Source organism: Arthrobacter bussei, from assembly GCF_009377195.2.
Lineage (GTDB): Bacteria > Actinomycetota > Actinomycetes > Actinomycetales > Micrococcaceae > Arthrobacter_D > Arthrobacter_D bussei.
Genome location: NZ_VJXX01000003.1, coordinates 57,672 through 113,723 on the forward strand (window position 1 = coordinate 57,672; position 56,052 = coordinate 113,723).

Here is a 56,052-nt window from a genome sequence, read left to right on the forward strand (position 1 = left end):
ACGTTGCGGCCGATGATCTCCGTGGCCAGCTTGTCCGCGATCTCGGTGTGGCCGGCCTTCCGAAACAGGTCCTCGGCATCGGACAGGTTGAGGTCGGCCTTGCCGGTGAGGCGGTGGAAGCCGTAGAGGTAGCCGCGGGCGTGCTCCACGACCTCGAGGGCTTCGGAGAGCTTTCCGAGGGCCTCGACGGTGAGGTCGGAGACGCCGTCGGGGCGCTGGTGGGTTGCATCGGGACCGGGGGTGTCAGGGGTAGCCATATGCGTACCGTACCCAGAAGCTCCGACACTCACACGGGTGCGGCCGAGCCGGTGCACGCGGCCCATCGGTTGCCGTGGTCGACGCCGGTGCGCCGGGAGCGGGCCGGATGGCGACGGTGGACCCTCCTGTGCGTAAATGCAGAAGTGGTCTGCACTAATCGGCGTTGATCAGCCCCCTGGGCAGCGCAATACTCGTAACGCCCCGATGTGTGCTCCGTCACAGAGCGCATCGGCCAGCGGAGGCCGGTCACGGCCGGCCGTGTCAACGAAGACACCGAAGGAGCAGCCCGCATGAGTTCAGCGCAGCACACACCACCGCAGCGGCAGGAGCCCGACGTCGAGCAGTCGGGTCTCAAGAAGGTCGTGGTCGCCTCGATGGCCGGCACCGTGGTCGAGTGGTACGAGTTCTTCCTCTACGCCGCGGCGGCCACGCTCGTCTTCGCCACCGTCTTCTTCCCGAGCGCCGACTCCGAACTCGACGCGATCATCGCCGGGTTCCTGACCTACGCCGTCGGCTTCGTCGCCCGGCCCATCGGCGGGATCGTCTTCGGGCACTTCGGCGACAAGTACGGCCGCAAGCAGCTGCTCCAGCTCAGCATCGTCCTCGTGGGCGTCTCCACGTTCCTCATGGGCTGCCTTCCCACCTTCGACCAGGTGGGCTACTGGGCTCCCGGACTCCTCGTGGTGCTGCGCTTCATCCAGGGCTTCGCGGTCGGCGGCGAGTGGGGCGGCGCCGTGCTGCTGGTCGCCGAGCACAGCCCGAGCAGGAGCCGCGGCTTCTGGTCGAGCTGGCCGCAGTCCGCCGTGCCCATGGGCAACCTGCTCGCCACCGGCGTGCTCTTCGGCCTGTCGGCCGTCCTCGACGAGGCGTCCTTCCTCGGCTGGGGCTGGCGCGTGGCCTTCTGGCTCTCCGCCGTGATCGTGATCATCGGCTACTACATCCGCACCAAGGTCAATGACGCCTCGATCTTCCTCGAGGCCCGCAAGGAGGTCGTGGACGAGGCCAAGGGCTACGGCGTCGTCGAGGTGTTCAAGCGCTACCCGCGCGGCGTCTTCACCGCCATGGGCCTGCGGTTCGCCGAGAACATCCTCTACTACCTGGTGGTCACCTTCAGCATCACCTACCTCAGCACGGTGGTCGGGGAGGACCGTACGCGGATCCTGCTGCTGCTGCTCGTCGCGCACTTCCTGCACTTCTGTGCCGTGCCGATCGTCGGCCGGTACTCCGACCGCTTCGGGCGGAAGCCGGTGTACCTCGCCGGCGCCGTCCTCGGTGCGACCTGGGGCTTCTTCGCCTTCCCGATGATGGACACGGGCAATGACCTGATCATCCTCGCGGCCGTCACGATCGGGCTCTTCTTCCACGCCCTCATGTACGCGGGACAGCCGGCCATCATGGCCGAGATGTTCCCCACGCGCATGCGCTACTCCGGGGTGTCGCTCGGGTACCAGGTCACCTCGATCGTCGCCGGTTCACTCGCTCCGATCATCGCCGCGACCCTGCTGCGGGACTACGGCTCCTCGACGCCGGTGGCCATCTACCTGCTCCTGGCCTGCTGCGTGACGATCGTCGCCGTGCTCCTGCTGAAGGAGACCCGCGGCATCTCCCTGCTCGACGTGGACGAGGCCGACGCCCGCGGCACGGCGGACCTCCTCGCCGCCTCGAAGAAGTAACGGCCCGCCGGCCATGGCACGGGACGACGACGGCGGCGGGCCCGCGCCGTCGTCGTCCCGTGTGCTGAGCGGCATGACGGTGATGCTGCGGCGCGGGCGCCCGATCTGTCGGCGCGTGGCGAGCGGTCAGGCGGCCAACTCGTCCGCGCGCTCGCCGATCTCCCGCCGGATCGCCGCGACCGCGACCTGCACGGCCGCGGACCGGAGCGACTCCGGTCTCGCCACCGCCCAGATGGGCAGCTGACGGTGGAAGCCGTCGTGGAGCACGGGCAGCAGCGCGGAACCGGCGGGCACCATGAAGCTCGGCAGCAGGCCGATCCCCGCCCCCGCGTGGACCGCCTCGACCTGGGCGAAGATGCTCGTCGATTGGAAGGACGAGACGGGCAGGGGCAGCTGGGAGGAGCGGTGACCGAGCTCCTGCACCTGGAGCGCCGACTCCACGTAGGAGACGAAGCTGTGGTGCCGGATGTCCTCGAGCCGCTCGGGCAGGCCGCGCCGCTCCGCGTACGCCGGCCCGGCATAGAGGCGCAGGAAGTAGTTGGTGAGGAAGATGGGCTCCGCCGTCGCGGTCTCCGTGCGTCCCACCACCACCTCGAGGTCGACGCCGGAGCGGTTCTGGCTGGCCTTCCGCGTGGCACTGAGCATCTCGACGTCGAGCCGCGGGTTCTCCTGCTGCACCCGCACGAGGGCGGGGGTGACGAAGCGGGCGCCGAAGCCGTCGGGCGTGCTGATGCGGAGCATCCCGGTCAGGGCGTCGGACCTGGAACGGCGCGCCTCGAGGTCCCCGAGGCTCTGCTCGATCGCCTCGGCGGCGGTGACGGCGTCCGCTCCGAGCGCGGTGAGCTCCCAGCCCTGCGGGGTGCGCTCGAGGGTGCGTCCGCCCAGCTGCCGGTCGAGGGCGAGGATTCGACGCGAGATCGTGGTGTGCGTGGTGCCGAGCGCCTCCGCGACGGCGTTGAAGCGGCCCAGGCGGGCGACGGTCAGCAGGACGAGGAGATCGTCCGCACTCGGCAGGCGGCGGACGTCGACCATGGTCCTCCTCCGTCCGCGCCTGTGCAGAAACGTTCACGCCGTCTGTGATTTCTTCCCTTGATCGCACTGTAACAGCGGGAGAGGGTGGCATGAAGACACCCACGAGCAAAGGAGCTTGGACATGGCAACGATCGGCTGGATAGGACTCGGGAACATGGGCGGTCCGATGACCGCCAACCTGGTGCGGGCGGGCCACACGGTGCAGGGCTTCGACCTCAGCGCCGACGCCGTCGCGGCGGCAGTGGCGGAGGGCGTGACGGCGGTGGAGGGGATCGCCGGGGCCGTCCAGGGCGCCGACGTGGTCTTCACGATGCTGCCGAAAGGCGACCACGCGCGCGCGGTGTATCTCGGTGAGGACGGCGTCCTCGCGCACGCGGACACCTCGACCCTTCTGATCGACTCCTCGACGATCGACATCGAGTCCGCAGCCGCGCTGCACGAGGCCGCCGCGGAGCGGGGCTTCCGGTTCGTCGACGCCCCGGTCTCGGGCGGCATCAGCGGGGCGAAGGCCGCGACCCTGACGTTCATGATCGGCGGCGAGGACGGCGCGGTGAAGGAGGCCACGGGATTCATCGACCCGATGGCGAGGAACATCATCCCGACGGGCGGGGCCACCACCGGGCAGGCCGCCAAGATCTGCAACAACCTGATGCTCTTCATCAACCTCGCCTCGACCGCGGAGGGAGCCGTGCTCGCCGATCGCCTGGGCCTCGACAAGCAGGTGTTCTGGGACATCGCCTCGGTGTCCTCCGGGGACAGCTGGGCCCTGCGCACCTGGTACCCGGTGCCCGGTGTCGTGGACACGGCGGCGTCGAACAACGACTTCGCACCCACCTTCACCACCGAACTGGCGAACAAGGACATCGGGCTCGCCATCGCCGCTGCCCGGGGTACCGATACGCCCCTCGAGATCGGCGAGCACGTCCAGCAGCTCTTCCAGCGCCTCATCGACCAGGGCGAGGGCGGCAGGGACTGCTCCATGATCATCAAACTCGTCGACGGCTCGCTCTGATCCCCCCGAGAGGACTCACCCCCATGCAGCAGATCCCGCACTACATCAACGGAACACGCGTGGCCGATGCCGAGCGCTACGGTCCCGTCTTCGACCCCGCCACGGGCCGGCAGGAGAAGGAGGTGGCGCTGGCCTCGCCGTCACGCGTGGACGAGGCGGTCCGGGCTGCCGAGGCGGCCCTCCCCGGCTGGCGGTCGGCGAGCCTCGCGAAGCGCGCTGCGGTCTTCTACCGGGTCCGGCAGCTGCTCACCGAGCGGAAGTCCGAGCTCGCGGCGATCCTCACCAGCGAGCACGGCAAGGTGCTCTCCGACGCCGAGGGGGAGATCTCCCGCGGCCTCGAGAACATCGAGTTCGCCACGGGCCTCGGCCACATGCTGAAGGGCGAGCGGTCCGAGCAGGTCTCCACGGGTGTGGACGTGCACTCGATCCGCCAGCCCGTCGGCGTCGTCGCCTGCATCACGCCCTTCAACTTCCCCGCGATGGTCCCGCTGTGGATGATCGGCAGCGCGATCGCGTGCGGCAACACGGTGCTGCTGAAGCCGAGCGAGAAGGATCCGTCCTCGTCCGTGTTCATCGCCGAGCTGTTCACCGAGGCGGGACTGCCCGACGGCGTGCTGAACGTGGTGCACGGTGATCGCGAGGCCGTGGAGACCATCCTCGACCACCCGGGCGTGAAGGCGGTGAGCTTCGTCGGCTCCACCCCGATCGCGAGGACCATCTACACGCGGGCTGCCGCCAAGGGGAAGCGCGTGCAGGCGCTGGGCGGTGCGAAGAACCACATGGTGGTCCTGCCCGACGCGGACCTGGACATGGCTGCCGACGCCGCGATCTCCGCCGCCTACGGCTCCGCGGGGGAGCGCTGCATGGCGATCAGCGTCATGGTCGCGGTGGGCGAGATCGCGGACGATCTCGTCGAGGCGGTCCGCTCGCGCATGGCGGGCCTGAGGATCGGACCCGGCACGGACCCGTCGTCGGAGATGGGGCCGCTCATCACGGCCGAGCACCGCGACCGGGTCGCGTCCTATGTGACCGGCGCATCCTCCGAGGGCGCCACGGTGGTCGTCGACGGGACGCAGCAGGAGTTCGGCTCGGACGGCTTCTTCATCGGCGTCTCCCTCGTGGACCACGTGAAGCCGGGCATGAAGGTGTACGACGACGAGATCTTCGGGCCCGTGCTCTCCGTGGTCCGGGTGGCGACGTACGCCGACGCCGTCCGGCTCGTGAACGAGAACCAGTACGGCAACGGCGTCGCGATCTTCACGCGCGACGGCGGTGCGGCGCGGCAGTTCGAGGTCGAGGCCGAGGCCGGCATGGTGGGCGTCAACGTGCCCATCCCGGTGCCGGTGGGCACCTACTCCTTCGGCGGCTGGAAGGACTCCCTGTTCGGGGACACGCACATGTACGGCCCGGACAGCATCCGCTTCTACACGCGGGGGAAGGTCGTCACCACGCGCTGGCCGGACCCGTCGACGTCGGCGATCGACCTCGGCTTCCCGCAGGTCGACTGAGGCCTCGGCGGACGGGGCGCAGGTTCTCGCGGACGTGCGTCCCGCCCTTCGAGGAACCCCGCGCGGGTAGCGAGCCATCGCTGCCCGCAAAGGGCGACGCAGGCCCGGACGGGCGGACGGCTACAGTTCGGGCTTCGCGATCACCGCGATGTCGTCGTCGCCCGCGCCGGCGCGCTGTGCCTCGGTGAGCGACTGGAGGACGGCCGTGACCGCGGGCAGGGGATCGGGCGTGGAGCGCAGCATGAGGCGCGCGTCCTTCGCGAGGAGATCCGCGGAGAACTGGGTGTCGCCGAAGGTCCCGTCGGTGATGACGGGGCCCTTCATCCCGGCGATCACGCCGAGGCCGGTGCCCTTCAGCAGGTCCAGGACGGCTGCGGCGTCGAGCCCGTTGGCCTTGCCGAGGCGCAGGGCCTCGACCAGGCCCTGCAGCGTGATCCCGAGGGCGAGGTTGGCGAGCAGCTTCCCGGTCGCGGCGTCCGCCGGCGTCGCCACGCGCCGCAGGCGCTCGGCGTCGGCCCAGAGGGCTGCGAGGGGCTCGACGACGTCGATGTCCTCCGCGGCGCCCCCGAGGAGGACGCCCAGCTGTCCGGCCCGGGCCGGTGCGAGGCTCCCGATCACGGGTCCGTGGACGTAGCGGACGCCGGCGGCGGTCGCGTAGTCGGCAAACTCACGGGCATCCTCGGGGGAGACGGTGGTGACGTCGAACCAGACGGCCTCGGCCGGGACCTCCAGGCCCGAGAGCACCACCTCGCGGACGGTGTCCGGACCGAAGAGGACCGTCATGACGACGTCGGCGTCCTGCACCGCGGCCTCGGGGGAGTCGGCGTGCGCGGCGCCGGCATCACGGAGGCGCTCCGCGGCGGCGGGCGTCCGGTTCCAGACCGCGAGGTCGTGGCCCGCCTGGAGCAGGTGCACTCCGAGCTCGTGTCCCATGCGGCCGATGCCGAGCAGTGCGATCTTCATGAAGTCCTCCGGGTAGGGGTTCGTCGGCGTGGTCCGGGCCGCCGGTGCGGCGTACCGGCCGGTCAGTCGGCGCTGACCTGGTGGCGGAACGTGGAGCGCTGGGTGTGGAGATCCCAGAGGATCCCGGCGAGGACCGCAGGGTCCTTCTCCGGATCGCCCTCGATGATACGGCCGCCGATGATGAGCTGCGACACCTGGATGCCCTCCTCGCCGAGCACCTCGTTCAGCAACTGGGCGTAGGCGGCCTGGCCGGCGAACGCGACCGAGGTGCCGGTCACCGCGCGGCCCGGCTTCACGGCGGACCCGCCGTTGACGAAGAGGATGGTCCCGTGGTTCTCGCCGAGGAAGCGCATGCCGGGCACCACCTGGTGGACGGCGGCCACGGGTCCGTAGATGGAGAACTCGATGGGCCCCTTGAGGTCGGCCGGCGTGGTCTCGAGGACCGGCCGCATGAAGTCCTTCTGCGGCAGCGGGCTGTACTGCAGGACCTCGATGGGACCGAGCGTCTCCGTGGCTGCCTCCAGCGCTGCGGCGATGGACGCGGGATCGCGCACGTCGGCCGCGAATCCCCGGGCGTGGATGCCCTCCTTGCCGAGGTCCTCGGCGAGGGCGTCGAGCTTGCCCTGACTGCGGGAGATGAGGGCCACGGCCATCCCCTCGGCTCCGAAACGCCGTGCCACGGCGGCTCCGAGGCCGCGTCCTGCTCCGATGATCGCAATAGTTGTCATATGGGTGCAATTGATCAGGAGGCTGGATAATTCCGCGTGGGCAGGACTGTCATGCCTTCCCGGTCCCTCTCCCGAAGCGTCAGGGCACCATCACGCCGAAGGGTGTCGCCGCCGTCCCGGGGAGGACATGGACCGACAGCACCTGCACCAGCGCGATGATGCCGAGGACCAGGCCCGCCGTACCCAGTGCGCGTACCCCGCCGTGGAGCGCCGCCGCCGGACTGCCGAGGCCGATCGTGCTGACGACGACGCTCGCGAGCGCGACCGCGAGACTGCCGGGCACCAGCGGCGTGATCACCAGTGCGACGACGCCGAGGCAGAAGCCGATGATCATGAGGACGGTCCCGCGCGTGGCGTCCGCGACGTACTCGCCGGCGGGTGAGGCGGCGAGGCGACCGGTCCAACCGGTCCCGTCCCAATATCGCTCGATACCCGCGTCGTGCGTGCCCGCATACCAGCCGGGTTCCGGAGCAGCGTCACCGGAGGCGTCGTCGACCGGGCCCTGGAACACGTCCTGCCACAACCGGGCGCGAACGCTCTCGGCAGCGGGTCCGGCAGGGAAGTGCAACTCGTCGAGCGCTGCGGCGATGCGGTCGGCCCTTCTCCCCGACGGGTCGTCGGCGGACGCGCGGGCCAGGCGGAGAGCGTCGGGCCGGCTGAAACCGGCATCCTCGAGCTGCTGCTGGAGGTGGATGCGGCGGTCGGCGCTGATGTCCATCCCCACAGGCTAGGGCGGGAGTCGCCGGCCGTACAGAGCGGGGGAGCGCGATCAGTGCAGGGTGCCGAGGATGGTGCGCTGGATGACGACGGCGGCCGCGCCCCGCGCCCACTGGGCGAAGTCTGACGGCTGGCGGCTCAGCCGGATCGGGACTGCCTCCGGATCGCGGTGGTAGGCGATCGAGGCCTGCACGGCCGGGGCTGCGACCTCGGCGAGGTCCATGCCCTCGCCGGAGAGCACCACGAGGTCCACCATGGTCAGGTTGGCCACGGCCGAGATCAGCAGTCCCAGGGCCGTGCCCGCGGCCTGCACCACGCGGTCCGCCACGGGGTGTCCGGCCGCCGCCAGCGCGAGGATCTCGTTGTAGCTCCTCCGTTCTCCGGTGGACGCGGCGAACTGCGAGCAGATCGCGCGGATGGTCAGGACAGCGGAGGAGCAGCCGAGGTGTCCCTCGCTGCAGCGCGGCCCGGAGGGATCCAGCGGGTAGTGCCCCGCCAGGCCGAGGCCGGCGTCGGGAGGGGCGATCACGGTGTCGTTGATGACCAGTCCGTACCCCACCCCCGCTCCCACCGTCAGGACGGCGAAGTGCTTCTCCCCACGGCCCGCGCCGAACCACTGCTCCGCGATGGTCAGGGCGACGACGTCGTTCTCGACGACGACCGGCAGGCCGGTCCGCTGGTGCAGGAGATCGGCGAGGGGGACGTCCCGCCAGTCGAGGAACGGAGCCCGGAGGACCTCTCCGCCCGCGCCCACCTTGCCGCCGATGCTCACGCCGATCCCGCTGAATCCGCTGAGCGGGCCGAGATCGGCGATGGCCTCCACGATGGTGTCGAGGACGTCGCCCACCCCGTGGTCGGGCAGCCTGCGCTCGGCGGAGGCGACGACGTCGGCCTTGAGATTCGTGGCGACCACCGCCGCGGAGTCGCCGGTCAGTTTGACGCCGATGAAGCGGTGCGCGTCCGGGCTGATCTCGAGGGGCCGGACGGGCCGTCCGATGGCCGCCACGGTGGCTTCCTCCGATTCGCGCAGCACGCCCGCGTCCAGCAGCGGCTTGCTGAGCCGGGTGAGGCTCGCGACGGAGAGACCCAGGCGGGCCGCGAGGTCCGCCCGGGAGATGGGCCCGCGGATGAGCACCTCACGCGCGAGCGCCCGGGCCGGGCTCTGGAGAGACAGCGACATGAGCGCCTGCATGGCATCACTTCCTTCAGGCTCGGTTCCTCGTTGACAGTATCTTTATTTCTACCGTAGAAATAAAGAGGGGAAGGCGATTGCCTTTCCTCCGAAGAGCCGTTCCACCACCGAGAGGCCAGACCCACGTGACTTCGACCGTCAATCCCGATCTCGACTCGGCCGTCGACGCGACGGCGGAGTTCGCCCCCGCTGCCCTCGACGAGCGCATACAGGACCCGAACTGGTGGCGCCAGGCCGCCGTCTACCAGATCTACCCGCGCAGCTTCGCTGATTCCAATGGCGACGGCATCGGTGACCTCAAGGGCATCACCTCGCGCATCCCCTACCTGAGGTCCCTCGGCATCGACGCCGTCTGGCTCAGCCCGTTCTACCCGTCCGCCCTCGCGGACGGCGGCTACGACGTCGACGACTACCGCGACGTCGATCCGAAGCTCGGCACGCTCGACGACTTCGACGAGATGATCGCCGCCCTGCACGAGGCCGGGATCAAGCTCATCGCGGACATCGTCCCCAACCACACCTCCAACCGGCACGTCTGGTTCCAGGAGGCCCTCGCCTCGCCGAAGGGCTCGGCCGCGCGCAACCGCTACATCTTCCGCGACGGCAAGGGACCGGACGGCGCCGAGCCGCCGTCGGACTGGGACTCCGTGTTCGGTGGCCCCGCCTGGGAGCGCACCGAGGACGGGCAGTGGTACATGCACATCTTCGCCCGCGAGCAGCCGGACCTGAACTGGGACAACCGGGAGGTCCGGGACGATTTCCTCACCACTCTCCGCTTCTGGTCCGACCGCGGCGTGGACGGCTTCCGCGTCGACGTGGCGCACGCCCTCACCAAGGACATGACCGAGCCGCTGCCCATGAAGGCCGCCCTCGGCTCCGAGAGCGAGAACAACAACGGGCAGCACCCGTTCTGGGACCGCGACGAGGTCCACGAGGTCTTCGCCGAGTGGCGGGCGGTGTTCAACGAGTACACCCCGCCGCGCACCGCGGTGGCCGAGGCCTGGGTCCATGCCGAGCGCCGCGCCCGCTACGCCAGCCCCGAGGGACTGGGCCAGGCCTTCAACTTCGACCTGCTGCAGGCCGACTGGAATCCGGTACAGTTCCGCGAGATCATCACCAGGAACCTCACCGAGGCGACCTCCTCCGGGGCGTCGTCCACCTGGGTCTTCTCCAACCACGACGTCGTCCGGCACGCCACCCGTTACGGCCTCCCGGCTGCCGGCCCGGACAGCACCCCGGCGGAGACCAGCAGGAACTGGCTGCTGAGCGGCGGCACCGAAGCCGCGCTCGACCGCGGGCTGGGCGAGCGCCGGGCGCGGGCGGTCTCGCAGCTCATGCTGGCCCTGCCCGGCTCGGCCTACGTCTACCAGGGCGAGGAGCTCGGGTTGCACGAGGTCGCGGACATCGCCGACGAGGACCGCCAGGACCCCACCTTCTTCCGCAACACCGGTGTCGACGTGGGCCGCGACGGCTGCCGCGTCCCGCTGCCCTGGACGAAGGACGGTGCGTCCTTCGGCTTCGGCTTCGACGGGGCGCACCTGCCGCAGCCCGCCTGGTTCGGGGAGTACGCGGTCGAGGTGCAGGAGGGTGACCCCGGATCGCACCTCAGCTTCTACCGCCGCGCGCTCGACCTGCGGCGCGAGCTGCAGGGCGACGAGGACTTCACCTGGGAGGACGAGTCCGCCGCCGATGTCCTCCACTTCACGCGACCCAGTGGCTGGCACAGCATCACCAACTTCGGATCGGCGCCGGTGGACCTGCCCGCGGGACGTGTGCTGCTCAGCAGCTCGCCCCTCGAGGACGGGAAGCTCCCGGCGGACACGACGGCCTGGCTGGTCTGACGACCGGGCACTCGACGGCGGGTCACCCCGGCTCCGGGGCGGCCCCCCGTCGTAGGTGCCCTGCCCGCAGGCAGACGCGCGGCTGCCGGATCCGCTGGGTCGGGCCTGACGCGCCCCAGCCGGGCGCCGGACCGCGGAACCGCTGCAGAGGCCTGATGCGCCTGCCGGGCGTACACCCTCGGAGGGTGGGATGCTCGCCTGCGGGCACGGTTGCACAGCGTGCGGCGTCCTCGGAATACTGGGATGCCAGGCACGACGGCGGACCGACGCGGGAGGGCAGCGGCATCAGCAGGTCGAACGAGCACGAGGAGCGCCTGCGCAGGGCCGCCCAGTACCGGGCCGCGCACGAGGGCGGCGACGCCGCCGACGCCATGGCCGAACTCGAGCGCCAGCACGACGACGGTGGCCCCGCGGAGGGCGGGATGGCGCCCCTGCGCGAGGGCGAGGACGAGGTCAGACGTGCCCGGCTGATCGTGGACCGCGCGATCGCCCGCGGAGAGTTCGACAACCTGGCGCTCGCCGGCAAGCCCATCCCCGGGCTGGGGGAGGCCCACGACCCGGACTGGTGGGTCAAGGGCCTCATCCAGCGCGAGAACATCACGGGGCTGGGTCCGCGGGCCATCCTGCTCCGCACCGAGGACGCCGAACTCGACGACCGCCTGGACCGCCAGTACACCGAGAAACAGGTGCGGGACATCCTCGAGGACTTCAACGACCGCGTCGTGGACGCGAGACGCCAGCTGCTCGGGGGTCCCCCCGTGATCACCCGACTCCGCGACGTCGACGCCGAGGTGGAGCGCTGGCGGTCGCGCCGGGACGCAGCCCGCCGAGCAGCCGAGGCAGCCGCTCCGCCGCAGCCCCCGAAGACGTCCTTCTGGCGGAGGGTGTGGCGCGGCTCGGCCTAGGCCGGAGCCGGCGTCAGTTGGGGATGACCGAGAACAGGACCTTCCTCTTCACCATGACCCAGATGATCAGGGTGACCACGGCGTGGATGACGAGGCCCTGCCAGAAGCTGGTGCGGTCCAGTCCCGGCAGGTTCCCGACCGCGAGCACGAAGAACACATGGACGATGAACACGTACAGGCTGGACTGCCCGAGCGGGATGTAGAGCCAGCCGAAGGCCCTGTTCAGCGGCTTCCAGAAGGAGGTTAGGATGGCATGCGCGGCGACGACGAAGAACGCCAGGTCGATCAGGCGCCCCGGCTGCATGAAGACGCGGACGTACCCGGCGTCGTACAGGCTCTCGTAGAAGCCGGCGGGGATGAACGGGAGCTGCAGGCGGAACGTCGAGTCGAGCCAGAGCAGGCCGAGTCCGAGTGCGTAGAGGCCGAGCAGCGTGCCGATGAGGATCTTGCCCCAGCTGCGGCTCAGCGTGTCGATGATGCGGCGGCGGTAGAAGCCGATCACGATCCCGTGCACGAAGATCACCTGCCAGGTCAGCAGCGGGAACACGTCCTGGAACTGCGAATCGAGCACGCGGACGTGGACGATGCTGTCCAGCACGTACAGCGCCCAGCTGACCAGGAGCAGCAGCCACCACAGCTTCCTGCGCAGCAGCTCGACGAGCAGCGGCACCGAGAGGGTCAGCACCACGAACAGTCCCATGATGTTGAACGTCCACGGTCCCATGCTGAGCAGCAGCAGGTCCTGGATGGCGTAGCCGGGCGGCGGGTAGTCGAAGAGGCGTGCCGCGTTCGGGTAGAGGTCGTAGACCCGCCCGACGGCGCCCTCCCCGGTGTCCCCCGTCCCGCGGTCGGTGAAGGTGGTGATCACCGAGGCGTCGATGAACGGCACGAGCGAGAGCAGGTAGACGGCGATCACGACCCCGAGGGCGGTGAGGTAGAGGCGCAGGGCGCGCTTCATGTTGCCCTTGAGGGCGGCCCCGGAACCGAGCTTCCGGACGGCGATGGGATAGACCATCCCCATCACGACGCCGGAGAGCAGCACGAACAGCTCGGCTCCGGTGATCGCGCCGACGATGTTGAGCGCCACGAAGGACCACGGCCCCGCCACCTCGATGTGCGTGACGACGACGGCGGTGATGATCCAGCCGCGCAGCAGGTCCAGGCGCATGTCGCGCGGGTTCTGCTCGTTCGGGTAACGCCACTGCGGCACGACCTTACGCGCCAGGCCGGCGAGGAGCACCAGCAGGAACAGCCCGACGACGGAAGCCACCAGCCAGCTCATCGCCGTGTTGGGGGAGGACCCGGACTGCCAGACCTGGGACGTCGACTCGTTGGCGTCCTCCTGCCGGACGACGTCGGTGACGGGACCGAGGCGGAGGTCCGCAGCGGCGTCGAGCGTGTCCGTCAGCGCCGCCGTCGTCCCGTCCTCCATGCTCAGCCGCCAGTCGACGACATGGCCCTCGGCCTCCGGCTCGGGCCTCGACGCCTCGAGCCAGGCGACCATCCCGATCTCGGGGTACTCGGCGGCGATCACCGGATCGAACAGCTGCTCCAGCCAGGCGGCTTTGATGTCGGCCTCGGGCGCACTGTCGGCGTCCTCGGGATCGAAGAGGGCCGCGGTCTGGACGAGGAACCGCTTGTCCTTCCCGGCGGCGTACTCCTTGGCGAAGTCGATCGTCGGGGCACCGGGCGCGATGCCGTAGGTACCGGCGAGCTGGTCGGCGAACTTGTCCGGCTCGGGCAGCACGGAGGTCTCGATGGCCCCGGAGTACTCGCGGGTGCCGTCGGCACTCGTCGTCGGGCCCTGCTCGTAACTGCCGAAGTGGTAGAGGGACAGGCCCACCCAGTCCACGGCGTCGTCACCCGGGTAGTACGGGGCGTAGGGGTCGTCGCCGCCGTCGATCAGGCCGTTGCCGTTCGTGTCGAGCGCGGGGACCGAGCCGGCCTCCAGGCCCTCGACGGCGCCGTACGCCTCGGTGAACGGGTACCCGGCCGCGTAGGAGGGCGCCCACACCAGGGCGGCGCCCGGCGCGCGCTCGTGCACGGCGCCCGCCACGGTCCGGAACGCGTCCACGTAGGCGTCGGGGTGCTGTCCCCAGCTGTGCCAGGTGCCGTTCATCTCCGGTGCGAAGCGGAGGAAGAACGCGGTGCGGAACTCCTCGTCGAGGCGCGCCAGAGTGTCCGCCAGGACCTCGGCGTCCGCCTCCGTCAGCTCGGTGAGCGGCTTCGAGGGCTCGAGGGTCACGACGGCGAGGGCGCCGAGTGGCGCGTCCTGCCGGACGAGGTCGGCGAGATCCCGCTCGGCGACGGCGTCCAGCGGGTAGGCGACGGGCCGGCTGAAGAACGACGGCGTGCTGCCGGTGCGGTCGGCGTAGGCGCGGGCGTTGTCCGTGGACCAGTCGAGCTCGGGGCCGAAGTACCGTCCGGCCGCGAGGCCGGTCGGGTCCCCGACCGGTGACTCGTCGGCACCCACGGTGGTGGCGGGCAGGTTCCCGGCCAGGGCATGGGCAGGGGTCCCGCCGCCGAGCACCCCGGCCACCAGGACCAGGAGGAGGATGAGGGCGCGCACGCCTGTGGGTGGCGCTGCCGTCGTCGTCGGGCTCACGCCTTCGCGTCCTGCCGGGCCTTCGCCTCCGCGATGTCCGCCTGGTAGTGCTCGTAGCCGCGGTAGCGCACGGCTTCGATGATCACGCTGAAGATCACGAGGTCGAAGATCACCCAGACGATGTTCACCGACGTGCCCAGGATGTCGGCCTGTCCCACGAGCATGCGGATGATGCCGATGATCACGGCGGCGACCAGCAGGCCCATCGCCCACAGCTGGGGCTTCACGAGGTCCCAGCGGAGCTGGTGGTCCTGCTGCAGGGTCTTCGGCGTCACGGCGAAGTCCAGGCTCCGCCCGAGGTACACGTTGCCGAACGCCGAGGTGATGGACCGGATCCAGATGGGGAACAGGGCGAGGGAGTACTGCTGCCCGCGCCAGGTCTTGACCCCCTTGCCGACGACGGCGAAGAGCAGCTGGTTGACCAGCAGGAAGGGGATGAGGCGGATGAAGAACTCCGTGCTGATGGAGTTCACGGGGAGGATGCCGAAGATCAGGTAGATGATCGGCGCGGCGATGTAGATGATCGCCGCGAAACCCGAGAGGTAGCTCCACATGGTCGCCCCGTACATCAGTTTCTGGGCGATCGTGAGGCCCTTCTGCGCGAAGGGGTTCTCGCGGAACAGTACCTGGATGGTGCCCTGTGCCCAGCGCAGGCGCTGTGTGAGCATGGAGTTCAGGTCCTCCGGTGCCAGTCCGTCGGCGAGCTTCTCGTGGTGGTAGGCCGTCTCCCACTTCAGGGAGTGCAGGCGCATGCACGTGGCCATGTCCTCCGTGACGGAGATGGTGGCCATGGGCATCACGGCCTGCGCCTCGCCGCCGCGGTCCGCGTTGACCGACTCGATGAGCACCCGGACGGCGTCGATCGCGGCGAGCGGCGACCAGGAGCGCTGGGCGAGCTGGTCGAGCGCGGCGTCGTCGACGACGGCGAGTCCGGGCGTGCTGATGGAGGCGTCCTGCAGTCCCTCCTCCAGTCCGATGATGTCGAGGTCCGCGAGGGAGGCGAGGTCCTCGTGGAAGGCGGCGATGTCCGCGGCGACGAGCCCGCGGGTCACGGCCTGCATGCGCTGCTGGAACTCGTAGGTGACCTCGGAGATGCCATGGCCCTTCCCGAGGCGCCGGCGCACGCGCCGGATGTCCTTCGCCACGAGGTCGAGGGCTTCCTCGACCCGCTCTGAGTCGGGGCCGAGCCCCTTCTTGGCCTTGGCGATGACCTTGTCCGAGGTCTTCAGGGCCTTGTGGAGGGCCAGCTCGATCTCGGAGACGTACCGGGTGACGCCGAGCTGCATGAGGGCCTCGCGGCGGATGATCGCGTTGGACCCGCAGAAGAAGGCGGCGTTCCAGCCGTCCTTGCCCTGCTGGATGGGGCCGTAGAACAGGGGTGCCTGGCTGCCCAGGGGATCGGAGTCCGGGACGTTGACGAACACCTGCGGCGTCTGGACCAGGGCCATCTTCTCGTTCGTGAAGTAGCCGAGCGTCCGGTCGAGGATGAGCGGATCGGGGATCTGGTCGGCGTCCAGGATCACGAGGAACTCCCCGTCGGTGGACATCAGGGCGTTGTTGAGGTTGCCGGCCTTCGCATGGCGCGGCATGTCCTTCCAGTCGGCGGAGCGCGTGATCCAGCCGATACCCTCCGCCTCGGCTGCTGCGCGCACCTCGGCGCGGTTGCCGTCGTCGAGGATCCACGTCCGGTGCGGGTAGCGGATGGCCTTGGCGGCGCGGGCCGTGGTGAGGACGAGGTCCAGCGGTTCGTTGTAGGTGGTGATGAAGACATCGACGGTGAGGCCTTCGGGTGCCTCGGGCGGCGTGCGCTTCTTCAGCTTCCACACCGTGAAGCCGAACAGCAGGGAGTCGATCAGGGAGTAGGTCTCCGCGAGGATCAGCGGGATGGCGATCCACCAGGCATCCCAGTTGATGGAGAAGAGCCATCGCCAGACGATGTAGTTGATGCCCAGTACCGCGGTGACCAGCACGATCGCCCGGATGAGGAGCGTCCTGCCCTTCGGGAGGTCGTCATGCGCTGCGCTGCGCCGGGCGCGCTCGGACGGCCCGATCGGCGGAGTGTTCCCCATGCTTCTGTGCTCTCCATCTGTTGCGCGCACGCGCGGGCGCGTCGCTTCGGTGACTTGTGTGCGCCGGGCCGGCCGCACTGAGACGCTCACCGGGCCACGAGGGACCGTGCAGCATGCACCAAAGGTACCCGAGCGTGCTGCCGCTGCCACGTCGGGCATCGACTTGCGGTAATGCTGGGCACAATCTGCGCCGGACCATGGCACCGGCCGCATCCCGGTGCGCGAGGATTGAAGGGCCGGCACCGCGTGTGCGTGCCGGTGCCGCTGGGGCAGCCGCCCGGCGAGAAGGGCAAACCCGGTGCGAACCGGCGACGCAAAGCCACGGGACCCCAGGGGTCAGCCGGGCTACCGAACCAGAAGGCGTGTGCATGCTCCGTCGTCCAGCACTCCGTTCCGCCCTCAGCGGGGTCCTCTCGGCCCTCCTGCTCGCCGTCGCCGTACCCACGCCGGTCCTCGCGGCGGATACGACCCCGATGGCGGCCGTTCCCGGTCCCGTGGGTGATTTCGCCTGGAAGGGCCTCAACTGGGAGAAGCGCTGGTGGAGCGGCGCACCGAACTACAACAAGCGGTTCGATCCCGCCAACGTCAGCAGCCCTGACGCCAACGGCCACGTGACCATGACGCTGTCGAATCCGACCGGCGCCGCAACCATCGGCGCCGAGTTCAACACGACCCGTCACGGCTTCGGCTACGGCACCTACAGCACCACCATCGAGAAGGACCTCACCACGCTCCAGAAGGAGGTGGTGTGGGGCTGCCTGTTCACCTACGACCCCGCCGTCGCCCCGGGCTACAACGAGATGGACCTGTGCGAGGCCAGCTCGTGGGGCGGCGGCAGCAACTACGGCCAGGTGTGGCCCATCACGCAGGGGCACGGCTACTGGTTCGACGCGAGCAAGGGACCCGGGGTCGGCAACGACACGGCGATCTTCGGCGTCACGAACCATCCGATCCTCACGCATCGCATGGTGTGGGAGCCGGACAGGCTGACGTTCGAGACCTTCGCGGGGGAAGGCTACGGCGGCCCCCTGCTCAAGCGGACGGTGATGCAGGGCCCGAACGTCCCTGAGCCGGCCCGGGAGACCATCCACTTCAACCTCTGGGTGACCGACGGCGGGGGAGGGGATCCGGCCCAGGTGAAACCGGAGAAGGTGGTGGTGAGGGACTTCTCGTTCACGCCTGCGCCGGTGACGGTTCCCGCCCCGTCGCCGACGGTTCCTGCGCCGTCGCCGTCCGCGAGTCCGGCGCCGACCGTTCCTGCGCCGTCGCCGTCCGCGAGTCCGGCGCCGACCGTTCCTGCGCCGTCGCCGTCCGCGAGTCCGTCGCCCACCGTTCCTGCGCCGACACCTACGCCGACGAAGCCGGCCCCGACACCGAGCCCGTCACCGACCGTACCTGCGCCGACGCCGACGAAGCCGGCCCCGACACCGAGCCCGTCACCGACCGTTCCTGCGCCGACGAAGCCGGCCCCGACACCCACGCCCACGGCGAGTCCGTCGCCGAAGCCGCCCGCCCTGCCCAGCGCCATCACGCTCGCGGCCAGGAACACCACGGTGCATCGGCTGTACGCCACGACGCTGACGTGGTCCGGGGCTCAGGGGTCCACGGTCACCCTGGTGGCCAACGGAAGTCGCCGCCCGGTCGTGAACTCGGGCCGGATGGCGACCTCGTCGAAGACACCCTCGGCGCGGTACCAGATCTGTGACGCGTCCCGCTGCTCGCCGATCGTCCTCGGCGGGCGCTGACGCCGCACCCGACCAGGCGGTCGACGACGGCGCACGGTCCGCTGCCGGGCCCCGGCGGACCTACATGTCGGCGTAGCGCCGGGCCTGTTCGAGTGCTTCGCGCATTGCGTCCGCGGCGAGCCGGGGCCCGTAGGCGGCTGTGTCCCGCTGGAAGCGCCACCCCTCGGCGAGCGGCCCGGCGTCGACGGTGTCGAAGCCGAACTCGTCGAGCAGTTCGGCGACGGCCTGCTTCGCATCGGAATCGTCCCCGGCGATCGGCAGGGCGCGGCGGTCCGGTGTCCCCGCAGGTGTCCCGTCCGTGGTCAGCTGCGCGAAGTGGATGTTGTTGAAGACCTTCACCACGGAGGAACCGGGCAGGTGGCGCTGCACGAGCTCGCTCGTCGTCGTGCTCTCGTCGTCGAGCTCGGCGATGTGGCCGTCGCGCTCGGGGTAGTAGTTGCACGTGTCGATGACGAGCTTGCCGGCGAGTGGCTGTGCGGGAACCGCTCCGATGTCCTTCAGCGGGATCGTGACGACGACGACGTCGCCCTGCGTCGCCGCGTCCTCCGCGGTGCCGGCGCGGGCTCCGTCACCGAGCTCCGCGACGAGGTCCTGCAGCGTCTCCGGTCCACGGGAGTTGCTCATGATCACCCGGTAGCCGCGCTCCACGGCGAGGCGCGCCAGGTGCGAGCCGATGTTGCCGCTGCCGATGAAGCCGATGGTGCTGCGGGGTGCCCCCGACGGTGCTGCCATATTCTCTGTCATGCCCTCCACAACCCCCTTCAGCGGTGGATATTCCTGCCGGACGTCCTGTCCGGGGCCTCCACGACGGCGCACGGGCCGGTCAACCCTGCCCGGCGTCCGTCCACACGTAGAACTTCTCCGGCCGTCCGGCGGACCCGTACTGCGGCACGATGCGCGCCTGCCCGCGTGAGACCAGGAATTCCAGGTAGCGCCGGGCACTCACGCGGGCCATGCCGAGGCGGTCGGCGACATCGGACGCCGACGTCCCCCGGCCGTGCCCCCGGAGGTCCAGCATGACGGCATCGAGCGTCGGCGCGGAGAGCCCCTTCGGGGTCGCCAGCGTGGCGGTGCGGGTGGTCCCCGGGACCGCTCCGCTCGGCGCCGTCGTGCGCAGGAGCTGGTCGATCCGCCCCTGGTCGAGGGCCGAGGCACCCTCCGACGCGTGCGAGTGGAGCTCACGCCGGTACTCCACGTAGTGGTCCAGGCGCTGGTTGAGCACGGCGGCGCTGAACGGCTTCACGAGGTAGTGCAGCACGCCACCCGCGACGGCGGCCCGCACGGTGTCGAGCTCCCGCGCCGCGGTGATCGCGATGACGTCGAGCGGTTCGCCGGGCCGGTTCCGCAGGGCGCGCAGCACGTCGATGCCCGTTATGTCGGGGAGGTGGATGTCGAGCAGGACGAGGCGGGGTCGCAGCAGCTCCGCGAGCTCCAGCGCCCGCGCACCCGTATGAGCGGCGCCCACGACGTCGAAGGCCCCGTGCGCGAGCAGGAACCCCGTGTGGATGCCGGCCACCTCGTGGTCGTCGTCGACCACGAGCGTCGGGATCAGGGGTACGGCGGGTGGCGTGCTCATGGCACCTGCAGGGTGGTGCGCGGGGCGTCGACGAGCGAGGGTGCCAGCCAGACGGTGAACTCCGCGCCACCGAGCTCGGCGTCGTCCACGACCACGTGCCCGGACCGCCGCCGCGCGATGCGGTCCACGAGTGCGAGCCCGAAGCCCCGAGTCCCCGTGTGACCGCCGTCCTTCGTGGAGTAGCCGGAGGAGAAGATGCCGTCGACGTCCCCGGGCGCCACACCCGGCCCGTTGTCCGCGACCTCGATCCGGACGGCGTCGGGCTCCGTGTGCAGGAGGACCGTGATGGCGCCGTCGGTCCGCCCGCTCCCCGTGACGGCCTCCATCGCGTTGTCGATCAGGATGCCGAGGACGGTGACGACGTCGGTGGTGCCGTCGGGTTCCAGTGTCGAGGTGTCGTCGATCGAGAGGGTGATGCCCTTCTCCGCGGCGATGGTGCTCTTGGTCATGAGCAGGCTCGCGGCATCGGGGTCCTGGATGCCCGGCGCGATGGTCCCCGACACGAGGGAGCCGCCGTGCCCGGAGCGGGAGATGAAGTCGACCGCCTGGTCGGTGCGGCCGAGCTCGAGCAGGCCGGAGATGGTGTGCATGCGGTTGGCGAACTCGTGCGCCTGTGCACGGAGGGCCTGGGTCGCGTCGCGCTCGCCGTCGAGGTCGGTGAGCAGCTGGTAGAGCTCGGTGCGGTCGCGGAGGATCATGACGCGGCCCACGCGCGTGCCGTCCACGAGGGCGTCCGAGGTGCGGGCGAGCAGCACGCGCTCGCCGGACAGGACGGTCTCGTCGGTGTCCGCGGGGTCGGTCAGGAGGCGGGCGAGGGCCGGCTCCATCACGTCCTCGGCCCGCTGGCCCGTGGCGGCGTCGTCGAGGTCCAGCAACCGCTTGGCCTCGTCGTTCAGCAGGGCGATCCGGTGGTGCTCGTCGACCGCCACCATGCCCTCGCTGATGCCGTGGATCATGGCGTCCCGCGTCTCGAGGAGCGAGGCGATCTGCTCGGGCTCGAGGCGGTAGATCCGCCGCCACACGAGCCGGGAGATCCAGATGGCGCCGGCGGACCCGACGAGGGCCGCGACGATCAGCCAGGCGAGCAGGCGGGGCAGGTCCTCGTACAGGTCGGCGTCGAGCTCGGCCTCCAACGTGCCGACCGACGCGGTGCCGATGATCTCGCCGCCGTCACCGTAGATGGGGACCTTGACGCGCCAGGACTTGCCGAGGGTGCCGGTCTGGGTCCCGACGAAGATGTCTCCGGAGAGGGGGATGGAGGGGTCGGTGGAGACCAGCTGCCCGATGAGCTCGGGATTGGGGTGGGAGTACCGGATCCCGTCGGCATCCGTGACCACCACGTAGGTCACCCCGGTGGACTGGCGGATGAGATCGGCGATGGGCTGGATGGCGGCGCTGGGATCGGGCTGGTCGAAGGCCTCCACGACGGACGGCAGCTGCGCCACGGACTGCGCGACGCCGACCATGCGGTCCTCGTACTGCTCGCGGATCTGGAGTCGCTGCATGGCGACGGCCGTGGACCCGGCGACGGCGACGATGACGAGCACGATGGTCAGCTGCAGGAAGAACAGCTGCGATCGAAGCGACATCGTCCTGATCATCCTCACAGTGTGACACGCTGCGTCGCGTCACACCCGGGCCGTCCGAGCACGTGGACCGAATCCCGTGACCACAAAGACCAATACGAGCACTACGACCGCATGCTTTACCGCCGCGAAGGGGCCTTCCTACCCTGAGGACAGCAGTGGTGATCCGCATCACATCTCCCGCTCGGCACGAGCGACCACATCTCAAGGAAGAGAACATCATGACGATCGATCGCACAACGGCGCGCCGTTCGACCCTCACCGCCCTGGCCCTCGCCTCCGCCCTCGCCCTCTCCGCCTGCAGCTCCATGACGGAGAGCACGACGGCGGGCGAGGAGAGCGGCGCCATCGAGAAGCTCAACATCGTGGTCCCCGCCGATCCCGGCGGAGGATGGGACCAGACGGGCCGTGCCATGGAGACGGACCTCAAGGAGAACGACCTCGTCAGCAATGCCTCCGTGGTCAACGTCGGTGGTGCCGGCGGCACCAACGGCCTCGCGCAGCTCGCCACCGAGACGGATCCGAACACGCTGATGGTCATGGGCTACGTCATGGTCGGTGCGGTCGAGACCAACAACGCCGCCAACCGGATCGAGGACACCACGCCGATCGCCCGCCTGACCGAGGAACCCCTCGTGATCGTGGTCCCCGCGGACTCGCCGTACCAGACCGTGCAGGACCTGCTCGACGACATCGAGTCCAAGGGCCAGGGCGTCTCCATCACGGGCGGCTCCGCCGGCGGAGCCGACCACATCCTCGCCGGGTCCGTGCTGAAGGAAGCGGGCATCACCCCCGACAACCTGAACTACATCCCGTACTCCGGCGGAGGCGAGTCCCTCGCGGCGCTCCTCGGCAACAAGGTGAACGCCGGGATCTCGGGTGTCGGTGAGTACGCGGAGCAGGTGAACGCGGGCAAGCTGCGCGCCCTCGCGGTCTCCGGCGAGGAAGCCGCCCCGCAGCTGCCCGACACCCCCACCCTCACCGAGGAGGGCATCGACCTGGTCCTCACCAACTGGCGCGGCGTCGTGGCCCCCGGGAACATCGACGATGCCCAGGCGGAGAAGCTGACGCAGCTGGTCACCGACCTCCACGAGACCGAGACCTGGACGGCCACGCTCGAGGAGAACAACTGGTCGGATGCCTTCCTCGCCGGCGAGGAGTTCCAGACCTTCCTCGACGAGGACATCGCCAGCGTCAAGACGACCCTCACCGACATCGGGCTGCTCTAGGCCATGAGTACCTCAGTACAGAACGCCCCCGGGAGCGGCACGGCAGCCGCTCCCGGAGCGCCGGTCGGTGAGCTGGTCTTCGCGCTCATCATCGTGAGCATCGGCGTGGTCGGGTTCGTGGCGGGCGCCGGTATCCAGACCCCGCCGTCGGCCAGTGACATCGGCCCCCGTGCCTTCCCCTTCGCCGTCTCCGCCCTGCTCGTCGTGGTCGGGGCGGGCCTGGTCCTCCAGGTCCTCCGCGGCCACCGCGGCGCGGCCGACGAGGGTGAGGACGTGGACCTCGAGGCGAAGACCGACTGGCTGACGGTCGGCAAGCTCAGCGGGTTCGTCCTGCTGCACGCCTTCCTGATCGTGCCGCTCGGCTGGCCCGTCGCCGCCGCGCTCCTGTTCTTCGGCGCCGCCTGGTCGCTCGGAGCCCGCCCGTGGTGGCGCAACCTCATGACCGCGATCATCCTGGCGCTGGTGCTGCAGTTCGTCTTCGGCGGGCTGCTCGGCGTGTCTCTCCCACCCGGTTTCCTGGAAGGGTTCGGTGTCTTCGGTGGATAATTTCTTCCTGCTCATGGAGGGCTTCGCCACGGCGATGCAGCCGATGTACCTCCTCTATGCGCTCGGCGGCGTCCTCGTCGGCACCGCCGTCGGCGTGCTGCCGGGTATCGGGCCGGCCATGACCGTGGCCCTGCTCATGCCCATCACGTACAGCCTGGAGCCGACGGCGGCGATCATCGTCTTCGCCGGTATCTACTACGGCGGGATGTACGGCGGGTCGACGACGTCCATCCTGCTCAACACCCCCGGGGAATCGTCCTCGATCGTCACGGCGCTCGAGGGCAACAAGATGGCCAAGGCCGGCAGGGGAGCGGCAGCCCTGGCGACGGCGGCGGTCGGCTCCTTCGTGGCCGGCACCATCGCGACGGTGCTGCTGAGCTTCGTGGCCCCCTACGTCGCGGCCTTCGCCGTGCAGATCGGCCCCGTCGAGTACGTGGCCCTGATGGTCGTCGCCTTCCTCACGGTCGGAGCGCTGCTCGGGTCCTCGGTGCTGCGCGGGCTCGCCTCGCTGGGCCTCGGCCTGTTCATCGCCCTCGTCGGCTTCGATGCGCTCACCGCCCAGCAGCGCTACACCTTCGGCAGCCCCTTCCTCGCGGACGGGATCGACGTCGTCCTCGTGGCGGTCGCGCTGTTCGCCGTCGGCGAGGCGCTCTACGTGGGCTCGCGGCTGCGCCACGGCCCGATCAAGATCATCCCCGTCACCGGCGGCTGGACCAGTTGGCTCCGTAAGGAGGACCTGCGCCGCTCGTGGAAGCCCTGGCTCCGCGGCACGGCGATCGGCTTCCCGGTCGGGACCATCCCGGCCGGCGGAGCGGACGTCGCGACCTTCCTGTCCTACGCCTCGGAGCGCAAGCTCGCCAAGGGGGAGAACAAGAAGCAGTTCGGCAAGGGTGCCATCGAGGGTGTCGCCGGGCCGGAGGCCGCCAACAACGCGGCAGCCGCGGGTGTGCTCGTGCCCCTGCTGACGCTCGGCATCCCGACCACGGCGACCGCCGCGATGATGCTGGTGGCGTTCCAGCGCTACCAGATCCCGGTGGGCCCGCAGCTCTTCGAGTCCAACAGCACGCTGGTGTGGGCGCTCATCGCAAGCCTCTACGTCGGCAACCTGATGCTGCTGGTGCTCAACCTGCCGCTGGTCGGCATCTGGGTCAAGATCCTCCAGATCCCCCGGCCCTACCTCTACTCGGGCATCCTGGTGTTCGCCGTCCTCGGTGCGTTCTCGGTGAACTTCACGCCGATCGACGTCATCATCCTGCTGATCGTGGGCATCCTCGGGTTCTTCATGCGCCGCTACGGCTACCCGATCGCGCCGATGGTGGTGGGACTCATCCTCGGGCCCATCTTCGAGAGCCAGCTGCGGCGCTCGCTCGCGATCTCACAGGGTGATCCCGTGGCACTCGTCCAGTCGCCGGTCGCGGCCACCATCTACGTGGTGCTCGTCGTGATCTTCGCGCTGTCCATGCTGCTGAAGCGCCGGCAGCGCCAGTTCGAGGCGATGGTGGTGGCGAACGCCGACGCCCCCGACGTCGTCCGTGGTTCCGCCACGGCACCCGAGACCGCCGCCGCTCCCGTGACGAGCGCACCCGACACCCGAGAGGACACCGACCGATGAGCAGCATCGTGGTGGGCTACGTGCCCAACGCCCTGGGCGAGGCCGCCGTCACGCAGGCGGTGGAGGAGGCGCGGCGTCGAGGCGCCGAGCTCGTGGTGATCAACACCACCCGGGCGGACCGCCTCGTCAACCCGGCGTACGCGGATTCCGAGGACGTCTCCAAGCTCGAGGGCATGCTGAACGCCACGGGGGTGCCCTACTCGATCCGGCACAGCATCTCCGAGGCCACGGCGGCCGAGGAAGTGGTCGACGTGGCGGAGGAGATCGATGCGGAGCTGATCGTGATCGGGCTGCGCCACAGGACACCGGTGGGCAAGCTGATCATGGGTTCGACGGCGCAGACGATCCTGCTCTCCGCCCGCTGCAACGTCCTCGCGGTCAAGCTGCCCTGACGCCCTGACGCACAACTCACGACGCCGGCCCCCTCCATGGAGGTGACCGGCGTCGTGCTGTGGCAGGCGTCACAGGTCTTCCACCGTGCGGATCGGGTGTCCGGCGACGACCTACCTGTAGCAGGACGGGCCCCATCCGCCCCCTCGGGGCCCGTCCTGTCTCCCACGCTTGTGCAAACGTTCGGTAAAGCTTTGGTCCGGAGGGCCCGAATGCCGCCCTGGCTTGATGCGGAGCAGGGAGGATGAAGATATCCCTCCCCACTTCCGGGAACTGGTCTCACCCCATCGAGCGGATCCACCTTTTGCCCTTCTCGCCACCCCCCGGAGCGCCCGTCGCTCTGGACCCGTCCATCACCCTCCCCTCGCGGCGGGAGTCCGAGCGCCAGCGCCTGCGCTCCCTGCGCCGCACCGGGCTGCTCGACTCGCCGCAGGAGGAGCGGTTCGACCGCCTGACCCGGGATGCCCAGTCCTATTTCGGCGTGCAGACCGTGATCATCTCCTTCATCTCCGAGGACCGTCAGTTCCTCAAGTCCTTCGTCGGAGACCTGCCACGCACCATCCCCCGGGACCTCGCCCTGTGCGATACCACGATCAAGCAGGACGGACTCCTGCTGATCCCGGACATGCGGGTCGACCCGCGGTTCAGCACCCACCCCTTCGTGCTCGGGGAGCCCTTCGCCCGCTTCTACGCGGGCATACCGCTGCGCGGTCCGAGCGGATGGTTCGTGGGTAGCCTGTGCCTCGTCGACACGGAGCCCCGCCACCTCTGCGCCAGGGAGCGGGCGTATCTCGGCACGCTGGCAGACCTGGCCGAGATCGAGGTGAACGCGGGCGCCTGAAGCGCGTACCCGCTGCCCGTCAGGCCTGCGGAGCGAAGAGTTCGAGGGCGATGTTGTCCGGGTCCCGGAACTCGAGGATGCAGCCTGCGCCGATGTCCTTCACGCCGCCGTGCGCGATGCCCCGACCGTCGAGGAACGCCGCGGCGTCGTCGAGCACGGAGCGGTCGGCGACGGTGAAGGCCAGGTGGTCGAGCCCCACGCGGTTCTCACTGAAGCGGTCCTCGGCCACCGGCCGCAGGCCGAGCAGGGTGTCGCCGAGCTGGTAGATGACGCCGCCGTACAGGAACCCGAGCTGCTCACGGGTGGCGTCGTCCGCGTCCTCGGGTACCTCGAAGGCCACGGGCAGCCCGAAGACGGCGTCGTAGAAGGCCCGGGAGGCATCGATGTCGGTGACCGTGAGGCGGACGTGGGCGTAGGCCTTGATGGGGATCGTCATGACCGGAGTCTCGCATGCTCCGCCCGGTCGATGCTCCCGCGTCCACCCACCGGACAGCGCCGCCGCCGTCACGGGAATGCGCGACGCCCGGGGTGCGCTTCACCGGGTATGAAGAAGATCGGATTCCTGTCCTTCGGCCACTACCAGGACGTGCGCGGTTCCCTGGTGCCCACCGCGCAGGAGGCCCTCGTGCAGGCCGTGGAGCTGGCCGTGGCCGCCGAGGAGCTCGGCGTCGACGGCGCGTACATGCGTGTCCACCACTTCGCGCCGCAGTACTCGGCACCGTTCCCGCTGCTCGCGGCCATGGCCGCGAGGACGAGGACCATCGAGCTCGGCACGGGCGTGATCGACATGCGCTACGAGAATCCGCTGTACATGGCGGAGGAGGCGGCCGTCACCGACCTCATCAGCAACAGGCGCCTCCAGCTCGGCATCAGCCGCGGTTCCCCGGAGACCGCCCTCGAGGGCTCCCGGGCCTTCGGCTACCAGCCGGAGGAGGGAGGCACCGACGCCGACCTCGCGCGGGACAAGGCAGCGCTGTTCCGCCGGGCCATCGCGGGCCACGGCATCGCCGAGCCCAATCCCCGGATGTCCGGCAGCACTGCCCGGCTGCCGGTGGACCCGCTCTCGCCGGGTCTGCCCGAGCGCATCTGGTGGGGGTCGGGTACGAGGGCCACGGCACAGTGGGCGGGGGAGCAGGGCATGAACCTGATGAGCTCCACCCTGCTCACCGAGGACACCGGGGTCCCCTTCGACGAGCTGCAGGCCGAGCAGATCGACATCTTCCGGAAAGCCTGGGCGGACGCAGGGCACGGCTGGACGCCGAGGGTCTCGGTCAGCCGGAGCATCCTGCCGATCGTGAGCGAGGCGGACGAGTACTACTTCGGCATCCAGGCCCAGCGCGAGTCCCGCGACCAGGTGGGCATCCTCGACGGCGCCCGGTCCCGCTTCGGCCGCAGCTACATCGGTGCTCCGGACGTCATCGCCGAACAGCTCGCCGCCGATGCCGCCGTGCAGTCCGCGGACACCCTCCTCGTCACCATCCCCAACCAGCTCGGTGTGGATTTCAATGCCGCCCTGCTCGGGAACATCGTCTCCCTCGTGGGGCCGGCGGCCGGCCTCCGCTGAGAGGCACGGCGGTCAGCGAGGCTTCCGTGGGAGCAGGATCGACGGCGGGGACCCCGGGTTCCGTGCGACGTCCATCCCCTGGCGTAGCCGCGAGAGGGCGGTGCTGACCCGGAGGCGCAACGTGGACCGGTCGACACCCAGTGTCCTCGCCGCATCGGCATGGGTCAGGCCGCCGAAGTAGGCGAGTTCGAGCGCCTCCACCTGCTCGGGCGTCAGCAGGGACAGCGCGTGTCCGGCCGCCCCGGCGGCGATCGCGGGCAGCAGGGGCTGCTCGCCTCGGGCCCGGGTGCTCGCGGATGCGGCCGCCCTGGCGCCGTCGACCGCGCAGCGGTGCGTGAGGCTGACGAGCCAGCTCTCGGCCGAGCCCAGCGTGCGCCGGTAGGTGTGCGCGCGGGCCCAGACACGGACGTAGATGTCCCGCGTGACCTCGGCACTCGCTGCCTCGTCCGCGAGGACGCGGCGTACCAGCGCGTAGACGCTGCCGGCCGTCCGGCGATACAGCTCCTCGAAGGCCCGGCGATTACCCGTCGCGACCCGCTCTATCAGGGCAGCCAGGTCCGGGCGGGGGAGCTGGACGCCGGTGGCGTCCCGGCCGGGGGAGGAGATCCGGACCCTGCGCACCGGCGGCCTCATTGCGCCAGGCCGGATCCGATCAGCCGCCCGGCCTCTCCCGGCCGGGACAACCGGTCCACGTCACGCAGGGCATGCAGTTGCTCGTCGCAGCGGTGGATATCACCGACGGCCCGCGCGAGTTCCCAGGCGGCGCCGTCGCGCTCCTCCTCCCGGCGGGGATCGGCGGACACGTCCGCGCAGGCACGGCGCAGGGCGAACATCGTCTCGAGCAACCGGGCGCGGGTGTCCTCGAGAAGCGTCAACTGCTCCTGCTCGGCGGTAGACAGGGCATTGTCGAAGTACATGTGAGACCTCACCGGCGTCGACCGTGCCGGTCCTTCCAGCACGGATCGTGCTTCGATGCGGATGCGTGGACGCCGGGGCGCCTGTGGCCCAGAGTAGGCAGGCCTGCGCACAAAGGACAGTCCGACGCTCCCGGCGGTGCTTCCCGATGCCCAAGCGTTATCAGACCGACCCCACCGCTTCCACCGCCATCCCTGCTCCCACCATCGCGATCGTTCCGGCGGGCAACATCCCACCGTCCCACGACTCCCGCCCGAAGACCAGAGCCCGGCGAATTCCCTTGCCGGGTGCGGAACGCGGTCCTACTCTCGGTCGGGGACGGAGCTCACCGGCACTGCGCCGCAGGTGGGTTCCGGCAGGATCTCCGCTTCCACCCGGATGTTCCGGCGATTCCCTGCGCCCGCCATCGACACCACCCACGAGGAGAACCCCTTGAGACCGACACGCCTCACCCGCGCCTCCGCCACGGCGATCGCCGTCACCTCCCTCCTGCTCGGTACCGCGCTCAGCGGATCCGCGGCTCCCTCCCTTCCGGCCGTGACGGCCGCCGTCGAGCCCGCGGCGGTGGTCGCGGCCAACCCCTACGAGCGCGGCCCGGCCCCGACCCGGGCGAGCATCGAGGCGTCCCGCGGAAGCTTCGTCACGGCGACCACCACGGTGTCCCGCACTGCAGCGCGCTCCTTCGGTGGCGGCACCATCTACTACCCGAGCACGACGACGGCGGGCACCTTCGGCGCCGTGGCGATCTCGCCCGGGTACACGGCGTCGCAGTCGAGCATCTCGTGGCTGGGGCCGCGCCTCGCGTCGCAGGGCTTCGTGGTCATCACCATCGACACCCTCTCCCGCTACGACCAGCCCTCCGAGCGGGGTGACCAGCTCAACGCGGCCCTCACCTACCTGACGCAGTCGAGTTCCGTACGCGACCGCATCGACCCGACGCGCCTCGCGGTCATGGGCCACTCGATGGGTGGCGGCGGCACGCTGCAGGCCGCGAAGGACAACCCGGCGCTCCAGGCCACCATCGGCATGACCCCGTACAACCTGGACAAGACGTGGCCCGAGGTGACGACCCCGAGCCTCATCATCGGCGCGCAGAACGACAGCGTGGCTCCCGTCAGCCGCCACGCCGTCCCCTTCTACAACGGATTGACGAACCTGTCCCAGAAGGCATACGTGGAACTCCGGGGAGCGTCGCACTACGCACCGAACACGAGCAACACGACCATCGCGTCGACGAGCATCTCCTGGCTCAAGAGGTTCGTCGACGACGACCTGCGGTACTCGCAGTTCCTCTGCCCGGCGCCCGGCACCAGCACGGCCGTCTCCGACTACCGGACACCCTGCGGGTACTGACGGCTCCCGATCCCAGCCGGCCGACCGGCACGGGCATCAGCAGGACCGCCCCCGCCACACGGCGGCGGCGGTCCTGCTGTCAGGCGACCGGGGTACCGGTGCCGCCCGTCAGCTCCAGCGCGACGTCCGCCACCGAGCGCCGGCTTTCCTCGGCACGGGTGACCAGTTCGCGGAAGGCCGCCCGGTCGTCGATGCCGAGTTGCGCCATGAGGATCCCCTTGGCCATCCCGATGCGATCGCGCAGATGCAGGGCCGCGGAGAGCTCCGAACGGATCTGCTGCGGCGTCTCGGTCGTCTGGACATGGCTGAGCAGTGCGGCGGCCGGGACGGCGAAGCGCGTCAGAGCCCGCTCCGTGGTCTCGTCGAACGCGCCGGCGTCCGTGGAGTAGACCTTCATGGCCCCGATCGTCGTGCGGCCCTGGATGAGGGGCACGCTCTGGCACGAGCGGACCGACATCGCGGCAGCGGCTGCGGCCCAGCGGGCCCACCGCTGGTCCGGCGCCAGGGTGTCGTCCGTCCTGACCGGGCTCGCGGTGGACCAGGCGCTCAGGCACGGTCCCTCGGAGAGTTCGTACTGCAGCTCGTCCGCGCGGCGGACCAGGGTGTCGGTGGCGCCGGTGCTGGTGCGCTGTCCCTCATGGATGAGGGAGACCCCGGCGCCGACCGCGCCCGGGATGAGGTCGCGGGCTGCTTCCGCGAGGAGGTCGATGGCGTGCTGCACCGTCTGTTCCGTGAGGAGGAGGCCGCGGACGCGGCCGAAGACGACGGCTAGTTCGTTGAGGTTGGGCTCTGAGTCCAAGGGAGACCTCGAAATGTCCTGACGCCGGATGTGCCGGCTCTCTTCGGCGCCCCCTGCTGGACAAGGATCAAGATAGCGATTCCGGGGGTGGTCAGGCAAATCCTGGCCGGCCCGACACGCGGTCCGGTCTAGCCCGGAAGGATCACGCGTCGGTAGCATGGTCCGCAGTTGTTGAGCAGCCGGCAGCTTTGTTGTTCGTGGTGCCCGTGCCCGGGCGCCCGGATCATGAGGGGGTAGGCGATGGGGAACGACGTCGGAATCCGTCCGGAGACGGACCTGCAGGGCTTTCTGCAGGACCTCGTGGTCGCCAGCGCGGGTCTCGACGATTTCCTCGAGGGATTCGTGGAAGCGACGTCCGCCGCTCCCGGGTTCGAACCCCATGACACGACCACGAGCGTCGCACGCCTCAGGCCGCGGGCCCATCCCCTCCTCGTCGGATCCACGAGAGATGCACGGCGTCTCGCGCGGCTCGAGGTCCACCTGCACGACGGTCCGTCCGTGCGGGCCGCCGCGAGCGGCCGGACCGTCGGGGTTCCGGACTTCTCGTTCGCCGGCGAGGACCCGCTCTTCGGCTCCGCCGCGCTCCGTCATGGGGTGCGCTCGGCCTTATCGACGCCGATCGCCGTCCAGGGCCCGGAACGGGCGGTGATCACGTACTACTCATCGCGGCCCTCGTCCTTCACCGACGAACACCGCTGCGCCACGGAGCGCTTCGCCGCTGCAGGCGCCACGTCCCTGGGGCTGGCGCTGCGGCTCGCCCGGCTCAGGGACCGCGCCGATCACCTCGCGGCCGCCATGGAATCCCGCACCACCATCGATCTCGCCGCAGGGGTCATGATGGCCCAGAACAGGTGCAGCCAGGAGGAGGCCATCGAGATCCTTCGCGCTGCCTCGAGTGCTCGGAACATGAAGCTCCGTGAGCTCGCCCGGAACGTGCTGACCAGTACGGTCGACGCCCCCGTCTCGACCCACTTCGACTGAGCCCCCTGCGTCCCGGCCGCTGCGCACCGCCCTCGGACCGGCGGCGCGCAGCCGGTCAGGGGCAGATCGGCGCGCAGCCGATCAGGAGCGGTTCAGGGGGATCCGTCGGTTCAGGGCTGCTCCGTCGGTTCAGGGACGCTCCGTCGCCGACGCGACGACGCGCTCGGCGACCAGTCGCAGCTTGACGTTCCTGCTGCTCGACGCGCGCTGCAGGATGGCCAGAGCATCCGCCTGCGAGCACGTGTTCTGGAACATGATGATGCCGACAGCGGTGTTGATGGTCTGCCGCGAGGACAGTGCAGCCTCCAGGTCGTGCCGCTCGTCATCGGCGGATGCTGCGCGCACGGCGAAGCGGAGGGAGGAGGATGCGGCCTCGGCCAGCGCCTCCGCGGCCCTGATGCCGGCCGGGTCGAACGCATCGACCCGGCTCGAGTAGAGGTTCAGTGCGGCCATGCCGCTGGTCTCGAGGGCGAACGAGACGCCGAGGATGGAGCGGATGTGCCCGGTGTCGAGCCTCGCGAGATAGGCGGGCCAGCGCGAGTCCGTCGATGTATCGCGGCAGTACACGGATGACTGCGTCTGGGCGGCCAGCAGGCACGGCCCCTCGTGGAAGCGGTTCTGGAACTCGTCCGCACGGCGCGCCACGTCGTCGCTCGCAGCCAGGGTCCCGGCCCTCTTCCGACGTACGAGCGTGATGGCGCAGGAGACGTCTCCGGTGGAGGACAGTCGCTGCGCAGCCATCACCGCGAACTCGTCCAGGAACTCCTGGATGCCTGCGGTCTCCGTCAACAGCGCGAACAGATCGTCGTTGACGTCGCTCAGCACTTCCTGTTCGGTCACAATTCCTTCCTGGCGTCGCGGGCCCCATCCCGTTCGACACATCCTACGCCGCGGCTCCGGTTCGAGGCCCGGTACCGGATCCTGTCGGCCGGCGCACCGCAGCCCGATCCCGCCTCCCGTCACCGATCGAGGTCGAGGTCGGCGAGCGAGCTCCTGGCAGCCCTGTCGGCCTGTTCGGCGGCCTCGAGCGCTTCCTGCGTGGACTCCTCTTCACGACGCCGGGCCGCGGCCTCCTCATCGAGGTCCGCGAGCTCCCTGCGCAGGGCGCCGATGCGGTCCTCGAGGTCCTCGAGGGTAGCTGTCAGGCCGTCCCTCCGCGTGGCGATCCGCTGCACGGCCCGCTCCGCCCGGGCTGCCTCGTCCTGAGCACTCTCGAGAGCGTCCCGGGCCGCCCGCGCCGTGGCCTCCGCGGCCGGCCGGCCGGCCGACCGCTTCGGGGGCGATGCCCGTCCCGGCCGGCGGGCGTCCTCGGCGCCGCCCCTGCCGAGGCTGTCCGTGCTGCCGTCCTCGTCCGGGTCGTCCGGGTCGTCCGGGTCGTCCGGGTCGTCCGGGTCGTCCGCGTCGTCCGCGTCGTCCACCGGGCGCGCCGGGGCCTCGAACGGGCCACCGACCGCGCCGTCCAGGTCCACCGCCTCCCACCCCGTGGCTTCCAGCGTCCGGACGAGCCGCCCGGTCAGGACGGCCTCTGCCGCGGCGGGATCGGCGAGTGCCGCCCGGAGCGTCTGTTCGACGTCGGGCAGGGCGGCAGGTCCGACGTCGTGCCCCGCCTCGGACGCCGCGTCGAGGGATTGCCGGGCGACGGCGGCGATGAGGCGCTGCCGCTGCTGCCCGAGGGCATGCAACTGCGCACGGTCGGGACTCGACTGCGCCTCCCTCAGGGACGCCGCGAGCTCGAGCACCTGCTCCACCTCCTCCCGACGGCGGGAGACGAGCAGGTTGACGAGCCACGCGGCGGACGAGGGCTTGGGGAGCTTCCGCAGGGTAGCGGCGAGGTCCTTGTCACCGCCCTGCGCGGCCTCCTTCGCGGCGAGGTTCCTCGCCGCGACGAACCCGTCGAGGGGGAGGGCGTAGAGGGCTGCAGCCCTGTCCACCAGGTCCATGCTCAAGCCCTCCTCGTCTGCGTCAGGTGGTGCGGGTCGGCGTGTGGTCGTGAGTCCGGTCCCGGTCAGGGCGCGAGGTCCTCCAACCGGCCCACGGGAAGCGCGATCCAGCCCTCGCGGCCCGCCTGGTCGCGGTACTCCGCGGGGACGGGATGCGTCAGCCCGAGGGCGTGGGCCCGTGCTGCCAGCGCGGCGATGACGGCGTCGAAGGCATCGTCGGAGTGCTCCATCAGGCGCCGGTCCTCAGGCCGGAGGAGCAGCCACGGTGCCCGCTCGAGGAGACGGGCCAGCAGCATCGCGCGGATGCCGGCGTCGTTCTTGTAGCCCTTCGTCCCGAAGTCCCAGACGCGCAGGGTGGCCCCGGGATAGACCTCGACGGCGGTCCCGCCACCGGAGCGGTCCACGGGCGTCCCGAGGGCTGCGCCCACCGCGTCGAGGAGCACGGCGCAGTGCATGGCGGTCAGACCGAGGCGGTCCGTGGCGACGCTGAGCGGCCACCTGCCCGTGATCTCCCGCGTGGCGCGGTCCGTCGCGCGGTAGGAGAGCCGGCGTCGCCAGGCCATCCCCCCGTCGAGGCCCGCGTCCACCCGCTCCCCGGCGGCATGGCGCGTGATGAAGGAGACGAAGTCGTCCGGCCAGCCGAAGGCGCAGTCGATCCCGAGACGCTCGACGTCCGGGGCGACGGCGGCGATGTCCGCGTCGGCGATGCCGAGCCGCACGTCGACCGTCACGGCGGTCCCGGACCAGTCGAGGACGGCGAGGGCCGTCCCCCGGGATTCCGCGGCGAGGTCCACTCCGGCTGTCAGCACCCCCGATTATAGGCATCGAGGCGGCGCCTGACGACGGGAATCCGCCCCTGTGCCGACCTGCGGGGCAGGGGTTCAGATGGATACGGCCCGCCGGGCCGTTCGGCCGTCCGACGCATCCCAGGAGATCCCGTGTACACCTCGGTCGCAGACCAGACCACCGACCAGCTGGGTGGACCCCTCAGCGTCCTCGTCCGGCAGAAACGCGACCACGTGAAGCTCGACGCACTGATGGAGCAGCTCAGGGGTACCACCGGCGAGGAGCAGGCCGCCGTGCTGCTCAGGATCTATCGGCTCGTCTTCCCGCACGCGTTCGCCGAGGAGTCCGTGCTCTGGCCCGTGATGCGGCGCGTCCTTCCGGACGGCGGGGACCTCACCCTCGAGGTGGAGCGGGAGCACCAGGAGGTCAACGAGCTCGTCAGGCGCCTCGAGGGACTCGACGACGGCTCGCCCGAGCGCGCCGACGTCCTCGGGCGGCTCACGGAGGTGCTCGACGACGACGTCCGTGACGAGGAGGACGCCCTGTTCCCGCGGCTCCAGGCCCGGGTGTCCCGCCGGGAGTTGCAGGTGCTGGGCGTGCTCTGGGAGGTCGTGCGCCGGATCGCCCCGACCCGGGCGCACCCCGTGGTCGCCCGCAGGCCGCCGGGCAACGTCGTCGCGGCCCTCCCGCTCTCCGTCCTCGACCGCCTGCGGGACGTCGTCGACCGAGGGGTCCTCACGGCGCCGAACGCGATCACCCCGGCGCTGCACCACGCCAGTTCGGCGCTGGCGCGCGCCTCGCACGCCGTCGAACTGCTGCCGATCATGCGGTCGGGGGAGGATCCGTCCACGCGGTACATCGCCGGCCGGCCGCCTTTCCCCTGGGCTGCGGTGGCCCTCGCCGCTTCGGCCGTCGCGTTGCTCGGCGCCGGGGCGGTCCGGGCGGCGCGGAGGGCGGGCTAGCCGCCGGCGCGCCGTCCGTCACGTCCCCCGGCGTACGGCACGCGTGTGGCGCCACGTGTCCGGGCGGTGTGTACTGGGCTGATCGCCACTCCGGCAGCCGGTACCGTCCGCATCGGTCCGGCGCCGACCCCGACGCATGGAGAGGACGTCCCGATGGAAGCCCGATGCCCCAGTTGCGGTTCCGCCCTGATCGAACTGAGTGAGGACCAGTGGCCTGCGGAAGGGCCCGTACCGGCGGGAACGCTCGCCGTGTACCAGTGCGAGCGGAACCACCGCATCACCGTGGGGGAGACACAGGTCTCCGCCTGACCGGACCGACGGGGCAGCCGGAGGTCTCGCAGCCAGGCGTCGTCCGGTCGTCACGTCGACGAATGATCAGTCGGTCGCCGTCAGGGACCCCTGGTCATCGTGCGGATCAAGGTCCGCCGGTCCTGGCGTCGTCGATCAGGCGGGTCAGTTCGTCGCGGAGTGCGCGCGCCTCGTCGACCGAGAGTTCGAGCTGCTGGTCCTGTTCCACCCAGCCGATGTGCACCATCGGATTCCCGTCCGGACCGGGAGAGGGCGAGAGTCCCACGGCGAGCGCCCGGCCTCCCGTGTGCGTCACGTCGCCGACGATCAGTTCGCCGCCGTCGTCCTCCGCTACTGCCATGATGCCTCCCGGTCGTCGCGTCCTGATGTCCGTGTCCCCCATGCTAGGCGCGCCCCGCACCACTGTGTCCAGCAGGAGATGTGCGCGGCGGGTGGACGGGTCATCCGGCATCGGCGGGCCGGACCGCCAGGTTCGGATGCAGCAGCTCGAAGCCCTCGTCCGTGAGGTCGTTGCGGTCGACGTCGTCGGGCAGCAGGACCGCGGTCACCCGGCTGTCGCGGATGGTCGCGCCGGCTGCCCCGCGGGCGAGCGGTGCGCACTCGAGCCCCACACCGATCCCTTCCTCGATCAGGAGGCACACCGTGTCCTCGTCGCTGTTCCCCTGCACCGGCCGTGCCGCGAAGTACTCGACGCCGTCGCGCTCGGCGAGGAAGCGGGTGGTCGCGAGGTCGATCCCGTCGAGGTCCGTCCGGATGGTCAGCTGGTCCCGATCGGTCTGCTCCTGATCCAGGAGGCCGAGCACCGGGCCCGAGCAGGCCGTCAGGCCGAGGACGGAGAGACCGATGCCTGCTGCCAGGAGGCGGGAGCGGGGGACCGGACGGTGCATGGGACTCCTAGGGCGACGGGACGGGATGGGGACCGCCGGGCGTGGTCCCAGCCTAGCGAAGCCCACCGACCTAGGCTGGGCGCATGGACACCACCTACCCCCTCAGCGGGCGCTCCTTCGTCGTGACCGGGGTGAGCCGCCGCAAGGGCATCGGCCACGCCGTCGCCGCACGCCTGGCCGACCTGGGCGCCGGCCTGTTCCTCCACCACTACGCGCCCCACGACGAGGAGCAGCCGTGGGGCGCGGATCGACTCGAGGACGTCGTCGACTCCGTCGGCGCACGGCTCCGCGGGGGCGCCTCCCTCGCGCACGGCAGTGTCGACCTCGCGGAGGACGACGGCGCCGAGCGGCTCATCGAGCTGGCCGGCGCCTCGCTCGGACACCTGGACGGTCTCATCTGCAACCACGCGCGCAGCGGCGGGGACGGCACCCTCGACGAGATCACGGGCGAAGCCCTCGACGCCCACTGGCGGGTGAACACGCGGTCCACCATCCTCGCCACCAGGTTCTTCGCCGACCAGCACGACGGCCGGGAGGGCGGGCGCGTCATCTGGATGACGTCCGGGCAGGTGGCGGGCCCCATGCCGTCGGAGATCGCCTACGCGGCGTCGAAGGCCGCGCTCGCAGGGCTGACGGCGTCGGTCGCGGACCGGCTCATCGAGCGGCGGATCGTCCTCAACACGGTGAATCCGGGACCGGTGAACACGGGCTATCTCGACCCGGACACCGCGGACCGGCCGCTCGAGACGCTCCAGGCCGTGCTGGCGCACTTCCCGGGCGGGCGCTTCGGGGAGCCGGACGATCCCGCGCGGCTCATCGCGTGGCTCGTGAGTGACGAGGGCCGGTGGATGGTGGGCCAGGTGCTCAGCTCGGAGGGCGGCTTCCGCCGCTGGTGACGCCGGCAGCGCCGGGCTGGTCGGTGGGGAGGGCGACGACGGCGGACGCCGCCCGGGCAGCAGATCGACGGGGCATGGTTCATGCCCGGTGGGCTGCCCGCTCGAACACCACGCGGCCGCCCACGATCGTCAGGTCCGCGCGGAGCCGGTGCAGGGCGGGACCGTCGGGCCCGAACGGATCGGCCGAGAGGACCGCGAGATCGGCCGGTGCCCCCGGCCGCAGCACGCCCGCGGGCGAGCGCGTCACCCGGGCCGACCCGGCGGTGTAGGCACTCAGCGCCGTCGTGAGGTCTAGGGCCTCCGCGGGGACCAGCGGTCCTGTGTCGCCGTGGTCCGGGTGCGCCCGATGCACCGCGACGTGGATCGCCTGCCAGGGATCGGCGTCGGAGACGGGCCAGTCCGAGCCCATCGCCAGGGGTGCTCCGCCCGCGAGCATCGACGCGAACGGGTACTGCCACCGCGCGCGCTCCGCCCCGATCAGCGGGACGGTGAGGGAACGCATCTGCTCGTCGCTGCAGGCCCAGAGCGCCTGGGCGTTGACCGTGACCCCGAGGTGGCCGAAGCGGGGGACGTCGTCCGGGTGCACGAGTTGCACGTGCGCCATCGTGTGCCGGGGCTCCCAGGATCGCGATCCGCCCGGCGTGGGGTGCAGCGCCACCGCGGCGCGGCCGACGGCGTCGAGGGCCGTCCGGACGGCCCGGTCCCCGATGGCGTGCAGGTGGAGGTCGAACCGGGCCGCCTCCAGGGCCTCGGCCGCGGCGTCCAGCACCTCGGGTGGGAGGTACGTGGGGCCTCGGTCCGTCCCGGTCCGGCCCCCGCACGTGCACCCGGCGCTTTCGTAGGGCTCGAGCATGGCAGCGGTGCGGTTCTCCGGGACGCCGTCGACCATGATCTTGGCGCTCGACGTCGGGAACCCGGCGGCGGCGTTCAGGTCCCGGCGGGCACCGAAGGAGTCGACGAGGCCGGGGAGGTCCCCGAGCGTGAGGCCGCGGGGCACCCAGAGAGCACCCGAGGCCCGTCCGGTCAGGCGGCCGGAGGCGGCGAGGGAGCGGTACGCCGGGGCGGCGTCGGGGTAGCCGGCGTACTCGCCGATGATCGCCTCCTGCCACCCCGTGACGCCGAGAGCGTGCAGGTGCGCCTGACCGTGGAGGATGCCCGCTTCCACGGCCTCCCGGGTGATCGGCGGGAGCAGCCGGGCCACGAGCGACATGGCGCCCTCGTGCAGGATCCCGCTCGCCGAGCCGTCCGGCCTCCGGCCGATCCTCCCGTCCGCCGGATCGGGGGTGCGGTCGTCGATGCCGGCGAGTCGCAGCGCCGCGGTGTTCACCCAGGCGCTGTGGTGGTCACGGTTGATGAGGTAGACGGGTCGGTGGGGGACGGCGGTATCGAGCACGGAGGCGTCCGGGAACCCGCCGTCGTAGTGTCCCTTGTACCAGCCGGCGCCGGTGATCCAGGGGGAGTCGCGGGAGTCGGTGGAGCGGGCGTACCGGGACACCGCGGCCTGCACCTCGTCGGCTCCCCCGCAGTGCCCGACGTCGCACGCGAGCGCCTCGATGCCTCCCATGAACGTGTGGGCGTGCGCGTCGATGAGGCCCGGGGTCACGAGGCGGCCGCGCAGATCTACGATCCCGGTGCGCGGACCGGAGGCGGCGCGGACCGCCGCCTCCGGTCCGACGGCGGTGATCCTGCCGCACTCGACGGCGACAGCGGTGCCGGTGGGGTGCACGGAGAACCCGTTGAAGACCCGGCCACCCCGCAGGACGAGGTCAGCAGTCACAGCGCCCGGATTCCTGTGGCGCCCGGCCCGGCGCGTCCCGGCCGAGCGGCGTCGTGCGCCCCGTGCCGGCTGCCGGCCGCGCCGGACGCACCCTCGTCGCTCTCTCTTCCGCCGGTCCGTCGGCCGGCACCACCGGGGTGAGGCGCAGCATCCGGGAGCGGCTAGAAGCCGACGAGCGGGTGCGGGACGTAGTGCTCCTCGAGGGCACGGACCTCGTCCTCGGAGAGCTCGATGTCCAGGGACGCGAGGGCGTCCTCGAGGTGGTGGGGCTTGCCGACGCCGACGATCGGGGTGGACACGACCGGATTCCGGGACACCCAGGCGAGGGCCACCTGCGCCCGCGTCACCCCGCGGTCCGCCGCGACGGCTCCGACGGCGTCCGAGACGCGGCGGTCGGCGTCGAGCGTGCCGTAGAGGGTCTTGCCGAACTGGTCGGATTCGGACCGCGACGTCGTCTCGTCCCAGGGCCGGGCGAGCTTGCCGCGGGCGAGCGGGCTCCAGGGGAGGACGCCGATGCCCTGGTCCGCGCAGAGCCCGTACATCTCGCGTTCCTCCTCGCGGTTAATCAGGTTGTAGTGGTCCTGCATCGACACGAAGCGGGTCCAGCCGTTCATGCGCTGCAGGTACAGGGCCTTGGAGAACTGCCACGCGTACATGGAGGACGCACCGAGGTAGCGCACCTTGCCGGCCTTCACGACGTCGTGCAGGGCCTCGAGCGTCTCCTCCAGCGGTGTCGTGGGGTCGAACCGGTGGATCTGGTAGAGGTCCACGTAGTCCGTGCCGAGCCGCCGCAGGCTGTTGTCCAGTTCCGCCATGATCGCCTTGCGGGAGAGGCCCGCGCCGTTCGGGCCCTCGTGCATGCGGCCGTGCACCTTCGTGGCGATCACGATGTCCTCGCGGCGTGTGAACTCGGCCAGCGCCCGGCCCACGATCTCCTCGCTCGAGCCGTCGGAGTAGACGTTGGCGGTGTCGAAGAACGTGATGCCGGCGTCGACCGCTGCCCTGATCAGGGGGCGGCTCTCCTCCTCGGGCAGCGTCCAGGCGTGATTGCCCCGATCCGGCGTGCCATAGCTCATGCAGCCGAGGGCGATGGGGGAGATGTCGAGTCCGGTGGAGCCGAGTTTCACGTAGCGCATGGGTGACCTTCTGCCGACGTCGGGGATGTCCTCCCCACCCTAGTCCCGGGGCTCGGTGACCGGTACGCGAGGAGGCGCGGGTCAGGCACCCATCACCCCATTCTGCGTCAGGCGGCTACGATCCTTGCTAGGAGGCCGCCAGGCCACGGACCGCGGCCGGGATCACCGTGGCACTGCGCAGCGGGAGGGCGGAACATGCACGGGGTGAACGGGCCGCACTTCGGCGAGGGCAGGGTGCCGGAGGATCTGCTCATCCAGGCGATGGCCGCCACGTCCGAGATCTCGCTCATCGCCGACGCCGACCAGAAGATCCTGCACGTCTCCGATTCCTTCGTGAACATCACCGGGTACGGCCGTGAGGAGGCGCTCGGGCGCAATTGCCGCATGCTGCAGGGCCCGGGCACCGACCCGGAGACGACGGCGGCCATCCGCCACGCCCTCACCGCGGGCACGCCCTTCAACGGGGAGATCCTCAACTACCGCAAGGACGGTTCTGCCTTCTGGAACGCGCTGCGCATCACGCCGCTGCGGTCCGCGAGCGGCGCCGTCACGCATTTCGTCAGTGTCCAGCGGGACATCAACACCAGGATGGCGCTCCACGAACAGCTGCGTTTCCAGGCCCTGCACGACCAGGTGACGGGTCTGCCCAACCGCGCGGCCATGGGGGAGCGCATCAGACTGCTCCTCGGGTCCGGCCCGGCGGGGGAGCACGTCACCGCCATCGGGCTGATCGACCTCGACGACTTCCGCGACATCAACAACAGCTACGGCCACGAGGCCGGGGACGAGCTCCTGCGGGAGTGGGCACTGCGGCTGCAGGGGCTGCTCCGCGACGGGGACGTCCTCGGCAGGATGGGTGGCGACGAGTTCCTCGTGATCTTCAGGGACATCCCGCCGGCGGACGCGGAGGCCGCCTTCCACCGGTTGCTCGAGCCCCTGCTCGAGATGGCCGGGACGCCCTTCCTGGTCGGCGGCAGCGACGTCACGATCGGGATGAGCATGGGGATCGCCCTGCTGCCTGCCGAGGGCGCCGATGATGCCGCCGTCCTCCGCGTGGCCGACGAAGCGCTCTACGCCGTGAAGCAGCGCAAGGCCGACCGCGTGCAGTGGTGGGAACTCGGGGCTCCCGTCGGAGGGGAGCCGGACCCGGACGTGACGGGCGACGACGGCCCGGTAGGACCGCCCGAGGAGATCGGGCGGTCCTACCGGCGGGCCCTGGACACGGGTGTCGTGGTCTATCTCCAGCCGGTGGTCGACCTCAGGAAGGGGGGCGTCCACCTCTTCGAGGCGCTCGCACGGCTGGAGCTGCCGGGCGGTCGTCTCGCCGCGCCCGGCGAGTTCCTGCCCCACCTCGACGCCGCCGATCTCGACCGGCTGTTCTCGCGGGTGCTCGACGACTCACTGGACCGTTTCAGCGCCTGGTACCGCGACGGCGTCTGCGACGGGATCTCGGTGAACCTGCCGCCCTCCGTGCTCCTGCGCCCGGCCCTGGTCGGCGACCTGGCATACTCGCTCGTCCGGCACGGAGTGCCCGCCCGATGCCTCACGCTGGAGCTCCTGGAGTCGGACAGCGTCGATTCCGAGGCGCAGAGCGAGGTGCTGCAGGAGATCGCCGGGCTCGGCGTCGGTGTGGCGATGGATGATCTCGGAGCCGGCTACAGCAGTCTCAAGCGCCTCTCCACACTGCCGTTCACCACCATCAAGCTGGACCGTGATCTCCTCGCGGGCATCCACACGCGCCCCACGGATGCCCTGAGCATGATCGCCACCCTGATCCAGATGGGCCGGGACTTCGGGATGAAGGTGGTGATCGAGGGCATCGAGGACCGCAGCGTCGCCGAGGCCGTGACGGTGCTGGGTGCCGCCCTCGGGCAGGGGTACTACTTCTGCCGGCCCATCCCGGCTGCCGAGGTGCCCGCCTTCGCCGGCCGCTTCGGCGAGGCCTTCCACCCCAATCGCTTCCGGACCCACCTCGGAGCGCTCGCCTACCACTGGCAGTTCGCGCGCCTCGGATCCCCGCACCCGCGCGAGCTCGCGGACTGTCCGCTCAGCCACTTCCTGTCCGCGGTCGGCTCGCCGACCGACGTGGAGCGCTGGCACGCACAGCAGCACGACGGGCGCGCGGTGCACCTCGGCGCCGGACAGCTCATGGTCGACTGGCTCGTCCAGCAGGTCCGGTTGGCGGCCGAGCAGGTCAGCGCCCTCCCGGTGGCCGGCGCATCCTGAGCCGCAAGGGGTCACGCCGCTCTGCGCGGTGAGACTGCAGCCGCCCGCTTAGGGCAGGATGGCTACGTGACAGAAGCAGACGCCGCTAGCCCGGACACCGAGACCCCGTCTCCACGACGGTCTGCGCGGCGATGGAAGCCCACGCCCCGGCCGGCCCCTGAGGCTCACGGCTCGTCCGTCGCCCGCCGCTTCCGGCCGCACGCCTTCGCCGACGGCCTGAAGGCGAGTGCCGCGTGGACGGCGCGCTGCATCATCGTCCTCGCCGGACTGGTGGTCCTCTGGTACCTCACGAAGGCACTGTGGTCCATCGTCCTGCCCACGCTCTTCGCCCTCCTGCTCGCCTCGGTGCTCTGGCCCGTGAACAGGTTCCTGCGCCGCGGCCTCCCGAAGGTCCTCGCCGCACTCGTGACTCTGCTGGGGTTCATCGGGATCGTCGTCGGGATCGGGGCCCTGACCATCCCCGCGATCGCGAGCGGCGTCACGGACCTCTCCGGACTCGCGCGGGACAACATCGCCGACCTCGCCGCGTTCGTGGCCGGGCCGCCGCTGAACCTCGACACCCCGAACCTCGACAGCATCGTGGACACGGCACTGAGCCAGGTGCAGGCCAACGTGGGGAACATCGTCAGCGGCATCACGACGGGCCTCGGCGAGCTGACGTCCGGCACGGTGGTGGTGCTGCTGGCCCTCGTCTTCACCTTCTTCTGCCTCAAGGACGGCGACCGCTTCATGCCCTGGGCGGCGCGCTGGACCAACTCGACGGCGTTCGGCCACGCGTCCATGATCGCGAGCGGCACGTGGAAGGCCCTCTCCTCCTACATCTTCGCGCAGGCCACGGTGGCTCTGGTCGATGCCGTGTTCATCGGGCTCGGCCTGGTGCTCCTCGACATCCCGCTCGCCGTCCCGCTGGCCGTGCTGGTGTTCTTCTCCGCCTTCATCCCGGTGGTCGGGGCGATCGTCTCCGGGCTCGTCGCGACGCTCGTCGCCTTCCTCGCCTACGGCTGGGTGAGCGCGCTCGCGGTGCTCGGGCTCGTGGTCCTGGTCCAGCAGCTCGAGAGCAACTTCATCCAGCCCCTGCTCGTCGGGCGGACCCTCGAGATCCACCCCGCCGTCGTGCTCGCCTCGGTGACGGCCGGCGGCACGCTCTTCGGGATCATCGGGGCGTTCCTCGCTGTCCCCACGACGGCGGTGGCGATCGTGGTGCTGCGGTACCTGCGCGACCAGTCGATCGAGAACAGACCGGAGACCGGCGTCGCGTCGGGGGACCCCGACGCCGTTCCGCCGCCGCCGAGCAGGGCGTCCGACGAGGGACCGGCCGCGACGGCGTCGGACGGCGAACCCAGTGCCCCGGCGGGACCGGTGGGGCACCGCTCGGAGCAGTCCGGTGACTAGGCGGCCGGTCGTCGCCGTCCTCGAGGGAGCCCGCCCGGTGCGCGGACTCGAGCGCGTGGCCGGACTCGCCGACGTCCGCATCGCGCAGGCCCCGGACCTGGACCGGGCGCTCGACGGCGCGGAGGTGCTCTTTCTCTGGGACTACTTCTCCGGTGCGCTGCCCGCGGCCTGGCACGCCGCGGGCTCGCTGCGCTGGCTGCACGTCGCGGCGGCCGGGGTGGACAGGCTGCTGTTCCCGGAGCTGGTGGCCTCCGACGTCGTCGTCACGAACGCCCACGGCATCTTCGACCAGCCGATGGCCGAGTACGTCCTCGGCGGCATGCTGCACACGGCCAAGGGGTTCGGTCCACTCCGCGACCGGCAGAACGAAGGCGTCTGGGCGTGGCGTGAGGGCAGGAACATCGCCGGGACCCGGGCCCTGGTGGTGGGTACCGGCAGCATCGGCCGCCACACGGCCCGCCTGCTCCGCGCGGTCGGTGTGCGGGTCGAGGGGGTGGGTCGCACCGCGCGCGGGGACGACGACGCCTTCGGCCGCGTGCACGCCTCGACCGACCTGGAGCGGATCGTCGGCGACGTCGACTGGCTCGTCCTCGTCGCACCGCTCACCCCGGCCACCGAGCATCTCGTGGACGCCCGGGTCATCGACGCCCTCCCGCCCACGGCCGTGCTGGTCAACGCAGGGCGCGGTCGGCTCGTCGACGAGGACGCCCTCGTGCGGCGCCTGACCGCGGGAACCCTGGCCGGAGCCGTGCTCGACACCTTCGCCGTCGAGCCGCTGCCCGGGGACCACCCGCTCTGGTCCCTGCCGTCGGTGCTCGTGACGCCGCATATGGCGAGCAATGCCGATTCGTGGCTGGATGATCTCGCCGCTCAGTTCGAACGCAACTTCCTGCTGTGGGCCGCAGGGGAGCCGCTCCCCGGAGTGGTCGACAAGGCCCTCGGGTACGTACCGTCGCGCCCCGTGCCCTAGGCGGGTGATCCGGTCACGGCCAGGTCCTCCCGCCACCAGCGGACGGTCTCCGCGGCAGCCTGTCCGAGAGGCGTCGGGGTGCGCCCGAGGAGTCGCTCGGAGGCCGAGGAATCCATGACGAAGGGCCGGTCGAACTGGTAGGCCATCTCGGCGACCTCCCGCACGGACGGCAGTACCGTACCGAGCGCCCGCAGCAGCCACCCGGGAATGCCCCTGAGCGGAGGCACGGCGACGCCCGCCTCCAGAGCGAAAGCCTCCGCCATCGCGCGCTGGGACAGCGCCGGGAGGGTGGGTGCGTGCAGCACCCGGTCCGCGGCGCGGGGCAGGCCGGCCGCGGTGATCATCGCCGCCGCGAGATCGGGCACGTACGTGAAGGAGTGCGGTGCCCCGGGGTCGCCGACCAGCTGGATCGCCTTGCCCGCCAGGATGGCCGGGATCATCCGTTCACCCGCGTGGGCGGTGCGGGCCCGCGGACCGTAGAAGTCCGAGGCGATGACCGAGACCGTGGACGCCGGCGAGGCCGCCCTCGCCGCCAGGAGTGCCGTCCGGACGCCGCGCTTGCCCCCGGCGGCCGCGCGCTCGGCGTCCTCGGTCATGACGGCGTCAGGGTTGCTGTAGGAGTACAGGCTTTCCGGGAACACGACGACGGCGCCCTCGCGATGTGCCGCGTCGAGTATCACGGCCTCGGCGGCGGGGAGTTCGCGCCGCCAGGCTTCTGCGGTGTACGCGCTGCCGTGGATGCAGTGGAAGACGGCGGCGGCCCCGGCGATGGCCGAGGCCAGTGCCGCGGGGTCCGAGGCATCCGCCCGCAGCCTCTCCACCGACGGGTGGTCGGGACCGCTGCCCGAGCGCGTGAGGAGGCGGACGGTGTCACCGCGCTGTGCCAGCTGCTCGGCGATGGTCCAGCCGACGGGTCCTGCTCCGGTGACGACGTAGAGCGTCATGATCATGCCTTTCGTGGACGGAAGAGAGAGCGCTGCTCTCAGAAGCAAGTGTGAGCACCGTCGTCGTAGAAGTCAAGAGCAGTGCTCTCATAAGTTGACGGTGCTCTCGCCAGCATGCGAGGCTGACGTCATGCCAGGAACACCGCGGGCCCGGGCCCGGGAGCAGACGCTCGGAGACATCACCAGCATCGGGCGCCGCCACCTCGCCGAGGTCGGCGCTGCCGCGCTCTCCCTGCGCGCGGTGGCGCGGGAACTCGGAGTCGTCTCGTCCGCCGTCTACCGCTACGTGGCCAACCGTGACGAGTTGCTGACGCTCCTCGTCGTCGATGCCTACACCGAACTGGGGGACGAGGTCGATGCGGCGGTGGAGGCCGCGGGTCCGGCCGCCGTCGACCGCTTCACAGCGCTGGCGCAGGCGGTGCGCACCTGGGCCGTCCGCGAGCCGTCGCGCTATGCGCTGCTCTACGGCAGCCCCGTCCCGGGATACGCCGCACCGGCCGAACGCACCACGGCCGAGGGCACGCGCGTGGTCACGCTGCTCGCTCTGATCATCGACGGTGCCTGGCGGTCGGGGGAGCTCGACGACACGGCCGCACCCGTCGCGGCCACGCTCGAACCGGATCTGCGGGCCATCAGCGATCAGCTCTCACTCGCCGTGCCGGACCGGGTGATCGCGGCAACGGTGCAGGCCTGGTCCGCCCTCTTCGGTGCCGTCTCCTTCGAGGTCTTCGGCCAGTACGGTCGGTCCACCTTCGCCGACCCGGCGGCGCTCTTCGACCTCGTGGCGGACCGGATCGCCGTCCAGCTCGGGCTCCGGCGGCCCGGCGGCTGACGCCTCCCGCGCTCCGTCGGGGCAGACCGGAAGATTGGCGCACGCTGCGCACCGAATGAGAGACTGGCCGCTGCCGCCACCACCCCGACCAGGAGCAACCCGTGCGCATCCGCCTGCCCCGCCCGGAGACCCGGAACACCGCCCGCTCGGTCTGGCTGTTCTTCGCGGTCATCCACGCGGGCTTCCTGGCCCGGCTGCTGCCGTTCATCATCGGCGGGGGAGTGCTCAGCGACATCCGGTTCTACCGCGAATGGGCCTACAGCGCACTGGGCGACGGCGTCTGGGAAGGCATCGACACGGCGTGGGTGTACCCCGTGGGGGCGCTCGCACCCATGGTGCTCGCCGCTGCCTTCGGTCCCTACCCGTACCAGCTGGCCTGGTTCGTGCTCTTCGCCGGACTCAACGCCCTGGGAACCGCAGCCCTGCTGCGGCGCGGCACGCCGTCGTCGTTCACCGCCGCGTACTGGTGGCTGACCGCGACCGCGCTGCTCGGTCCCGTTGCCGTCGGCAGGATCGACGGGCTGACGGCCCCGCTCGTCATCACGGGGCTCCTCGTCGTCGCCGCTCGCCCCTTCGTCGCCTCCCTGCTGCTCAGCGCCGCCACCTGGATGAAGGTGTGGCCCGCCGCCGTCGTGCTCGCGGCGCTCGTGGTGGTCCGGGACGGCAGGCTGCGCATCGTGGCGGCCGGCCTCGCCCTCACCGCCGCGATCGCCGCAGCGGTCGCGGCCTTCGGGGACGTCCGGAACCTCACCGGCTTCCTCAGCGCCCAGGGCGCCCGTGGCATGCAGCTCGAGGCTCCGCTCAGCACCCCCGGTGTCTGGCAGGCCATCACCGGCTCCTCGGGCGCCTACTTCTTCGAGGACGAGGTCATCAACACCATGGAGGTGCGGGGCGCGCTCAGCGGCGTGGTCGGCGACCTCATGACGCCGCTGCTGGTCCTGACCGTGCTGCTGGTGGCTGCCGTCCTCGCCGTCGCCCTGCACCGCGGGGCCGCCGCCACGAGCCTGCTCGCCACCGGTTCGCTCGCCCTCGTCGCCACGCTCGTGGTCTTCAACAAGGTCGGCTCCCCGCAGTTCATGCTGTGGATCGCGGCGGTGATCGCCGCGGGGCTGGTCCTGGACGGCGCGGCCGGCTGGCGGTACCCCGCCCTCGCGATGCTGGCCACGGCCGCCCTCACCACGCTGGTCTACCCGGTGTTCTACGACGCCCTGCGCTACGAGCTCAACCCCGCTGTCGCCGTCCTGCTCACCCTGCGCAACCTGCTCGTCGTGAGTATCTTCGTCTGGTCCCTCGTGCGCCTCGGACGGCTCGCAGCCGGCACCCGAACGGCAGGGTCCGCACCATCCGTCAGGGGTGCCTGACGCCGTCCCCGGCGAGCACGGCGCGGTACCCCTCGCGGTAGGTCGGGTAGGTGAACGAGAAGCCCGACGCACGCAGGCGGCTGCTGTCCACGCGACGGGCCCCGCCCCGGACCGGACCGCCGGAGGCGCCTCCCGCCGGCGGCTCCGGCAGGGTGAGCTCGGCGGCGAGGAAGCGCAGCACCTCGCCGAGGTCCACGGGCAGTTCGTCGCTGCCGAGGTACATCCGCTCCGGTTCCTCGACGTCCAGCACGAGGTGCACGATCGCGGCGGCGGCGTCGTCCCGGTGGATCCGGTTGGTCCACTGCACCTCCTGCGGCAGGACCGCGCTCCCGCCGGTCACCTGGTCGATGAGACGCGTGCGCCCCGGACCATAGATGCCGGAGAGGCGCAGCACCGTCCCGTGGTCGGTCCGCGCGAGGAGGACGTCCTCGGCCTCCTTCACGAGACGTGCGGTCGGGGCGGTGCTCTCCGCGGGTGAGTCCTCGGACACCCAGTCACCCCCGAAATCCCCGTACACGGCGGTGGAGGAGACGAAGAGGACCCGGCGCGGGGTGACGCCGTCGCGCTCGAGGGCATCGAGCACGTTGCCGGTCGCGTCCACGTAGGCGCTGCGGTACGCCTCCTCCGTCCTGCCGCCCGCCGCGGTGGCGATGACGACGACGTCGGTGTCAGCCGGGACGGGTGGCAGCGGCTGCGTCAGGTCGGCGCGCACCCCCTCGATGCCCGTCGGCAGGCGTTCCGGCGAGCGGCGCCAGCCGACCACGCGCTGTCCCCGTGCGGCGAGCCGCAGCCCGACCTCCGTGCCCAGGTCCCCGCATCCCGCGATCAGTACCGTCATGCGTCGTCCGTCCTTCCGTCACGGGCCTGGTTCGGCCACGTCCGACCGCCAGTCTAGGGCGGTGCCGGGCGTGGAGTTTCCGGCCGTGGCGGTGCCGGTATCGAGGCACCGGCATCGGAGCGCCGGCACGGCAGGGGGCCAGGGGCAACGCCGTAGACTGGCCCGCGGCGCCCCGCTTTCACCGGGCCGGGGTCCGGCCAGGTATCCGAGCGAGGGGGGAACGCATGGGACGGGTGATCTCGGTCCAGGACAGCGTGGTGATCGCGCAGTCACCGCAGGTGCTGTACGGCATGATCAGCGACGTGGTGCGGATGGGCGAGTGGAGCCCGGAGAACAGGGGAGCGGTGCTCGCCGCACCGGGCGCGCCCGTAGGGGTGGGGACGGTGTTCGACGGCGCCAACAGGCGGGGGCGGGTCAGCTGGACCACCCGCTGCACCGTGACGGCCGCGGAGCCGGGCCGGGAGTTCGCCTTCCGCGTCCATGCGATCGGCGGGCGGACGCGGCGCCTGCCCGCGAGGATCGCCGAATGGCGGTACACCTTCGAGGAGCACGACGGCGGCACGCTCGTCACCGAGACCTGGACGGACGACCGGCCCTGGCACGATGCCGCGGCCCGCGCCTTCGACTATGTCGCGACGGGTGGCACGACCTTCGCCGCCTTCCAGCGCGGCAACATCCGCCGGACCCTCAGGAATCTGAAGGCCGCGGCCGAGACCGCCTGAAGTCCGCTGGAGCCGGGAGGTCCCGGCATGGAGGAGGCAGGATCACCGTGGTGGTGATCCTGCCTCTTCCGGAGCCTGTGCTCAGCGGCGACTTCGCCTGGTCGCCGACCGCAGCTGGATGATCCGCACCGCACCTACGAGCGCGACGATGGCCCCGCCGCCGACGGGAAGAGTGCCAGGCCGAGGGCGATGGATCCTTCGAAGCCGAACGCGGCCAGGACGCGGCGAGGGCGCTAGCCGCGGATGCGCACCGCGGTCTCCCGGAGGTACAGGTCCACCCGCGTGTAGGCGTCCCGGGTCAGGGCCTTCCACAGTTCCACGGCGAGCGGCGGATCCTCCTTCTCGATGCTCCTGATGGCCTGGGCCGTGAGGACCTTCACATGGACGTCCTCGAGGGCCTTCACCGTGGTCTCCTGCCGGTCGTCGCTGCCGAGGGCCAGCTCCCCGAAGGTCATGCCGGCGCTCAGCGTGGTCAGCCTGAGCCGCTCGCCGGAAGGACCGGGTACCGACGTGGCGATCTTCCCGGACAGGATGAAGAACACCCCGCCGAAGCTCTGCCCGACGCGGCGCACCACGTGCCCCTTCTCGTAGGTCCTGTCCTCCATGCGGAGCGTCAGTGCCTCGACGGCCTCCTCGGACAGCGGGCTCAGGGCGGGGCACTGGGCCACCTCCACCCGTGCGGGCAGGACCAGATCGCCGCCGTAGCGGGTGATCAGCTCGTTCTCGCACCACTCCACGGCGGCTGTGCGCGTGTCGAAGGTCGGCACGGCGCCGTCGACGTCCTTGAAGGTCTCGGCGAGGGTGCTCTCGCCGTCGATCAGCACCAGCTCGCAGTCCACCGCCTCGAGGTTCGCCCGGACCTCGCCGAGCAGGCGCAGCGACACGTCCGCCACCTCGTCGACGCGGCGCAGGTCGAGGATCACGAAATCGACGTCGTCGTCCAGCCCGCTGAGCTCGCGCACCATCGACTCGGTCCCCGCGAAGAGCAGGTCCCCGTTGAGCTCGATCACCATGGCGCGGTGGCCGTGGCCGCGGAGGACCTCCATGGCCTCGTCGGTCCTGCGGATACCCGACGGCGCCGCCGTGATGTCGTAGGTGGCGCGGATGGCCGAGCGCCCGGCGCGTGCGGCCCGGACGAAGTGCAGTTCCATGTCGCGGGAGAGCCGCTGGCTGGTGGCCATCCCGCGGACGCTGCTCCCGTGCTCGTCCAGGGGCGGGGAGTACACGGCGAGTCCCACCTGACCCGGCAGGACGGCGATGGTGCCACCGCCCACCCCGCTCTTCGCCGGCATGCCGACGGTGCTGATCCACGAACCGGCGTCGTCGTACATGCCGCACGTCGTCATCACCGAGAGGACGCGCTCGACGGCGAGGATGTCCATCGCCTCCACCCCGGTGAGCGGATTCCGGCCCGAGTTCGCGAGCGTCGCGGCCATGACGGAGAGGTCGACGCAGTTGACCATGACCGAGCACTGGCGGAAGTAGTCCTCGATGACCGGCGTCGGATCGTCCTCGATGATGTCGAAGGAGCGCAGGAGGTATGCGAGGGCGCGGTTCCGGTGCCCGTGTTCCAGCTCCGACCGGAAGATCTCCTGGTCCACGCCGAGCTGCCGGCCGGCGAACGCCGAATAGGCGTTCACGATCCGCTTGAACCGCGTGTTGCCGCCGCGAGACTGGACCAGCGACGTGGCCGTCAGGGCTCCGGCGTTGATCATCGCGTTCGACGGGCGCCCCGTCCCCGGTGCGAGGGAGACCTCGTTGAAGGAATCCCCCGACGGCTCGACGTCCACCTTCGCGTCGACCGCCTCCATGCCGAGGTCCGCGAGAGCGAGTCCGTACGTGAAGGGCTTGGAGATCGACTGGATGGTGAACTCCTCGCGGGTGTCACCGACCTCGTACATGTAGCCGTCCACGGTGGTCAGGCAGATGCCGAAGTTGTCCGGATCGACGTTCGCCATGGCGGGGATGGTGCTGTACGGCTTGCCGTCCCGCAGCTCGGAGATCTCCCGGTGGATGGTCCTGAGGTACGTGTCGATCGGCGATTCCATGCTTCCCAGCCTACGGGCGCGGCCGGGCGCAGATTGCCCGACCGGTCAGCGCGTGCGCAGGGTGTGCCGGATGGAGAGGACGAAGAGCTGGGCGACGGCGGTGGCGAGGCCGAGGAGGATCAGCGGCGGGGCCGCGGGATTCATCCAGTAGACCCAAGGTGTCATGGCGTAGGCGCTCGTCGCCCCGTCCCCGACCTGTGTCGCCATCTGCTGTTCGAACAGCATGGGCCCGCTGAGAATGTAGAAGCCGACGCCTGTCAGCATGGCGGCCGCCACCCAGATCCAGACGTCGAGAGGATTGCGGGGTCGTGGCTCCTCGGTCACCTGCACGGTGTCCGGCCCCACCTCGACGATCCCCAGGGTGGCTGCCTCATCGGGCGGGGTAACGGGAAGGGCAGGCGCGGGAGGGGCCTCGGAGATCATCCGCGGCCCCGCATCGGTGGCGCCGCCCCGCTGGTAGATGCCCTCGTAGCGGGGATCGTAGGTGCCCTGCAACCGGTCCGTGCTCATCGGTGTTCCTCCCCCTGGACTGTCGAATGCTGTCCAGTAAAGCACGGCGCTGATCGTCGGGCCCCGCCGTCACCTGCGCGCCGCGAGCTCGTCGAGCAGGCGCTCCTCGGCGTCGTGCCCCGGGGCGATGCCGCGTTGCCCGCGCTGCCCGATCCGACACCGGCCCATGATTGGATCAGGATCACCTGCCCAGCCGGTGGAGCAGGCCAGGACCGGAAGGAACCATGCCACCCCGATCAGCACGCACGTCGACCGAAGCCCCTCGACTCTCCCTGCGTGCACCGTCGAACCTCACGCGTGTCGACGACCCGGTGCTCCTCGACGGCGAGCACCGGGAGGGCGAGCTCTACGCGCGGGCCGTGCTCGATGCGGCCGACCTCGCGGGCATCACGCTGCAGGAATGCCTGCTGCAGGGTGTCTCCCTCGACGGGACGGAGCTGCGGGGCGCGCGCTTCCTCGAGTGTTCCTTCGAGGACCTGTTCGCGCCGGTGTTCCGGGCCTCCCGCACCAGCTGGCGGGAGACGTCCCTGCGCGGTACGCGCTGGGGGTCCGCCGAGCTGTACGACAGCCGGTTCGACGCCGTGCACCTCGACGGCGGGAAGCTCGACTTCGTGAACCTGCGCGGTGCCCGCCTCACGGATGTGCTGATCAGCGGGTGCATCATCGGCGAACTGGACCTCACGGGCTGCACGGCCACACGCGTGGCCCTGCAGGACTGCACCGTCGGCACGCTCACGCTCGACGGCGCCCGGCTCAGGGACACGGACCTGCGGACGAGCAGCTTCCGCACCATCAACGGTATCGACGGGCTGCGGGGAGCGATCATCGACGACGCGCAGCTGCTCCTCCTCGCGCCGTTCCTCGCCGAGAGCATGGGCCTCCGGGTGGAGGCCTGACGCCGGCGCCGGGGGTGCCGGCGGGCGTTGTCAGGTAGGGGCAGCGCCCGGGCTCGTCCCCGGACCGATCGCCCTCGGGCAGTGTCGGCGTCCTGGCTCGTCCCCGGACAGATAGCTGTCGGGCAGGGTCAGCGCCCTGCTTCGTGCCAGCGGGCGTCGTCGTGCAGGGTCAGCGTCCTGGCTCGTCCCCGGACCGATCGCCGTCGTCCCGGGCCTCCTGGCCGTCACCAGTTCCCGGGCGCGCCGACGTCGCGGCCGGGGTCGCCGCGGGGTAGCCCGGACCGGACGGGTAGGGCGTGCCGGCGGGGTGGCCCGGACCGCCCGGATGCGAGGGTCCGGACGGATGACGGTCGGCGGTGTAGTCGCGCCCCGGTGCGGTCTGCGCAGAGCCTGCCCGCGGGCGGTCGACCGGCGATCCGAACGGGTCCTGCCACGGCGGGCGCTGCAGGGGTGCCGGCGTCGGCCCGACCGGATGCTGGACCAGCGGGGAAGGGGAGGGGGCAGTGATCGGGGCGTCGACGTGCCCGTCGGTCCCGTACCGGCCCGTCCCGTACTGGGTCGGGTCCCAGGATCGGGCCTGAGCCGGGACGCCGGAGACGGCGTGCATCCCACCGGGGAAGCCGGGGTGTGCGCCCTGGCCGGTTCCCGCGGGTACGGGGTCGGGCCGGCCCGCCGTAGGATCGGCCGCACCGGTGCGTGTCCGTCCGATCCCGCGCCGGTTCGCCAGCCGCACGATCACGGCTGCCGTGACGGCCATGGTCGCCACCGAGACGACCAGCCCGCCCACCGAGCCCTCGGTGTTGTTCACGTCCACCACCCCGACCGCGCCGAGGACGAAGATGGTCATGTTGTTGATCGCGTGGACGGCGATCGCCGCCTCCAGTCCGCCTGTACGCCAGGTGATCCACCCGGCGAACAGGGCGAAGATCGCGACGTCGGCCTGGCCGAGGGGATCGTACCCGTGACCAAGGACGAAGAGGGGGATGGGGAGGAGGATCGCGAAGGCCGGATGCCGCAGCCAGCCGCCGATCGCCTGCATCAGGTATCCGCGGAACACGTACTCCTCGGCGGCCGCCTGGAACGGGACCGCGAGCAGGGAGAGCGCGAGCATGATCCACAGGATCGATGTGTCCTGCTGACCGGACGGCGCTGGGCCTTCCTCGGGGAACACCACGGTGAGGAGGGTCGAGACGAGCAGGCTCGCGAGGAAGACGGCGATCGCCGCGACGACGCAGGTCACCAGCCAGCGCCAGCGGATCCGCCCCGCCACGGAGGAGAGCAGGCCGATGGGCTTCGGGCCGATGATGAACGTCGCCATGCCCAGGGCGGGGATCATGAGGATCAGGGACACCAGGGTGACGGCGAAGATCGCCGGGTTGCTGAGATCGAGCGCCTCCGCAGCCGCCATGATCTGCTGTGTGTCGGCGGAGGTCGCGAGCGCCGCGACCACGCCGACGACGAGCAGCAGCACGGTGAGCGCGAGGTAGAAGGCCAGTCCGAGCAGTCCGGTCAGGAGCGGTTTCCACCACCGGTACTGTGGCCATGAACGGGCGAGGCGGTGGTACGCGTAGTGCTGGTCGAGCTGATCCATGCTCCTACCGTAATGCGGTTTCCTTGGCGTTCTCCGCCGTCGCCGAGCGGCGGTCCGCGCGATGGCGCAAGTGCCCCGCCAGGGTCACGACGCCGGACAGCAGTGCGGACACGGCGATGCCCAGCCACAGGTCCACCTTCAGGGTGAGTGCCCCGACGACGGCACCGGCCATGATGAGCGCGATGGCGGAGAAGCGGCGCGCCCAGAAGGGACTCCTGCCGCCGGCCAGCCGGGAGTCGGACGCGAGGCCCGTGATGGTGGAGGTGACGACGACGGTGGTGATCTCGGCGACCTTGAGGCGCTTCGCCGTCGCGGCCTGGATGCCCATCGCGGTGGCGAGCACCGACGTCGTGATGCTGCCCAGGATCTCCGCGGCGTGCACGTCGACGAGGGCCACGTAGACGGCGAGCGCGGTGAGTCCGAGCGTCACGGTGAGCAGCGTGCTCGAGGTGCGCCCCGACCAGCCCTCCGGTCCCTTCCGCAGCACCCGCCCGGCCAGAGCCGCGCCGACCATGAAGAAGACGAGGGCGAGGGCGGGCCGGAGGATCGGGAGGTCCGCCCCGCCGGCGAAGGCCATCCCCAGGAGGACGACGTTGCCCGTCATGTTGCCGGTGAAGACGCGGTCGAGCCCGAGGTAGCCGACGGCGTCGATCACGCCCGTCGAGAAGGTGAGGACGAGCATGAGCCACAGGTGCAGGCGGTCCGTTGCGACGCGCGGGTTCTTCTTCGCCTTCTTCTTCGTCATGAATTCCCTCGGTAACAGTCTTGAAACGAATGTATACGAAGCTTATCGTCGTACGAGCGATTGTATTCAATCCCTTCACTCGTGCAGAAGCTGTATCCCGCAGCGCAGCAGCAGTTCCGTCCCGTCCGTTCGTGAGGAACCCCCATGCAGCACCAGAACCAGCACGTGCAGGCCCGCAGTGTGCGCGGCAGGAGGTCCGGCAGAGCCGCCGGACTCCTGGCCGCCGCCGCCCTCGCGGTCACGGCACTGACCGCCTGCCAACCGATCCAGCCCCTGCCGGCGGCGCCTGTGCGCGAGGACGTGACGGGCGTTCCCCTCGGGGAAGCGACGATCCGGGAGGGCGGTGACCTCGTGATGGCGCTCTCTGCCGAACCGGACCGCCTCGACCCGACGACGTCGTCCTCCCTCTACACGCGGTACGTCATGCAGACCATGTGCCAGAAGCTCTACGACATCGACGCCGAGGGGGAGATCGTCCCGCAGCTCGCCACCGCGCTGCCGGAGGTCTCCGAGGACGGCCTCACGGTCACCATCCCGGTCCGCACGGACGCCGTGTTCGCGGACGGTGTCCCGTTCGACGCCGAGGCCGTCCGGACCACGCTCGAACGCCACCTGACCCTCGAGGGCTCCACCCGCAAGAGCGA

53 protein-coding genes and 1 riboswitch (2 of these 54 running past the window's edge) are annotated in these 56,052 nt (G+C 70.9%); of the genes, 25 read left to right on the forward strand and 28 right to left on the reverse strand.

Annotation, left to right across the window (positions count from 1 at the left end; genetic code table 11):
* Positions 1-257: the 5' portion of a hypothetical protein gene (locus FNH21_RS10950; RefSeq protein ID WP_152815392.1), read on the reverse strand. Its footprint begins 193 nt before the window's first position; only the first 257 of its 450 coding nucleotides appear in the window; it begins with the start codon at positions 255-257; its stop codon lies beyond the left edge, outside the window.
* Positions 258-548: 291 nt separating this feature from the next.
* On the opposite strand from FNH21_RS10950, the gene FNH21_RS10955 reads away from it, so the two are divergent.
* A complete protein-coding gene (locus tag FNH21_RS10955) occupies positions 549-1,931 on the forward strand; it encodes an MFS transporter (RefSeq protein ID WP_152815395.1) in 1,383 nt (460 codons plus the stop codon).
* A gap of 126 nt (positions 1,932-2,057) precedes the next feature.
* On the opposite strand, the gene FNH21_RS10960 is transcribed toward FNH21_RS10955, so the two are convergent.
* Entirely contained in the window at positions 2,058-2,963 is a 906-nt protein-coding gene (locus tag FNH21_RS10960) for a LysR family transcriptional regulator (RefSeq protein ID WP_152815398.1), read from the reverse strand.
* Positions 2,964-3,084: 121 nt separating this feature from the next.
* On the opposite strand from FNH21_RS10960, the gene mmsB reads away from it, so the two are divergent.
* Both mmsB and FNH21_RS10970 read left to right on the forward strand, forming a co-directional pair.
* Complete coding sequence (mmsB, locus tag FNH21_RS10965; RefSeq protein WP_152815401.1) at positions 3,085-3,975, forward strand: 3-hydroxyisobutyrate dehydrogenase; 891 nt, start codon at positions 3,085-3,087, stop codon at positions 3,973-3,975.
* 23 nt (positions 3,976-3,998) lie between these two features.
* Positions 3,999-5,483, forward strand: a complete 1,485-nt coding sequence (locus tag FNH21_RS10970) for a CoA-acylating methylmalonate-semialdehyde dehydrogenase (RefSeq protein ID WP_152815404.1) — start codon at positions 3,999-4,001, stop codon at positions 5,481-5,483.
* Positions 5,484-5,603: 120 nt separating this feature from the next.
* Here the strand turns inward: FNH21_RS10970 and FNH21_RS10975 are convergent, their stop codons facing one another.
* From FNH21_RS10975 to FNH21_RS10990, 4 genes are all read right to left on the reverse strand, one after another.
* The gene (locus FNH21_RS10975; protein WP_152815408.1) at positions 5,604-6,446 is read right to left on the reverse strand and encodes an NAD(P)-dependent oxidoreductase; all 843 of its coding nucleotides are present in this window, start codon (positions 6,444-6,446) and stop codon (positions 5,604-5,606) included.
* Between the two features lie 62 nt (positions 6,447-6,508).
* On the reverse strand, positions 6,509-7,174 hold the full coding sequence (locus tag FNH21_RS10980; RefSeq protein WP_152815411.1) for an SDR family NAD(P)-dependent oxidoreductase: 666 nt from the start codon (positions 7,172-7,174) through the stop codon (positions 6,509-6,511).
* A 79-nt stretch (positions 7,175-7,253) separates the two neighbouring features.
* Entirely contained in the window at positions 7,254-7,892 is a 639-nt protein-coding gene (locus FNH21_RS10985; RefSeq protein ID WP_152815413.1) for a DUF2510 domain-containing protein, read from the reverse strand.
* Positions 7,893-7,943: 51 nt separating this feature from the next.
* Positions 7,944-9,083, reverse strand: a complete 1,140-nt coding sequence (locus tag FNH21_RS10990; RefSeq protein ID WP_152815416.1) for an ROK family protein — start codon at positions 9,081-9,083, stop codon at positions 7,944-7,946.
* 125 nt (positions 9,084-9,208) lie between these two features.
* Between FNH21_RS10990 and FNH21_RS10995 the strand changes: the two genes are divergently transcribed.
* Positions 9,209-10,924, forward strand: coding sequence for a glycoside hydrolase family 13 protein (locus FNH21_RS10995; protein ID WP_422108768.1), 1,716 nt, complete (start codon positions 9,209-9,211; stop codon positions 10,922-10,924).
* Between the two features lie 185 nt (positions 10,925-11,109).
* The gene (locus tag FNH21_RS11000) at positions 11,110-11,829 is read left to right on the forward strand and encodes a DnaJ family domain-containing protein (RefSeq protein WP_338403253.1); all 720 of its coding nucleotides are present in this window, start codon (positions 11,110-11,112) and stop codon (positions 11,827-11,829) included.
* A 13-nt stretch (positions 11,830-11,842) separates the two neighbouring features.
* Here the strand turns inward: FNH21_RS11000 and opgC are convergent, their stop codons facing one another.
* On the reverse strand, positions 11,843-14,434 hold the full coding sequence (gene opgC, locus FNH21_RS17420; protein ID WP_152815422.1) for an OpgC domain-containing protein: 2,592 nt from the start codon (positions 14,432-14,434) through the stop codon (positions 11,843-11,845).
* Positions 14,431-16,503 (reverse strand): glycosyltransferase, encoded by a 2,073-nt coding sequence (locus tag FNH21_RS11010; protein WP_152815425.1) that lies wholly within the window; start codon positions 16,501-16,503, stop codon positions 14,431-14,433. Before FNH21_RS11010 ends, opgC begins: the two co-directional genes overlap by 4 nt.
* A gap of 278 nt (positions 16,504-16,781) precedes the next feature.
* Positions 16,782-16,856: riboswitch (cyclic di-GMP riboswitch) on the forward strand.
* A 15-nt stretch (positions 16,857-16,871) separates the two neighbouring features.
* Between FNH21_RS11010 and FNH21_RS11015 the strand changes: the two genes are divergently transcribed.
* The gene (locus tag FNH21_RS11015) at positions 16,872-18,248 is read left to right on the forward strand and encodes a glycoside hydrolase family 16 protein (protein WP_152815429.1); all 1,377 of its coding nucleotides are present in this window, start codon (positions 16,872-16,874) and stop codon (positions 18,246-18,248) included.
* Between the two features lie 60 nt (positions 18,249-18,308).
* Here the strand turns inward: FNH21_RS11015 and FNH21_RS11020 are convergent, their stop codons facing one another.
* From FNH21_RS11020 to FNH21_RS11030, 3 genes are all read right to left on the reverse strand, one after another.
* Positions 18,309-18,992 carry an NADPH-dependent F420 reductase gene (locus FNH21_RS11020; protein ID WP_241743202.1) on the reverse strand — a complete coding sequence of 228 codons (684 nt, stop codon included), beginning with the start codon at positions 18,990-18,992 and terminating at the stop codon, positions 18,309-18,311.
* A 79-nt stretch (positions 18,993-19,071) separates the two neighbouring features.
* Positions 19,072-19,824, reverse strand: coding sequence for a response regulator (locus FNH21_RS11025; RefSeq protein ID WP_191931876.1), 753 nt, complete (start codon positions 19,822-19,824; stop codon positions 19,072-19,074).
* Positions 19,821-21,413, reverse strand: coding sequence for an ATP-binding protein (locus FNH21_RS11030; RefSeq protein ID WP_241743203.1), 1,593 nt, complete (start codon positions 21,411-21,413; stop codon positions 19,821-19,823). Before FNH21_RS11030 ends, FNH21_RS11025 begins: the two co-directional genes overlap by 4 nt.
* A gap of 218 nt (positions 21,414-21,631) precedes the next feature.
* Between FNH21_RS11030 and FNH21_RS11035 the strand changes: the two genes are divergently transcribed.
* The 5 genes from FNH21_RS11035 to FNH21_RS11055 all read left to right on the forward strand — a co-directional run bounded on the left by FNH21_RS11035 (position 21,632) and on the right by FNH21_RS11055 (position 26,028).
* Complete coding sequence (locus tag FNH21_RS11035) at positions 21,632-22,639, forward strand: Bug family tripartite tricarboxylate transporter substrate binding protein (protein ID WP_152815435.1); 1,008 nt, start codon at positions 21,632-21,634, stop codon at positions 22,637-22,639.
* Positions 22,640-22,642: 3 nt separating this feature from the next.
* Positions 22,643-23,185, forward strand: coding sequence for a tripartite tricarboxylate transporter TctB family protein (locus tag FNH21_RS11040; protein ID WP_055769887.1), 543 nt, complete (start codon positions 22,643-22,645; stop codon positions 23,183-23,185).
* A complete protein-coding gene (locus tag FNH21_RS11045; RefSeq protein WP_191931877.1) occupies positions 23,178-24,797 on the forward strand; it encodes a tripartite tricarboxylate transporter permease in 1,620 nt (539 codons plus the stop codon). Before FNH21_RS11040 ends, FNH21_RS11045 begins: the two co-directional genes overlap by 8 nt.
* Positions 24,794-25,189 (forward strand): universal stress protein, encoded by a 396-nt coding sequence (locus tag FNH21_RS11050; protein ID WP_055769889.1) that lies wholly within the window; start codon positions 24,794-24,796, stop codon positions 25,187-25,189. Before FNH21_RS11045 ends, FNH21_RS11050 begins: the two co-directional genes overlap by 4 nt.
* Positions 25,190-25,431: 242 nt before the next feature.
* Positions 25,432-26,028, forward strand: coding sequence for a GAF domain-containing protein (locus FNH21_RS11055; protein WP_152815438.1), 597 nt, complete (start codon positions 25,432-25,434; stop codon positions 26,026-26,028).
* 19 nt (positions 26,029-26,047) lie between these two features.
* Here the strand turns inward: FNH21_RS11055 and FNH21_RS11060 are convergent, their stop codons facing one another.
* Complete coding sequence (locus FNH21_RS11060) at positions 26,048-26,464, reverse strand: VOC family protein (RefSeq protein WP_152815441.1); 417 nt, start codon at positions 26,462-26,464, stop codon at positions 26,048-26,050.
* Between the two features lie 108 nt (positions 26,465-26,572).
* On the opposite strand from FNH21_RS11060, the gene FNH21_RS11065 reads away from it, so the two are divergent.
* Positions 26,573-27,592 (forward strand): LLM class flavin-dependent oxidoreductase, encoded by a 1,020-nt coding sequence (locus tag FNH21_RS11065; protein WP_152815444.1) that lies wholly within the window; start codon positions 26,573-26,575, stop codon positions 27,590-27,592.
* Between the two features lie 12 nt (positions 27,593-27,604).
* On the opposite strand, the gene FNH21_RS11070 is transcribed toward FNH21_RS11065, so the two are convergent.
* A complete protein-coding gene (locus tag FNH21_RS11070; protein ID WP_191931878.1) occupies positions 27,605-28,213 on the reverse strand; it encodes a sigma-70 family RNA polymerase sigma factor in 609 nt (202 codons plus the stop codon).
* 8 nt (positions 28,214-28,221) lie between these two features.
* The gene (locus FNH21_RS11075; protein WP_152815450.1) at positions 28,222-28,509 is read right to left on the reverse strand and encodes a hypothetical protein; all 288 of its coding nucleotides are present in this window, start codon (positions 28,507-28,509) and stop codon (positions 28,222-28,224) included.
* Between the two features lie 430 nt (positions 28,510-28,939).
* On the opposite strand from FNH21_RS11075, the gene FNH21_RS11080 reads away from it, so the two are divergent.
* Positions 28,940-29,860 (forward strand): alpha/beta hydrolase family protein, encoded by a 921-nt coding sequence (locus FNH21_RS11080; protein WP_241743204.1) that lies wholly within the window; start codon positions 28,940-28,942, stop codon positions 29,858-29,860.
* A 79-nt stretch (positions 29,861-29,939) separates the two neighbouring features.
* Here the strand turns inward: FNH21_RS11080 and FNH21_RS11085 are convergent, their stop codons facing one another.
* The gene (locus FNH21_RS11085; protein ID WP_191931879.1) at positions 29,940-30,659 is read right to left on the reverse strand and encodes a GAF and ANTAR domain-containing protein; all 720 of its coding nucleotides are present in this window, start codon (positions 30,657-30,659) and stop codon (positions 29,940-29,942) included.
* 240 nt (positions 30,660-30,899) lie between these two features.
* On the opposite strand from FNH21_RS11085, the gene FNH21_RS11090 reads away from it, so the two are divergent.
* Complete coding sequence (locus FNH21_RS11090; RefSeq protein WP_152815456.1) at positions 30,900-31,640, forward strand: GAF and ANTAR domain-containing protein; 741 nt, start codon at positions 30,900-30,902, stop codon at positions 31,638-31,640.
* A 129-nt stretch (positions 31,641-31,769) separates the two neighbouring features.
* Here the strand turns inward: FNH21_RS11090 and FNH21_RS11095 are convergent, their stop codons facing one another.
* The 3 genes from FNH21_RS11095 to FNH21_RS11105 all read right to left on the reverse strand — a co-directional run bounded on the left by FNH21_RS11095 (position 31,770) and on the right by FNH21_RS11105 (position 34,389).
* The gene (locus FNH21_RS11095) at positions 31,770-32,480 is read right to left on the reverse strand and encodes a GAF and ANTAR domain-containing protein (RefSeq protein ID WP_338403254.1); all 711 of its coding nucleotides are present in this window, start codon (positions 32,478-32,480) and stop codon (positions 31,770-31,772) included.
* Positions 32,481-32,599: 119 nt separating this feature from the next.
* Positions 32,600-33,586, reverse strand: coding sequence for a hypothetical protein (locus FNH21_RS11100; RefSeq protein ID WP_191931880.1), 987 nt, complete (start codon positions 33,584-33,586; stop codon positions 32,600-32,602).
* 59 nt (positions 33,587-33,645) lie between these two features.
* On the reverse strand, positions 33,646-34,389 hold the full coding sequence (locus FNH21_RS11105) for a DUF429 domain-containing protein (RefSeq protein WP_191931881.1): 744 nt from the start codon (positions 34,387-34,389) through the stop codon (positions 33,646-33,648).
* A 129-nt stretch (positions 34,390-34,518) separates the two neighbouring features.
* On the opposite strand from FNH21_RS11105, the gene FNH21_RS11110 reads away from it, so the two are divergent.
* Together FNH21_RS11110 and FNH21_RS11115 are read left to right on the forward strand one after the other, a co-directional pair.
* On the forward strand, positions 34,519-35,328 hold the full coding sequence (locus tag FNH21_RS11110; protein WP_191931882.1) for a hemerythrin domain-containing protein: 810 nt from the start codon (positions 34,519-34,521) through the stop codon (positions 35,326-35,328).
* 153 nt (positions 35,329-35,481) lie between these two features.
* Entirely contained in the window at positions 35,482-35,637 is a 156-nt protein-coding gene (locus tag FNH21_RS11115; RefSeq protein ID WP_191931883.1) for a hypothetical protein, read from the forward strand.
* Positions 35,638-35,743: 106 nt separating this feature from the next.
* Here FNH21_RS11115 and FNH21_RS11120 read toward each other — a convergent pair whose 3' ends face one another.
* Complete coding sequence (locus FNH21_RS11120) at positions 35,744-35,977, reverse strand: hypothetical protein (protein ID WP_055769911.1); 234 nt, start codon at positions 35,975-35,977, stop codon at positions 35,744-35,746.
* A 100-nt stretch (positions 35,978-36,077) separates the two neighbouring features.
* Entirely contained in the window at positions 36,078-36,524 is a 447-nt protein-coding gene (locus tag FNH21_RS11125; RefSeq protein ID WP_152815466.1) for a hypothetical protein, read from the reverse strand.
* A gap of 83 nt (positions 36,525-36,607) precedes the next feature.
* Between FNH21_RS11125 and FNH21_RS11130 the strand changes: the two genes are divergently transcribed.
* Positions 36,608-37,420 (forward strand): SDR family oxidoreductase, encoded by an 813-nt coding sequence (locus FNH21_RS11130; RefSeq protein WP_152815469.1) that lies wholly within the window; start codon positions 36,608-36,610, stop codon positions 37,418-37,420.
* A 79-nt stretch (positions 37,421-37,499) separates the two neighbouring features.
* Here the strand turns inward: FNH21_RS11130 and FNH21_RS11135 are convergent, their stop codons facing one another.
* Together FNH21_RS11135 and FNH21_RS11140 are read right to left on the reverse strand one after the other, a co-directional pair.
* Positions 37,500-39,197, reverse strand: coding sequence for an amidohydrolase family protein (locus tag FNH21_RS11135; RefSeq protein ID WP_191931884.1), 1,698 nt, complete (start codon positions 39,195-39,197; stop codon positions 37,500-37,502).
* Positions 39,198-39,358: 161 nt separating this feature from the next.
* A complete protein-coding gene (locus FNH21_RS11140; protein ID WP_152815472.1) occupies positions 39,359-40,333 on the reverse strand; it encodes an aldo/keto reductase in 975 nt (324 codons plus the stop codon).
* Between the two features lie 195 nt (positions 40,334-40,528).
* Between FNH21_RS11140 and FNH21_RS11145 the strand changes: the two genes are divergently transcribed.
* From FNH21_RS11145 to FNH21_RS17125, 3 genes are all read left to right on the forward strand, one after another.
* Positions 40,529-42,559: a putative bifunctional diguanylate cyclase/phosphodiesterase gene (locus FNH21_RS11145; protein WP_152815475.1), complete on the forward strand. Its 2,031-nt coding sequence runs from the start codon at positions 40,529-40,531 to the stop codon at positions 42,557-42,559.
* 66 nt (positions 42,560-42,625) lie between these two features.
* Complete coding sequence (locus FNH21_RS17120) at positions 42,626-43,951, forward strand: AI-2E family transporter (protein WP_191931885.1); 1,326 nt, start codon at positions 42,626-42,628, stop codon at positions 43,949-43,951.
* Complete coding sequence (locus FNH21_RS17125) at positions 43,944-44,921, forward strand: D-2-hydroxyacid dehydrogenase (RefSeq protein ID WP_191931886.1); 978 nt, start codon at positions 43,944-43,946, stop codon at positions 44,919-44,921. The genes FNH21_RS17120 and FNH21_RS17125 overlap by 8 nt, the downstream gene beginning before the upstream one ends.
* On the opposite strand, the gene FNH21_RS11160 is transcribed toward FNH21_RS17125, so the two are convergent.
* Complete coding sequence (locus FNH21_RS11160; protein ID WP_422108769.1) at positions 44,918-45,865, reverse strand: NAD-dependent epimerase/dehydratase family protein; 948 nt, start codon at positions 45,863-45,865, stop codon at positions 44,918-44,920. The genes FNH21_RS17125 and FNH21_RS11160 overlap by 4 nt on opposite strands.
* 130 nt (positions 45,866-45,995) lie before the next feature.
* Here FNH21_RS11160 and FNH21_RS11165 point away from each other — a divergent pair, with 130 nt between their 5' ends.
* Together FNH21_RS11165 and FNH21_RS11170 are read left to right on the forward strand one after the other, a co-directional pair.
* A complete protein-coding gene (locus FNH21_RS11165) occupies positions 45,996-46,697 on the forward strand; it encodes a TetR/AcrR family transcriptional regulator (RefSeq protein WP_152815487.1) in 702 nt (233 codons plus the stop codon).
* A gap of 101 nt (positions 46,698-46,798) precedes the next feature.
* Positions 46,799-48,058: a glycosyltransferase 87 family protein gene (locus FNH21_RS11170; RefSeq protein ID WP_152815490.1), complete on the forward strand. Its 1,260-nt coding sequence runs from the start codon at positions 46,799-46,801 to the stop codon at positions 48,056-48,058.
* On the opposite strand, the gene FNH21_RS11175 is transcribed toward FNH21_RS11170, so the two are convergent.
* Positions 48,045-48,896 carry an NAD-dependent epimerase/dehydratase family protein gene (locus tag FNH21_RS11175; protein ID WP_152815495.1) on the reverse strand — a complete coding sequence of 284 codons (852 nt, stop codon included), beginning with the start codon at positions 48,894-48,896 and terminating at the stop codon, positions 48,045-48,047. The genes FNH21_RS11170 and FNH21_RS11175 overlap by 14 nt on opposite strands.
* Before the next feature lie 224 nt (positions 48,897-49,120).
* Here FNH21_RS11175 and FNH21_RS11180 point away from each other — a divergent pair, with 224 nt between their 5' ends.
* Entirely contained in the window at positions 49,121-49,618 is a 498-nt protein-coding gene (locus tag FNH21_RS11180) for an SRPBCC family protein (RefSeq protein WP_152815498.1), read from the forward strand.
* 233 nt (positions 49,619-49,851) lie between these two features.
* Here the strand turns inward: FNH21_RS11180 and glsA are convergent, their stop codons facing one another.
* Positions 49,852-51,666 carry a glutaminase A gene (gene glsA / locus FNH21_RS11185; protein WP_152815501.1) on the reverse strand — a complete coding sequence of 605 codons (1,815 nt, stop codon included), beginning with the start codon at positions 51,664-51,666 and terminating at the stop codon, positions 49,852-49,854.
* 45 nt (positions 51,667-51,711) lie between these two features.
* Complete coding sequence (locus FNH21_RS11190) at positions 51,712-52,176, reverse strand: hypothetical protein (RefSeq protein WP_152815504.1); 465 nt, start codon at positions 52,174-52,176, stop codon at positions 51,712-51,714.
* A 224-nt stretch (positions 52,177-52,400) separates the two neighbouring features.
* Here FNH21_RS11190 and FNH21_RS11195 point away from each other — a divergent pair, with 224 nt between their 5' ends.
* Positions 52,401-53,072: a pentapeptide repeat-containing protein gene (locus FNH21_RS11195; protein ID WP_152815507.1), complete on the forward strand. Its 672-nt coding sequence runs from the start codon at positions 52,401-52,403 to the stop codon at positions 53,070-53,072.
* A gap of 169 nt (positions 53,073-53,241) precedes the next feature.
* Here FNH21_RS11195 and FNH21_RS11200 read toward each other — a convergent pair whose 3' ends face one another.
* Complete coding sequence (locus FNH21_RS11200) at positions 53,242-54,663, reverse strand: CPBP family intramembrane glutamic endopeptidase (RefSeq protein ID WP_152815510.1); 1,422 nt, start codon at positions 54,661-54,663, stop codon at positions 53,242-53,244.
* Positions 54,664-54,667: 4 nt separating this feature from the next.
* Complete coding sequence (locus FNH21_RS11205) at positions 54,668-55,408, reverse strand: YoaK family protein (RefSeq protein WP_152815513.1); 741 nt, start codon at positions 55,406-55,408, stop codon at positions 54,668-54,670.
* Between the two features lie 144 nt (positions 55,409-55,552).
* Between FNH21_RS11205 and FNH21_RS11210 the strand changes: the two genes are divergently transcribed.
* Positions 55,553-56,052, forward strand: the beginning of a protein-coding gene (locus FNH21_RS11210; RefSeq protein ID WP_152815516.1) for an ABC transporter substrate-binding protein. 1,192 nt of this gene lie beyond the right edge of the window; 500 of the gene's 1,692 nt are visible here — the first part of the coding sequence; its start codon is at positions 55,553-55,555; its stop codon lies beyond the right edge, outside the window.

Bases quoted from the DNA above. Each gene is read 5' to 3' on its own strand.
- FNH21_RS10955 (WP_152815395.1), top strand. From the start codon at position 549: ATGAGTTCAGCGCAGCACACACCACCGCAGCGGCAGGAGCCCGACGTC.
- FNH21_RS10960 (WP_152815398.1), bottom strand. From the start codon at position 2,963: ATGGTCGACGTCCGCCGCCTGCCGAGTGCGGACGATCTCCTCGTCCTG.
- mmsB (WP_152815401.1), top strand. From the start codon at position 3,085: ATGGCAACGATCGGCTGGATAGGACTCGGGAACATGGGCGGTCCGATG.
- FNH21_RS10970 (WP_152815404.1), top strand. From the start codon at position 3,999: ATGCAGCAGATCCCGCACTACATCAACGGAACACGCGTGGCCGATGCC.
- FNH21_RS10975 (WP_152815408.1), bottom strand. From the start codon at position 6,446: ATGAAGATCGCACTGCTCGGCATCGGCCGCATGGGACACGAGCTCGGA.
- FNH21_RS10980 (WP_152815411.1), bottom strand. From the start codon at position 7,174: ATGACAACTATTGCGATCATCGGAGCAGGACGCGGCCTCGGAGCCGCC.
- FNH21_RS10985 (WP_152815413.1), bottom strand. From the start codon at position 7,892: ATGGACATCAGCGCCGACCGCCGCATCCACCTCCAGCAGCAGCTCGAG.
- FNH21_RS10990 (WP_152815416.1), bottom strand. From the start codon at position 9,083: ATGCAGGCGCTCATGTCGCTGTCTCTCCAGAGCCCGGCCCGGGCGCTC.
- FNH21_RS11010 (WP_152815425.1), bottom strand. From the start codon at position 16,503: ATGGGGAACACTCCGCCGATCGGGCCGTCCGAGCGCGCCCGGCGCAGC.
- FNH21_RS11015 (WP_152815429.1), top strand. From the start codon at position 16,872: ATGCTCCGTCGTCCAGCACTCCGTTCCGCCCTCAGCGGGGTCCTCTCG.
- FNH21_RS11020 (WP_241743202.1), bottom strand. From the start codon at position 18,992: ATGACAGAGAATATGGCAGCACCGTCGGGGGCACCCCGCAGCACCATC.
- FNH21_RS11025 (WP_191931876.1), bottom strand. From the start codon at position 19,824: ATGAGCACGCCACCCGCCGTACCCCTGATCCCGACGCTCGTGGTCGAC.
- FNH21_RS11030 (WP_241743203.1), bottom strand. From the start codon at position 21,413: ATGTCGCTTCGATCGCAGCTGTTCTTCCTGCAGCTGACCATCGTGCTC.
- FNH21_RS11035 (WP_152815435.1), top strand. From the start codon at position 21,632: ATGACGATCGATCGCACAACGGCGCGCCGTTCGACCCTCACCGCCCTG.
- FNH21_RS11040 (WP_055769887.1), top strand. From the start codon at position 22,643: ATGAGTACCTCAGTACAGAACGCCCCCGGGAGCGGCACGGCAGCCGCT.
- FNH21_RS11050 (WP_055769889.1), top strand. From the start codon at position 24,794: ATGAGCAGCATCGTGGTGGGCTACGTGCCCAACGCCCTGGGCGAGGCC.
- FNH21_RS11055 (WP_152815438.1), top strand. From the start codon at position 25,432: ATGAAGATATCCCTCCCCACTTCCGGGAACTGGTCTCACCCCATCGAG.
- FNH21_RS11060 (WP_152815441.1), bottom strand. From the start codon at position 26,464: ATGACGATCCCCATCAAGGCCTACGCCCACGTCCGCCTCACGGTCACC.
- FNH21_RS11065 (WP_152815444.1), top strand. From the start codon at position 26,573: ATGAAGAAGATCGGATTCCTGTCCTTCGGCCACTACCAGGACGTGCGC.
- FNH21_RS11075 (WP_152815450.1), bottom strand. From the start codon at position 28,509: ATGTACTTCGACAATGCCCTGTCTACCGCCGAGCAGGAGCAGTTGACG.
- FNH21_RS11090 (WP_152815456.1), top strand. From the start codon at position 30,900: ATGGGGAACGACGTCGGAATCCGTCCGGAGACGGACCTGCAGGGCTTT.
- FNH21_RS11115 (WP_191931883.1), top strand. From the start codon at position 35,482: ATGGAAGCCCGATGCCCCAGTTGCGGTTCCGCCCTGATCGAACTGAGT.
- FNH21_RS11120 (WP_055769911.1), bottom strand. From the start codon at position 35,977: ATGGCAGTAGCGGAGGACGACGGCGGCGAACTGATCGTCGGCGACGTG.
- FNH21_RS11125 (WP_152815466.1), bottom strand. From the start codon at position 36,524: ATGCACCGTCCGGTCCCCCGCTCCCGCCTCCTGGCAGCAGGCATCGGT.
- FNH21_RS11130 (WP_152815469.1), top strand. From the start codon at position 36,608: ATGGACACCACCTACCCCCTCAGCGGGCGCTCCTTCGTCGTGACCGGG.
- FNH21_RS11140 (WP_152815472.1), bottom strand. From the start codon at position 40,333: ATGCGCTACGTGAAACTCGGCTCCACCGGACTCGACATCTCCCCCATC.
- FNH21_RS11145 (WP_152815475.1), top strand. From the start codon at position 40,529: ATGCACGGGGTGAACGGGCCGCACTTCGGCGAGGGCAGGGTGCCGGAG.
- FNH21_RS11160 (WP_422108769.1), bottom strand. From the start codon at position 45,865: ATGACGCTCTACGTCGTCACCGGAGCAGGACCCGTCGGCTGGACCATC.
- FNH21_RS11165 (WP_152815487.1), top strand. From the start codon at position 45,996: ATGCCAGGAACACCGCGGGCCCGGGCCCGGGAGCAGACGCTCGGAGAC.
- FNH21_RS11175 (WP_152815495.1), bottom strand. From the start codon at position 48,896: ATGACGGTACTGATCGCGGGATGCGGGGACCTGGGCACGGAGGTCGGG.
- FNH21_RS11180 (WP_152815498.1), top strand. From the start codon at position 49,121: ATGGGACGGGTGATCTCGGTCCAGGACAGCGTGGTGATCGCGCAGTCA.
- glsA (WP_152815501.1), bottom strand. From the start codon at position 51,666: ATGGAATCGCCGATCGACACGTACCTCAGGACCATCCACCGGGAGATC.
- FNH21_RS11190 (WP_152815504.1), bottom strand. From the start codon at position 52,176: ATGAGCACGGACCGGTTGCAGGGCACCTACGATCCCCGCTACGAGGGC.
- FNH21_RS11195 (WP_152815507.1), top strand. From the start codon at position 52,401: ATGCCACCCCGATCAGCACGCACGTCGACCGAAGCCCCTCGACTCTCC.
- FNH21_RS11200 (WP_152815510.1), bottom strand. From the start codon at position 54,663: ATGGATCAGCTCGACCAGCACTACGCGTACCACCGCCTCGCCCGTTCA.
- FNH21_RS11205 (WP_152815513.1), bottom strand. From the start codon at position 55,408: ATGACGAAGAAGAAGGCGAAGAAGAACCCGCGCGTCGCAACGGACCGC.